General features: G+C 45.0%; 40 protein-coding genes and 1 tRNA gene. 11 read left to right on the forward strand and 30 right to left on the reverse strand.

Translation table 11 applies throughout. From position 1 onward, the window contains the following. The 11 genes from QUF61_RS08140 to tssK form a co-directional block, all read right to left on the reverse strand. Window positions 1–259 (reverse strand): AAA family ATPase (locus tag QUF61_RS08140; protein ID WP_289681287.1); only part of this gene is annotated, 259 nt, incomplete at its 3' end. A 124-nt stretch (window positions 260–383) separates the two neighbouring features. Then, the gene (locus tag QUF61_RS08145; RefSeq protein WP_289681288.1) at window positions 384–611 is read right to left on the reverse strand and encodes a hypothetical protein; all 228 of its coding nucleotides are present in this window, start codon (window positions 609–611) and stop codon (window positions 384–386) included. 80 nt (window positions 612–691) lie between these two features. After that, window positions 692–1,696, reverse strand: coding sequence for a type I glyceraldehyde-3-phosphate dehydrogenase (gene gap / locus QUF61_RS08150; RefSeq protein ID WP_103921677.1), 1,005 nt, complete (start codon window positions 1,694–1,696; stop codon window positions 692–694). An 85-nt stretch (window positions 1,697–1,781) separates the two neighbouring features. Then, window positions 1,782–3,755, reverse strand: coding sequence for a transketolase (gene tkt / locus QUF61_RS08155; protein ID WP_103921676.1), 1,974 nt, complete (start codon window positions 3,753–3,755; stop codon window positions 1,782–1,784). Window positions 3,756–4,187: 432 nt separating this feature from the next. Next, complete coding sequence (locus tag QUF61_RS08160; RefSeq protein WP_103921675.1) at window positions 4,188–6,605, reverse strand: PAS domain-containing sensor histidine kinase; 2,418 nt, start codon at window positions 6,603–6,605, stop codon at window positions 4,188–4,190. Between the two features lie 198 nt (window positions 6,606–6,803). Next, on the reverse strand, window positions 6,804–14,480 hold the full coding sequence (locus QUF61_RS08165; RefSeq protein WP_289681289.1) for a type VI secretion protein IcmF/TssM N-terminal domain-containing protein: 7,677 nt from the start codon (window positions 14,478–14,480) through the stop codon (window positions 6,804–6,806). Between the two features lie 2 nt (window positions 14,481–14,482). Continuing rightward, window positions 14,483–15,304 carry a DotU family type IV/VI secretion system protein gene (locus QUF61_RS08170; RefSeq protein WP_103921673.1) on the reverse strand — a complete coding sequence of 274 codons (822 nt, stop codon included), beginning with the start codon at window positions 15,302–15,304 and terminating at the stop codon, window positions 14,483–14,485. A gap of 152 nt (window positions 15,305–15,456) precedes the next feature. Further along, window positions 15,457–15,795: a type II toxin-antitoxin system PemK/MazF family toxin gene (locus tag QUF61_RS08175; protein ID WP_103921672.1), complete on the reverse strand. Its 339-nt coding sequence runs from the start codon at window positions 15,793–15,795 to the stop codon at window positions 15,457–15,459. Continuing rightward, window positions 15,777–15,986, reverse strand: a complete 210-nt coding sequence (locus QUF61_RS08180) for a hypothetical protein (protein WP_103921671.1) — start codon at window positions 15,984–15,986, stop codon at window positions 15,777–15,779. Before QUF61_RS08180 ends, QUF61_RS08175 begins: the two co-directional genes overlap by 19 nt. After that, complete coding sequence (locus QUF61_RS08185) at window positions 15,970–16,344, reverse strand: hypothetical protein (RefSeq protein WP_289681290.1); 375 nt, start codon at window positions 16,342–16,344, stop codon at window positions 15,970–15,972. Before QUF61_RS08185 ends, QUF61_RS08180 begins: the two co-directional genes overlap by 17 nt. A 12-nt stretch (window positions 16,345–16,356) precedes the next feature. Then, window positions 16,357–17,706, reverse strand: coding sequence for a type VI secretion system baseplate subunit TssK (gene tssK, locus QUF61_RS08190; protein WP_177428604.1), 1,350 nt, complete (start codon window positions 17,704–17,706; stop codon window positions 16,357–16,359). 383 nt (window positions 17,707–18,089) lie between these two features. Between tssK and QUF61_RS08195 the strand changes: the two genes are divergently transcribed. Beyond that, window positions 18,090–19,235, forward strand: coding sequence for a murein hydrolase activator EnvC family protein (locus QUF61_RS08195; RefSeq protein WP_289681291.1), 1,146 nt, complete (start codon window positions 18,090–18,092; stop codon window positions 19,233–19,235). Then, window positions 19,232–19,825 (forward strand): DNA-J related domain-containing protein, encoded by a 594-nt coding sequence (locus QUF61_RS08200; RefSeq protein ID WP_289681292.1) that lies wholly within the window; start codon window positions 19,232–19,234, stop codon window positions 19,823–19,825. The genes QUF61_RS08195 and QUF61_RS08200 overlap by 4 nt, the downstream gene beginning before the upstream one ends. On the opposite strand, the gene QUF61_RS08205 is transcribed toward QUF61_RS08200, so the two are convergent. The 3 genes from QUF61_RS08205 to QUF61_RS08215 form a co-directional block, all read right to left on the reverse strand. After that, complete coding sequence (locus QUF61_RS08205) at window positions 19,822–20,229, reverse strand: YchJ family protein (RefSeq protein ID WP_289681293.1); 408 nt, start codon at window positions 20,227–20,229, stop codon at window positions 19,822–19,824. The two genes, QUF61_RS08200 and QUF61_RS08205, sit on opposite strands and share 4 nt — an antisense overlap. Continuing rightward, entirely contained in the window at window positions 20,192–21,052 is an 861-nt protein-coding gene (locus QUF61_RS08210; protein ID WP_103921665.1) for a queuosine precursor transporter, read from the reverse strand. Before QUF61_RS08210 ends, QUF61_RS08205 begins: the two co-directional genes overlap by 38 nt. 210 nt (window positions 21,053–21,262) lie before the next feature. Then, on the reverse strand, window positions 21,263–22,093 hold the full coding sequence (locus tag QUF61_RS08215; protein WP_103921664.1) for a DHHA1 domain-containing protein: 831 nt from the start codon (window positions 22,091–22,093) through the stop codon (window positions 21,263–21,265). Between the two features lie 231 nt (window positions 22,094–22,324). Between QUF61_RS08215 and QUF61_RS08220 the strand changes: the two genes are divergently transcribed. The 4 genes from QUF61_RS08220 to QUF61_RS08235 all read left to right on the forward strand — a co-directional run bounded on the left by QUF61_RS08220 (window position 22,325) and on the right by QUF61_RS08235 (window position 25,111). After that, window positions 22,325–22,401, forward strand: a tRNA-Met gene (locus tag QUF61_RS08220). 54 nt (window positions 22,402–22,455) lie between these two features. Beyond that, window positions 22,456–23,007: a TRAP transporter small permease subunit gene (locus QUF61_RS08225; RefSeq protein ID WP_286019516.1), complete on the forward strand. Its 552-nt coding sequence runs from the start codon at window positions 22,456–22,458 to the stop codon at window positions 23,005–23,007. Further along, complete coding sequence (locus QUF61_RS08230) at window positions 23,004–24,323, forward strand: TRAP transporter large permease (RefSeq protein WP_103921662.1); 1,320 nt, start codon at window positions 23,004–23,006, stop codon at window positions 24,321–24,323. The genes QUF61_RS08225 and QUF61_RS08230 overlap by 4 nt, the downstream gene beginning before the upstream one ends. 2 nt (window positions 24,324–24,325) lie before the next feature. After that, window positions 24,326–25,111, forward strand: a complete 786-nt coding sequence (locus tag QUF61_RS08235; protein WP_289681294.1) for a PIG-L deacetylase family protein — start codon at window positions 24,326–24,328, stop codon at window positions 25,109–25,111. Here QUF61_RS08235 and QUF61_RS08240 read toward each other — a convergent pair. Next, window positions 25,108–25,668 (reverse strand): hypothetical protein, encoded by a 561-nt coding sequence (locus QUF61_RS08240; RefSeq protein WP_289681295.1) that lies wholly within the window; start codon window positions 25,666–25,668, stop codon window positions 25,108–25,110. The genes QUF61_RS08235 and QUF61_RS08240 overlap by 4 nt on opposite strands. A 412-nt stretch (window positions 25,669–26,080) precedes the next feature. Between QUF61_RS08240 and QUF61_RS08245 the strand changes: the two genes are divergently transcribed. Together QUF61_RS08245 and ftsB are read left to right on the forward strand one after the other, a co-directional pair. Beyond that, window positions 26,081–27,781: a patatin-like phospholipase family protein gene (locus QUF61_RS08245; protein ID WP_289681296.1), complete on the forward strand. Its 1,701-nt coding sequence runs from the start codon at window positions 26,081–26,083 to the stop codon at window positions 27,779–27,781. A 37-nt stretch (window positions 27,782–27,818) separates the two neighbouring features. After that, the gene (gene ftsB / locus QUF61_RS08250; RefSeq protein WP_103921658.1) at window positions 27,819–28,091 is read left to right on the forward strand and encodes a cell division protein FtsB; all 273 of its coding nucleotides are present in this window, start codon (window positions 27,819–27,821) and stop codon (window positions 28,089–28,091) included. A 56-nt stretch (window positions 28,092–28,147) separates the two neighbouring features. On the opposite strand, the gene QUF61_RS08255 is transcribed toward ftsB, so the two are convergent. The 8 genes from QUF61_RS08255 to QUF61_RS08290 all read right to left on the reverse strand — a co-directional run bounded on the left by QUF61_RS08255 (window position 28,148) and on the right by QUF61_RS08290 (window position 36,227). After that, the gene (locus QUF61_RS08255; RefSeq protein WP_103921657.1) at window positions 28,148–28,363 is read right to left on the reverse strand and encodes a hypothetical protein; all 216 of its coding nucleotides are present in this window, start codon (window positions 28,361–28,363) and stop codon (window positions 28,148–28,150) included. A 237-nt stretch (window positions 28,364–28,600) separates the two neighbouring features. Continuing rightward, window positions 28,601–29,629, reverse strand: coding sequence for a vWA domain-containing protein (locus tag QUF61_RS08260; RefSeq protein WP_103921656.1), 1,029 nt, complete (start codon window positions 29,627–29,629; stop codon window positions 28,601–28,603). 10 nt (window positions 29,630–29,639) lie between these two features. After that, window positions 29,640–30,209 carry a DUF4381 domain-containing protein gene (locus QUF61_RS08265; protein ID WP_289681297.1) on the reverse strand — a complete coding sequence of 190 codons (570 nt, stop codon included), beginning with the start codon at window positions 30,207–30,209 and terminating at the stop codon, window positions 29,640–29,642. A gap of 84 nt (window positions 30,210–30,293) precedes the next feature. After that, window positions 30,294–30,674 (reverse strand): hypothetical protein, encoded by a 381-nt coding sequence (locus QUF61_RS08270; RefSeq protein WP_103921655.1) that lies wholly within the window; start codon window positions 30,672–30,674, stop codon window positions 30,294–30,296. Continuing rightward, complete coding sequence (locus QUF61_RS08275; RefSeq protein ID WP_103921654.1) at window positions 30,674–31,969, reverse strand: sigma-54 interaction domain-containing protein; 1,296 nt, start codon at window positions 31,967–31,969, stop codon at window positions 30,674–30,676. Before QUF61_RS08275 ends, QUF61_RS08270 begins: the two co-directional genes overlap by 1 nt. Before the next feature lie 411 nt (window positions 31,970–32,380). Next, complete coding sequence (locus QUF61_RS08280) at window positions 32,381–33,151, reverse strand: LytR/AlgR family response regulator transcription factor (RefSeq protein WP_103921653.1); 771 nt, start codon at window positions 33,149–33,151, stop codon at window positions 32,381–32,383. A 152-nt stretch (window positions 33,152–33,303) separates the two neighbouring features. Beyond that, complete coding sequence (locus tag QUF61_RS08285) at window positions 33,304–34,080, reverse strand: ABC transporter permease subunit (RefSeq protein WP_103921652.1); 777 nt, start codon at window positions 34,078–34,080, stop codon at window positions 33,304–33,306. After that, window positions 34,065–36,227: a leucine-rich repeat domain-containing protein gene (locus QUF61_RS08290; RefSeq protein WP_289681298.1), complete on the reverse strand. Its 2,163-nt coding sequence runs from the start codon at window positions 36,225–36,227 to the stop codon at window positions 34,065–34,067. The genes QUF61_RS08285 and QUF61_RS08290 overlap by 16 nt, the downstream gene beginning before the upstream one ends. A gap of 200 nt (window positions 36,228–36,427) precedes the next feature. Here QUF61_RS08290 and QUF61_RS08295 point away from each other — a divergent pair, with 200 nt between their 5' ends. From QUF61_RS08295 to QUF61_RS08305, 3 genes are all read left to right on the forward strand, one after another. Then, window positions 36,428–37,348 (forward strand): MBL fold metallo-hydrolase, encoded by a 921-nt coding sequence (locus QUF61_RS08295; RefSeq protein ID WP_289681299.1) that lies wholly within the window; start codon window positions 36,428–36,430, stop codon window positions 37,346–37,348. Window positions 37,349–37,546: 198 nt separating this feature from the next. Further along, window positions 37,547–38,704, forward strand: a complete 1,158-nt coding sequence (locus QUF61_RS08300) for a hypothetical protein (RefSeq protein ID WP_289681300.1) — start codon at window positions 37,547–37,549, stop codon at window positions 38,702–38,704. A 9-nt stretch (window positions 38,705–38,713) separates the two neighbouring features. Beyond that, a complete protein-coding gene (locus tag QUF61_RS08305) occupies window positions 38,714–39,442 on the forward strand; it encodes a GNAT family N-acetyltransferase (protein ID WP_103921648.1) in 729 nt (242 codons plus the stop codon). A gap of 74 nt (window positions 39,443–39,516) precedes the next feature. Here QUF61_RS08305 and QUF61_RS08310 read toward each other — a convergent pair whose 3' ends face one another. The 7 genes from QUF61_RS08310 to QUF61_RS08340 all read right to left on the reverse strand — a co-directional run. Beyond that, the gene (locus QUF61_RS08310; protein ID WP_103921647.1) at window positions 39,517–41,328 is read right to left on the reverse strand and encodes a GspE/PulE family protein; all 1,812 of its coding nucleotides are present in this window, start codon (window positions 41,326–41,328) and stop codon (window positions 39,517–39,519) included. 1 nt (window position 41,329) lies between these two features. Further along, window positions 41,330–42,232 carry an AEC family transporter gene (locus QUF61_RS08315; protein WP_289681301.1) on the reverse strand — a complete coding sequence of 301 codons (903 nt, stop codon included), beginning with the start codon at window positions 42,230–42,232 and terminating at the stop codon, window positions 41,330–41,332. Between the two features lie 36 nt (window positions 42,233–42,268). Continuing rightward, window positions 42,269–42,625, reverse strand: coding sequence for a DUF29 domain-containing protein (locus QUF61_RS08320; protein ID WP_289681302.1), 357 nt, complete (start codon window positions 42,623–42,625; stop codon window positions 42,269–42,271). A gap of 187 nt (window positions 42,626–42,812) precedes the next feature. After that, entirely contained in the window at window positions 42,813–43,511 is a 699-nt protein-coding gene (locus QUF61_RS08325; RefSeq protein WP_289681303.1) for a hypothetical protein, read from the reverse strand. 46 nt (window positions 43,512–43,557) lie between these two features. Then, window positions 43,558–43,848 (reverse strand): type II toxin-antitoxin system RelE/ParE family toxin, encoded by a 291-nt coding sequence (locus QUF61_RS08330; protein ID WP_289681304.1) that lies wholly within the window; start codon window positions 43,846–43,848, stop codon window positions 43,558–43,560. Then, window positions 43,838–44,068 (reverse strand): TA system antitoxin ParD family protein, encoded by a 231-nt coding sequence (locus tag QUF61_RS08335; RefSeq protein ID WP_286018932.1) that lies wholly within the window; start codon window positions 44,066–44,068, stop codon window positions 43,838–43,840. The genes QUF61_RS08330 and QUF61_RS08335 overlap by 11 nt, the downstream gene beginning before the upstream one ends. A gap of 348 nt (window positions 44,069–44,416) precedes the next feature. After that, a partial coding sequence (locus tag QUF61_RS08340) for a tetratricopeptide repeat protein (RefSeq protein WP_289681305.1) occupies window positions 44,417–44,977 on the reverse strand: 561 nt, incomplete at its 5' end.

Raw genomic sequence — 44,977 nt, forward strand, 5'->3', positions numbered from 1 at the left:
AATTTTCTCTTTTTTTAGATTCTTCTATAGTTGTATTACGACTTGTAACTTCAGAATGTGCAACTTCAGAATGGTAGTTGATAAAACCTGTAATGATATCATTTTGTTTCTCACCCATCTTAAATGTAATGGTTTTATATAAGTATTTTCCAATCGTTGTTTTACCTGTATCATTTTTACCAGCAATAACGGTTAACCCAGAAAATTCAATACTGGCATCTTTTATTATTTTGATGTTATGTAACGTAAGTCTTATCATGCTATTTAATCATAATCAATAATTCCCACAAGAATTTTAAAAATATTTTTAATATCTTCAGGGGTGTTGTATTTGAGTTTGTGGCTTTGCCAAGCTCAAATAAAACTGGAGCAATTAAAAACTTTCATGTGATTGTCTCAGAATTCAGGTTGATTTTAGGAAGGAATTGATAATAAACATTTTTCAGGATATTAATTGTATCTGTATTACAGGTCTTTAATTCTGGTAAATCAATTTGGCCTAATGCATAGGAATAACTAAATTCTGTAACAATTTGGTCAAAAGGATTTGATAAATCAAAATAATCTTTGAAGGTATATGTTCTTCCCTCTTTGAATATTGATTTTTTCATAAAAATTGCTTGGGTAGGAAAACCTGACAGGTTTATAAACCTGTCAGGTTTTATCAACTAAATGACTAAAAAAAGGTCAACTAGTTCGCTGAAACGTGCTCTACAAAACGCAGCATGTTGCAGGTGTAGCCGTACTCGTTGTCATACCAGGAAACAACCTTAACGAAGGTGCCGTCCAGCGCGATACCGGCACCGGCATCAAAGATGGAGGAATAACCAACGCCACGGAAGTCAGTGGAGACAACTTTCTCGTCGGTGTAACCCAGCGTTTCACTCATATCACCGCTATCGGAAGCCGCTTTCATCGCTGCACAGATATCGTCATAGCTGGCTTCGCTATTGAGTTCAATCGTCAGGTCAACAACGGAAACGTCAGAGGTGGGAACGCGGAAAGCCATACCGGTCAGTTTACCGTTCAGCTCAGGCAGAACCACACCCACAGCTTTGGCTGCACCGGTGGAGGAAGGAATGATGTTCTCAAGGATACCACGACCACCGCGCCAGTCCTTCATGGAAGGGCCGTCAACAGTCTTCTGAGTGGCTGTAGCAGCGTGAACGGTCGTCATCAGACCGCGCTTGATGCCCCACTTGTCATTCAGAACCTTGGCGACAGGTGCCAGACAGTTGGTGGTACAGGAAGCAGCAGAAACGATGGCCTGACCCGCGTAGGTTTTGTGGTTAACGCCGTGGACGAACATCGGAGTGCCGTCTTTGGAAGGTGCGGACATGACAACCTTTTTGGCACCCGCATCAATGTGCTTCTGACAAGTTTCTTCGGTGAGGAAGAAACCGGTACATTCGATAACGAGGTCTGCACCAACGTCACCCCATGCCAGATTGGCAGGATCACGCTCGGCAGTCAGGCGGATGGTCTTGCCATCAACAACCAGATTATTGCCATCAACAGAAACGTCACCACCGAAACGACCGTGAACAGAGTCATATTTCAGCATGTAGGCAAGGTAGTCAGCGTCTAGCAGGTCGTTGATTCCGACCACTTCGATGTCACTAAAGTCCTTGGCAATAGCACGAAAAGCCATACGACCGATACGACCAAAACCATTAATACCGACTTTTAATGTCATAGATTTTCTCCTGAAGAGTTGTGATAAAGATTGGAAAACGAGTTTGGCGGGATGGCATGACCATCCCGCCGGAAGTGGGGCGTACTTAGCAGACGCTTTCGACAGTAGCGACTACGTTTTCGACGGTAAAGCCAAATTCCTTGAAGAGTTCACCGGCAGGTGCTGACTCACCGAAGCGGTCGATACCAACCACCTTATCGGCGTACTTGTACCAACTGGCGGTAACACCGGCTTCGACAGCGACAGTTTTCACGCCAGCAGGCAACACAGAGGCTTGATAGTTGGCATCCTGTGCTTCAAAGGCGTTAACGTTAGGCATGGAAACCACGCGAATCTTCTTGCCGCCCATCGCTGCGGCAGCATCCATTGCCAGCGCAACTTCAGAACCGGTAGCGAGAATGATTGCATCGGGGGTGCCGTCACAATCTTGCAGGACGTAACCACCCTTGGTGATGTCACTGATTTGTGCATCAGTGCGCGTCTGGTGAGCCAGACCCTGACGCGAGAAAATCAGGCAACTAGGCCCATCAGCGCGCTCAATGGCTTGCTGCCAGGCAACGGCGGACTCAACCGCGTCACAGGGACGCCATACGCTCATGTTAGGAATGATGCGCATGGAGGCGATCTGTTCAACAGGCTGGTGAGTCGGGCCATCTTCACCCAGACCGATAGAATCGTGAGTATAAACAAAGATAGAACGCTGTTTCATCAGCGCAGCCATACGCAGTGCGTTACGCGCATATTCCATGAACATCAGGAAGGTAGCACCGAAAGGAACCAGACCACCGTGCAGTGCCATGCCGTTCATGATGGCGGACATACCAAATTCACGCACACCGTAACGCATGTAGTTGGAAACTTCGTTAGCATCCATTGGCTTGTAGCCAGACCATTCGGTCAGGTTGGAGCAACCGAGGTCAGCAGAGCCGCCGAATAGCTCAGGCAGCATCGGGGAATAGGCTTCGATAGCAGCGAGAGAGGCTTGACGGGTTGCCGGACTCTTGGCTTCAGCATTCACAGAAGCGATGTAAGCAGCGGATTTTTCTGCCCAATCAGCAGGCAGGTCACCGTTGGAACGACGCTCGAACTCAGCCGCTAATTCAGGATACTCAGCGCGGTAGGCTTCGAACTTCTCGTTCCACGCCTTCTCGGCAGCAGCACCCTTTTCTTTTGCGTCCCAGCCGTTGTAAACATCAGCAGGTACTTCAAAAGGACCGTGATCCCAACCCAGGGCAGCCTTGGTCAGGTTGATTTCTTCATCACCCAGTGGTGCGCCGTGACAGGCATGGCTACCGGCTTTGTTCGGGGAACCGAAACCAATGGTGGTCTTGCAGCAGATCAGGGTCGGCTTGTCGGTTATCGCTTTGGCCATATCGATGGCTTTTTCGAGTGCTTCGTGGTCGTGACCATCGACATCAGCAATGACATGCCAGCCGTAGGCTTCAAAACGCTTGGGCGTGTCATCAGAGAACCAGCCATCAACGTGACCATCAATGGAGATGCCGTTGTCATCCCAGAAAGCCACCAGCTTGCCCAGACCCAGCGTACCTGCCAGTGAACATGCTTCGTGAGAGATACCTTCCATCATGCAACCATCACCCAGAAAGACATAGGTGTTGTGATCAACGATGTTGTGGCTTTTCTGATTGAACTGACCCGCCAGTGCCTTCTCGGCAATCGCCATACCAACACCGTTGGTAATGCCCTGACCTAGCGGGCCAGTGGTGGTTTCTACGCCTGGTGCATAACCATATTCAGGGTGACCTGGGGTTTTAGAGTGTAGTTGACGGAACTGCTTCAGATCTTCGATAGAGAGATCGTAACCCGTCAAGTGCAGCAAGCTGTAAATCAGCATAGAGCCGTGACCATTAGAAAGAATGAAACGGTCGCGGTTAGCCCACTTTGGGTTGTTGGGGTTGTGCTGCATGTGATCATTCCAGAGAACTTCTGCAATATCCGCCATGCCCATAGGCGCACCTGGATGACCAGATTTAGCTTTTTGTACGGCATCCATGCTCAGGGCACGGACAGCATTCGCAAGGTTCCTACGTGAAGACATTAATCCCCTCCTTCAAAAATTACGACAAAAAATTCAGATTAAAACAAGTTAACTGATGTTACGCAACCTGGTTGTTTTGGGCTTAAAACTTAATATTTTCTTGGACTAACCAAAAAACAGTGCAGTGCAAAAAGTGATTTTTTTGTACCTTAAAGCACAAAAATTAAGTTTTGCGTAACCCAGAATTAATCTACCCATTCTGCGTTAGTTACCAAGATTGAGCAAGACCAGCTTATTCTATAAGCCCATAAGAAATATATTATATAGCAATTAAACAGTGGGATTTCGAGTATTTTCCCGTTCATTTTCGTTAAATAGAACCACTATTCGCCTCAAATGAATGAAAAATTTGCCTCAAATCAGCTTTCCCTCGCTACGATTCCCTAAGTCCGACAGGCTCCTGGCTGACATCAAACTCAGGCTATTTAGTGTTCAATCGCTCTTTAAACGTTTCGCCAAATCCCGCACGGCTTTGATATCAAAACCTTCCGTTAATGCAACAAATTCGTACAATAATTTGGGAATATTGTCTAATTCTTGCATGATTTGTTGCAGATAGTGTGATAAAGCTTCAATATCCCCTTGTTTTGACAAATGTAAAATATGTGCAAGTTGTGCAGAATCTAAGTTTTCCAGAGTCTCATCCTCTGCGTCCTGAGAGATGCTTGGTAAAGCTTGCGCGGTTTCAGATGATAATATTTTATAGGGCTGCCCAGTATTGCTGTAGCTGTCAGTTTGCACCGGGTCTAATTGCTGTGTCTGTGAAACGGGTTGTTGCACATCTGCAAGTACTTTGATGGGAAAATGCACTAAAAATTGTGTACCTTGCTCTGGCTGACTATTCACTTCCAGTTTACCCCCCATCATATTGATTAATTTATGGGTGATGGATAAGCCTAGCCCCGTGCCCTGGGCACGGTAATGTTCGTTACCTGTTTGTTGAAAAGGTAAAAATATTTGTTCCAGCGCATCTGCCTGAATACCTATTCCTGTATCCTGGATTTCCAGTAATAAGTTGCTGTGCTGATAATCAGTGAATAGTGCAATACGTCCTGATTCCGTAAATTTCAAAGCATTATCTAACAGGTTTGTCAATATCTGACGAAAGCGTTTGGCATCTATTTCAATGACCCTTGGCAGAGGAGAACGATTTTGATATTCAAAACTGAGACCTTTGCGTTGGGCACGCATTTTGAATAAATCAATAATTTCATCAATACAAGACGGCAAATCACAATCTGTCATTTGCAATTCAAAGCGACCCGCTTCCATTTTAGATAAGTCGAGAATTTCGGTAATGAAATGTAGCAAATGTTCACCGCTGCGATAGATGCTTTGCACCTGATCTTGCTGGGTGGCACTCAGCCCGGTATCACGGCGTAATAGCTGTGCAAACCCCAGAATACCATTTAATGGTGTACGCAATTCATGACTCATATTTGCCAGAAAAACACTTTTGGCATGACTTGCTGTTTCTGCTATTTTTTTAGCATCCAGCAATGCTTGTTCTGTTTGTTTTTGCTTGCTGACATCTTGCATCTGTATCACAAAATATAGTACGCTTCCCTGTTTATCATAAACCCCGGCAATACCCGCACGAATCCACAGTTCATGCCCCTGTTGGTGGATAGCACGTTTTTCAAGGTAATAAGTACGGGTTTTCCCAGATAATAAACGCTCAAGTCCACGTAAATTTTCAGCCGCATTATCTAGGTGCAATAAGTTTTGAAAGCGTTGCTGAAGCAGTCTATGGCTGGGATAGCCCGTAATGGTTTCCATTGCAGGATTCACTTTTAAAAACTGGCCTTGCGCATCAATGAGAGCAACGCCATGCACACCTGCATCAAATGCTGCGCGAAAGCGTTCTTCACTGGTGCGCAGGGCTTCTTCAATTTTTTTACGCTTGGAAATATCCTGAGCAATGGTTGATAAGCAAATAATCTCACCGAGTGGATCACAATTTGGAAACCAGCTTTGGGAAATTGGTAAAAGAGTGCCATTATACAGTAATAATTTGCCATCCATTTTCCACGAAGGCAGACCTTGTCTATTACAAATTGGTTTTAAGTCACCACTTTTCTGTCTGTTTAACATACCGGAAGCTAAAATAGCTTTAACCGTATCGTCTGTATAAACATCTGTCAGACGCAGACTGTCTAATTGGGATTTTTCTGATAAACCCAACATTCTGCGCCCTGCCTGGTTGATATATAACCAATTGCCTTTATGATCGATAGAGCCAATAAAATCAACCGCATTATCCAGAATATTTAATAGTCTTTGTTGGGTTTGCACCTGTTTGTGGCGTTCACTGCTGTCACGAATAGTCACAATGACAACACGTTCTAAACTCTGGGTGATTGTATTGAGGTTAATTTCAACAGGTATTTCTTTGCCGCAACTGTTGAGTGCCGTCAATTCACGCCCGGCTGCCATGGTTCTTGCCTGGGGGTTTTTAAAAAACTGCTGACGTAATTGCTGATGCTGCTCACGCATGGCTGTTGGCAGTAATTCTTCAATCTGCATATTCGCCATGATTTTTTTAGAATAACCAAATAACAAACTGGCTTGCGTGTTACTGATGACAATGCGTCCATCGCTGGCAACACCCAAAATTGCATCGGGTGAAGATTCTACGAAACGGGTTGCCATCTGCGAATTAAACACACGGCGTAGCAAATACATCAATACCAGATTGATGAAAATAAAAAACAAAAAATAACTTTCAAACAGATCATCAGCAAGAATAAAGATAATCGTACCCATGCCAACGAGCAGAATACTGGTTAATATAAAAATTAAGACCAGATTGCAACGTACGCCACAAGCAAATTGATATTTAGAGCCCATTAACTTCCTTTGTCGAGGTTGCTTTCAAAAGTTGCCTGGGAGGCTGTCCGAGAACAGAGGCCGTAGCGAGGGAAAGCTGGTTTGAGGCAGATTTTTTCATTATTTGAGGCGAATATTGGGTATATTTAACGAAAATAAGGGAGAAATCTGACCAAATCCAGCTTTTCCGCAGTAGGTCTTGTGTTCTCGGACAGCCTCCTAGTGTGATGTTCCTGTAGCACCTGCTTCAGTTGGCACGGCAGGCGTTGCTACTGTTGCAGGCGCATTTTGCGGTGTCAGGCTGAGCAGGCTGGCAGGTGTCACATTACCTGGCATAAAACGCTGCTGCTGTTGTTTTTTCTGATACAAAGCAAAATCCTGTTCAAAGCCTTCCAGTGGCGGTGCCAGATCCGGGAACTCCGGTACTATCAATAATTCCTTTTTATTAGGGTAAGAGACATTAAAACGGATAAATAAACGCGCCTGGGTATTTTCCTGAAACCGCTCTGACTCAAAAGCATTAAAACGCTCCAGGTTTTCACTGGTCAGCAGATTTTCAGGATTCACCGTAGAAGGATAAGGGGTATCCTGTTTGGCTGCAATAAAATCTTTTTGTACCTGTGCTGGTGTTTTCTGATTTTGAATCTTGCTATAGCCCTGTTCCAGGCATCGTGCATCACCATACGCTTCTTCATACCAGTCCAGAAAACATTCTTCAGGTTCGGTCTGGACATTACCCAAGGCTTCAGCTTGTGGAATCTGTTGTTTTTGTGGCACGGGCTTGGCTGCAAGCAAGCGCCGCACCGGAATTTCAAATTTCAAAGTATGTGGCTGCATATCTTCCAGACGACTGAAATCAGCGGCATTACCCTGTTGCTTTTTAATCACTTCCAGCAAGGCCCATTGTCCAGTAAATTCAAATACTGCAGTATCATCCTTGTTGCCAACAATGCTCAGGCCAGGGCTGATACCGTCCCAATAAGGTCGGAATGCGGAGTTACGCGCCCAACGGAAAGAAAAACGCAAGGCCTCACCAAAACGCCAGCGGTCACTGAAATGCCAGGAGCCTTCACGTTCAGCAACTAGATTCGGGCGGCTTGCCGCAAGCGGAATGCCATTTTGGAAATAATTGACACCAGGCGTGGTTTTTTCCAGTTCCCAGCCAATAATCTGATTGGCACCTGATTCCTGCCCTTGGTTGACGCGGAAATCAACCACAATATCATATACTGGGCGTTTCAACGGCAGTGATTGTATCAATACAGGTTGCAGGAAGATTTTAACGCGCTCGATTTTGTCCAGAAAAGCGATAGCAGCATTACGGCTTTGCCCAAAGCTGCGGCTGTTGCTGAGATAATCCAGCAAGCCCTGACCATATTGCTCATAAATGGTAAAAAAGTCTTTAATTTCACTGGGCGCGGCTTCACTGAAAAAGCTTTCTGCGGACGTTTCAGCAAAAGGGAAGCGCGCCGCCAGATTCTGATTAAAATAATCCTGCACGATGTAATAACGTCGATAGGCTTCAAAGTCTGCCATAAAGCGACATTGTTGGAACAACAAGTTTTGCAGTTCAGATAAACGTGCCAGGAAATAATCGCCATGTTGACGTCCGGCTTCAGGTAAGTTGCTGTAACAATTGCCCAGATTAATTTTATCAATTCCAAATAAAATAAAATCTTCCAGTTTCGCCAGAGCATTGTTGGGATCTTCATTATCGTATTTAAACATTTCAGCATAAATACGTGACCACATAGGCATGGCATTCTGGCTGCCATATTGCGTAGGCAGGGTTTTCTCACCCAGGAATTTTAACAAGGGCTGGGCATAACGGGTTGCCAGGAAGCGTACTCGGTCTTGCTGCACGCGCAGATAAAATTCCAGCTCTTTTTGATCGCCAGTGCCAAAGGCAACGCTGGAAAGTTTATTATCACCATTCCAATCGAGGAAAAAGCGCCGCTGTTGGGGACGATATAAGTGGCTGCTGCGCAGTAATTGCGCAGTATGTTTAAGCAGGCGGTGTGCTTGTATCACCGTCAATTGCGTTACTGCGTCACGACTGTCTGCAAATGTGCCCTGTTCCGTTGTATCAGCCTTAGATACCTGATTAAAAAACTGAATCAACCAGTCCAATAAAGGCACGGCTTCATTAAAGTTCTGCATCGCCTGATCAACGCTTTCTTCAAATTGTTGACCACGCCGCCATTGCTGTGGTTTAACCCTTTGCGCACGCGCAATCAAGTCAATAATATGGGTATGAAACTGGGCATAACCTTTACTTTTAACCGTGGCTTGCTGTGCTTCCGGCCATTTGGGTAATTCTTCCGTCACAAAATTACCAAAATTTTCTGCCGAAGCAACTGCTTGTCCCAAATGCTCAACATCCCAATACAGCCAGCCATTAAGCGGTAACTGCGTGGTCAATTGGCGCATCCCTTCAGTATTCATGTTACCCGTCAGATACATCTGTGTCTGGCGGCATTGTTCGAGCAGGGTATAACGTAATTTTGCCAGTTTACGCTGGAAGAAATCCCCCTGATCCTGCTGGAACTCACTGTCATACAAACGGCTGTAGCAGTTTGTTGGATTAAGCTGATCCATGTCCTGACGGATAAAGGTTTCCAGCTTCGCCACGGAATTATCCGGGGTTTCCTTTTCGTAACTGAATAATGCCTGGTACAACTGATTCCACAACGGAATATATTCACCGGCCTGATACTGTTCCGGCACCGGTTTACCTGCCAGGAAACTCAGCAGTGGCAGGGCGTAAGTTTTTGCCAGACTGCCCACACGCTGGCGCTGACCTGCCAGATAATAATCCAGTTCTGCGACATCATTGCTACCAAAAGCCAATTGTGTCAGGCGGAAGGGGCCTTGGCGCGGGATAAAATATTCTTCCTGCGCGGGGGTATATAAGGTGCTTTGCTGTAATAGTTTAGTGACTTGCTTGAACAGGGTGTAGGCTTGCACTGTGCCCAGTTTCGCCAAGGCTTCGCTGCTTTCGGTGAAGCGTTGCGCCTGATCCGTATTGGCCTTTGCCACATGATTAAAAAACTGAATCAACCAGTCCAGTAAGGGTTGGGCTTTGCTAAAGTTTTGTGTTGCCTGATCTACACCTTCTTCAAAACTTTGTCCACTTTGCCAGGCTTTTGGCTGTTCCTGCTGGGCTTTGGCAATGAGGTTCATGATGTGGGTATGAAACTGGGTATAGCCCCTGTCATTGACATTGTTCTGGCGATCTTCTGACCATTTCACCACGTCTTCATCAATGAACTTACCAAAATTTTCCGCTGAAGCAATCGCCTGTTGTAATTTTTCAAGATCCCAATATAACCAACCATTGAGTGGTATTTTTTTGGCTAAGGGCTGCATACCCGGTACCGGACTGGCAAGATAATATTGAGTCTGGCGGCATTGCTCAAATAAGGTGTAACGCAGTGCGCTTAGTTTACGCTGGAAGAAATTCCCTTGCTCGCGCTGGAATTCACTGTCATACAAACGGCTGTAACAATTAATGCTGTTGATTTGATCCAAGTCCTGGCGAATAAAGTGTTCTAATTTTGCGACCGCATTATCCGGGGTTTCATTTTCATACTTGAATAATTCCTGGTATAACTGATTCCATAAGGGGATATATTCCCCTGCCTGGTATTGTTCCGGCACCGGTTTACCTGCCAGAAAGCTGAGCAGTGGTAAGGCATAATTTTTTGCCAGATTACCCACACGCTGACGCTGGCCGGTGAGATAGTAATCCAGCTCGGTCACATCATTGCTGCCAAATGCGAGTTTTGATAAGGCAACGGGCGTTGCTCTGCTAATAAAATATTCAACCTCACCAGGGGTATACAAAGCGCTACTGCTGAGTAATTTTGAGCTATGCTTGAGCAGATGATAAGCCTGCAAAGTGCCCAGTTTAATTAAAGCATCAAGACTTTGTTGGTATTGTTGTTGCGCGGTGCTTTCTTCGGCACTTAATTGGGTTAGAAATGCAATAAACCAATCCAGCATGGGTGCCGCTTCAGTGAAATTTTGCACTTCACCACGCAGACCTTCCTCAAATTGTACCCCTTGTTGCCATTGGTGCGGTGCCAGCATTTGTGCGCGGGCAATTTGATCAATGATCTTGTCGTGGAATTGGGACAGTGTTTTATTACGGGTTGTCGCCTGCTCCGCTTCCGGTAATTTCGGTACTTCCTCAGTAATAAACTTGGCAAATTTTTCAGCTTCAGTAACCGCTGAACGCAGTTGATCGGCATCCCAATACATGGCTTCGCTGAGTTTCAACTGCGTGGTCAGGGATTGTAAATTACCCTTATCTTTGTCTGCGGCAAGATAAATCTGTTCTTTGCTGCAATGTTTCAGCAGCAATAATTGCAATGCCTCGCGTTTTTGCAGAAAATAATCCCCGGTTGCCGGCATTTGCTGTATGGCCTGCAAACGACTGTAACAATTATCGGCATTGACATCATCGAGTTCAGTGAGGATGTAATTCTCCAGTGCCGCCAGTGAGTTATCCGGTTTTTCGCTGTCATACTTAAACAGTTCCTGATAAATCCGGGTCCAACGCGGCACGACAACGCTGCTGCCCAGTGCCGCCGGTAATTTTTTACCGCTGATAAACTCTAAAATAGGATGTGCATAGGTTCGCGCCAGATAATAAACGCGATCCCTTTGTACGGACAGGTAATAGTCAAGTTCGGTCTTGTCAGTGACAGCAAAAGCCAGCAATGGCAGGGATTTCCCCTGGTTTTGTTCAGCAAAGAACTGGGTATCTTTAGGCCGATACAGATCATCTTCATCCAGCAATTTATTGATCCGAGCCAATAAACGATAAGCCTGTAACGCAGACAAGGCTTCCAGGTCTTTATAAGTATTGGCATATTTTTCCTGGAAACTTTTCGCAGATTTCAGTACGTCAAAAACCTGTAATAACCAGGATAATAAAGGTGAGGCTTCAGAGAAGTTTTCCACTTCGGTGCGCACACTGCGCTCATATTCCGCGCCTATGGCGCGAGGTGCCATTTCTACGGTTTGTGCCTGGGCAATCAAATCACGCAAATTGGCATGTAATTGAAAGTGCCCGGCATTTTTGGCAATTTCTTTTAAGTTGTCAGGGAAACGTTTTAAGTCTCGATCAATAAAATGTTGGAATGAAGTGGCTAAATTCACCGCTTTTTGTAACTTATCTGTTTCCCAGATCAAACGTTTATTTAAGGGTAAATCGGCTTGAAACTGGCGCTCACTGCTGACTTCAGCCATAAAATCATTGGCTAAAAATGCACTGAGAATCTTTTTCAGGCGAATAACAGCGGGTGAGAGCACCAGATTTTTATCTTTACTTTTTTTCTGTTTTTTCTTCTTCTTTTTCTTCAGTAATTTACGCGCTTCTTTGCTCAGTTTTGCTGAGCGGGGTTTCATTAAGGGGCCGACCAGGTCGCTGCGATAACTTTGTAATTGTGCGCGCAGGGCAAAAAACTCGGTTTTAACGGTTTCCCGAAATTCCTCATACACCGTATCACCATATAAGGTATTTTTCCGAATTCCCTGTAATAAATAGTCAAATTCAGCACCCAAATCAAATTTGGCACTACTAACCCAGGCATATTCAGTCTGTTCCAGATAGGATTCAATATTGGCAATATCATCATTCAGGCCGCTGAGTATTGTATTCCATTGGGTGTGACGACTGCTTTGCTCCAACTCATCCAGGGCTTGCTGCAAAGTACTGATGCGTTGATTTAAGGTATTGTTCTGGAATAAGCGATTTAATAATTCCTCTTGCAACTGCACCAATTGTCGATTGGCGTGAGGGCGGTAATTATCCAGGTCAAAATGAGGGTAATGGGCATTGGCAATTGCTTTGGTATAAAGCTCAGCATGCGTGTAAAACGTACTGGGCAGCGAAAGATGGTAAAGATATTCCACCAAATCAGCCATACTTTTGGTTTTATCTTCCGCTTGCTGCAAATGGTTATAGCGTTGGGTATTTTTTTGCAGCTGCTCTAAACGTTCAATAAATGCGGTAATATTTTTAAATTCTGCCAATTCGGTGATGTTTTCACCATCTTCCTGGTTTTCTTCCAGCAATAAGTAATGCTCATGATGCTCCAGAGGTTCATCAGTGAGATAACGTGATTGCTCATGCAAGCCAATATACAACCATTTGACTATCAAACGATCATAGGCAGCAGCTAAAGCCAGTACCAGCTTTTTATCCACTTGACTGAATAAAGATGGGGGTATCCAGACAGATTCCAGGGTATCGGTTTCCACTTTTGCCATATTATTGAGCAGATTCATGGCAGCCGTTTGCTGTGCACGCTGCAATTCTGCTTTATAAGTATCATCAAAGCGCACATTAATCTTTAGCTCACGCAGGTTTTCAGTATCCGTCATCACCTGCCGATACAGTGGCACCAGGGTTATTTGCGCTTCATCAACCTGCCGAAAAGCGTACCATTGCAGGCCCACGCCCGTGACTAACACCCCGGCAATTGCAGCCTGAGTTGTCCATAATACTTTGTTTTGGCTCTTATATACCCGATTAACTGGGCGGGCAATACCGGATTCCGGGAATACCTTGTCGCGTAAAAAGTGCGTGAGAAAAACTGGTGTTGGTTTTGGTTGGCGAACTTTCTGCGTCTCTGCGGCAAAGGCTAAGTCATCTGAAGTCGCATGTCCTGTGGCAGATAAGGTATCATCTTCCAGGTTGCCAAGGTGCTGTATACCGCTGTCGCCAGTAAAATAAATGCCGCGAAAGAAAAAGGGTTCATGATAAGTGCTGGTTTTAAATACACGATCCAGATAAATCCGCAGTTGTTTAAACACTGGTCGCATTTCATGTGGAAATAATAAAAAGCTGTCATTATTACTGATTTTTTCGTTTGCAACTGTGACCAGTTCTAGTTGCGTTTCATTGAGATCCTGATACAACTTTTGAAAGGCGGTTTCGACCAGATTACTGTTATAAACCGTTTCCAGCGAAAAGGGATTTGACCAGCCAAATATATCCTGGGTTAAACGCTCGGGCAATACCTGACAGAAATCCTGGAAACCACTGACGACATCGCATTTGCTAACCAGGATATAAACCGGTACCCGCATCCCCAGTATTTTTTGTGCAGTACAAAGTTTTTCATAAAGCTGTTCCGCTTTATTTTGCATCACTTCCCGTGCAGCACGTTGCTCACCCACTAAATCAGTGGCCGGGATGGTTAAAATGATACCGTCAATCGGGCGCTTGGTGCGTTTATGCTGTAATAAAGTCAATAAGGACTGCCAGCCTTTGTCATCAGACACATATTGGTCGGTGGTTTCATCCTGGTACAGGATGCTGTCCCCATTCATATCCAGCACGATGCCTTCATTAAAAAACCACCAGTCACAGCCTTTTTCGTGGCTGGGGTTATCAAAATCAGGTGGATTACCAAAAGGTTGTGGCAATCCGCTGTTAAGCAACGCAGTACTTTTGCCAGCACCGGTCTCGCCCAGCATTAAAAACCAGGGGATGTCGTAAGGGCTGGAGACATGATCCTGTAATTGATTAAGGTTCAGTTGGAAAGATTTTTCTAAATTTTTGTTGGAAATGCGGCGAATTTTTGCTTTTGGTTTTTTAGAAAATGGCCATAAATCACGTAAACTAAATCCTGGTTTTTCTTTATCTTCGCTGACTTCTGCCGTTTTATCCTTTTTATCCGCCTCAGCGCCTTTTAATAATGCTGCTGGCGGCTTGGGCATTTTGGGTAAATTGGGGCTTTTGGGAAAAAATTTACGGTACAAGGCGTGAGCTGCGGTCGCTGCAAACACCAAACCAAATACGGTGATGATAAAACCGGGCATACCGCCAGGTAAATAGCTGAAAATGCCGGAAATATCGTTAACAAGCATCACGGGATTCATGATTACAACGCCCTGTCTTCAATAACCTGATCCATTAATTGTTGCAGATCAGCTGTGGAGTATTCCCAGTAAAAATATGATCCCAGTAATAAACCTAATATCACAACTGCCAATAACCAATACCATTTTCGCAGCGTAGGCAAGGGTTTGATATGGGTTTCTCTTACGGTAAAGCCATAACTATCGGGAAACAGATGTTTATCCGGGTTAAACATCAAATGCTCATGCAGACCTTCGGTATCGCGTTGGGTGATAAAACTGAATAATTGTCGACGATAATCTTCCAACTGACCATGATCAATCTGGTTGCGGTATTTTCCCTGGAAGCCCAGCGATAAGGTAATTAAATAAATTCTTGCCAAATCCGTATAGACCGGGTTGCGCTCTTGCAGCAGCTTATCCAGATGTAAAAAAACTTTTTCACCAGAAATGCTGGAGTCAAATAAACGACTTTCCAGCAGATGATGACTCCAGATATCCCGCCCTTCCCAAGCGACAACATGCAGGAAAATTTCATCAGCCAGTCCCGCCATCAGATACTGGGCTTCGCGGTATAAAGTTGCGCCGTATTCGCCGCCGCGTTGCGCCGCGTCACTGCGTTGCCGCTCCAGAATGGGAAACAGGTGTTGCTGGATATAAGCCGGTGTCACCTGTACTAATACGGGTTCATCTGTTGTATTATCAGGTGCTTCCGGTTCAGCTTGATTTGATTGCGCAGGCACGCCGCCATTGCGGATTTGTTGCTTTATGCGCACAACTTCACTGTAAAATTCGTGAAAATAAACATAAAGCAAGGATTCAGAATGATCAGCAGAAAATAACATATCATTTTCCCCTTAAAAAATGCGCGAGCCTATTGTTATGGTATACCATAAGCTTCCTGACGCAAGCCCATCATATCGAAATTTAAACTAACTGGCAGTTTTACCAGTCAGTTTTTTTGATAATGGCGATGTGCTTGTGTATGCAAACATAATTATTTACCGCTTTGAATGATGTTAATGATGGATTCCTTGATCTCATCAACCTTACTGTCCGCTAACATGCCAATCTTCCGCTTAAAAATAATTCTACCTGCAGTAAACAGTTTTCCTGGACGCACATAGCTTACTCGCTGTAACGACCCTGTCTTGAAATCAGATTCTTTAATTTTTATTGCCTCAGCATCTGCATAAGGGTTGCTGGTAATTTGAACACAAACCCAATCATCTTTTCCTGATTCAGCGACAACAAAAGCCGGTCTGAGCTTGGCATTGGTAAGATCTGAAAATGGAAAAGGAATGAGTACGATAGCGCCTACTGAAGGTGTGACCATGCTTCATCTTCCTCTGGTCGCTCCCAATCAGCAGCAAGGCTGGATTCAGACAGTAACGCGGCCTCAACTGCTTCAGCAGGTGGCTCTTCTAAAATCGTGACCAATGCCCTGTGCCAACCTTTTATATCAAGCGGTTGAGTCAGGCGAACTTGACCGCTTTCATTGACGATTGCTTCAAGTGTTTGAATCATGTTTATGCTCCGGTTGATCTATATGCTTTGTTAATACTTTGATGGGGCAAAGTTTTTTGCCTATCTGTTGCGGTGATGTCCACCATTTTGTGTTTTGAAAAAAATCTTTGTCTACCTGGTAATCGGTGAGCAAACCAACGAAAAACTTGGCACCGCTACTGCCTGTTTCCTGGACTTTTTCGCCATTCAAACAGGTGTTGACTGCGATGCGCTCGCGGTTGCTTTCATACCCACCGCCAATCCACTGTGTCACACCGTAATTGGGTTCGGTGAGGTCGGCGGGGAAGTTGGTGCAGGCGGCGTATGCTGTGGGTGCAAAACTAATCAATAAAATAAGTAACAGAAATAATTTGCGCATGAATACTCCCATTCAGGTTAAGTTAGGTGCATAAAATATTAATTCGCCAGGTCGAAAGCGCTGTTCCGCCGCCGTGTTATTAAAGACTTCCAACACCTCTCCCGGCGTAATAAGGCGATGATCGGTTTCCACCCGAAATAATACCAAGCCTTTACTGGCGATCAATTCCATTTCATCGTCTTTATCAATGGGCTTACGTGTCGCGCCTAATACGCGTGTTTCTTGTAATTCTTGTACTTGGTCACTGCTGCCAATGACAGCACTGGACATCCACTGGACTAATTCTGCATCACCCACGCCCTGCTGTCCACGCATACCCACAATAAAATATTGACCCAGCCAGGCCTCATCCGGGCGCAAGGTAAAGCGATTATCTGCTTCCAAATGGAAGGCAACGGCAATATAAGATTCATGAATACTGTCTAATATCTTATTAATAAAATTTAATACTGGCGTAAAACTGGCCTTTAAATCATTTTGCTGGTAAGCCGGAAATACGGGTGGCAATTGCGCACCGGCAAAACCAGCCATACTGCCGGACAGGGCGCATAATGCCTGATATAAATTATAAGGATGCCCGGTTTTAGCATATAAAATGGCTTCTAGTTGCGGCAATGCTGTGACTAAACCCTGAATAATATTCTGGGTTTCAAATAACATGGGCTTTTCCAGGCGCGAGGAATAGCTGGGTAGACGCAGGCGCTCAGATAAAAAGGCCGCTTTTTCTCGTACCCGCGTGGCAATATGCAAGCTCATTTCATACAAAGGGGAAGCGGGTAATACATTGAGCGTGGGTGGAATAAAATCGGTTAAAGCAAAGGCTTCATTTTTATAAGCCACTTCTGCCAGCGGCATACTGGTATATTTTTTGGGAGGGGGTTCGGTACCGATATACAATTTCAGGTGTGGTTTCAGACGGGGGATACGCAATTCGCCTTCGCCGGTATTATCATCCAGTATGGTTTTGCCTTCCATCGACAAATAACGTGCCATATCACCTTGAAAAACATTCATATCCGGGCGGCGCGCAGGTACAATCAAATAGACTTTTTGATTTCCCCTTTTCAAGTCCTCCAGGATTGCTTCAAGATCCAGTTCCAACTCGCCATCGCTTGCCCAATGCCAGGCAACCAAACCATCCGGGAAAATACCTTCCAGTTCCATAATGCTGAAACGACCATTGAGCAGTAATACCGGATCAATGCGTAAATGGCGTATGCCCCAGAAAAAAGGAATGGACACCATCATGTGATAATGCAGCAATTGATCAAAACGTAAAGACATTTGCTGAAAATGTTGCGGAGCCAATAACATCCCTTCATGCCATTGAATCGCATCAGATAACTCGTATACTTCTTTCATTCTGAGCATTCCTGAGTTTTATTGCAGTCCATTCTGACAGAAAGCAGAAAAGATCAACAGAATATTTTTATTGCATTATGATGGTTTATTTGAATTCAGTAAAAGCTTCATTCAGCGCTAAAGACGCTGAAAGCTGCTTTCATTTCATGCCTAAGCTATTGATAGCAGAGACTTGAATTCGATGAAAACTCAATTCAATACTTTTATTTTTGTATTTTATCGATATTTAACGTGAATTAGACATAAGGTTTTTTATCCAAAAATGCTAAAATCCAGCACACACTATCAATCAGTTAGCGTGAGGCGGGAGCAGTTTTCAGCACGATAAGCGATGAAAGGCGTTTACGTCGAACTCAGGTTATTTATGTCTAAGTATACAGAACATGATCACTAAAAACAGGCTACTGTTATTTTTGTTGTTAGCACTGCTTTGTCCACAACTTTCAGTTGCTGCGCAGTCAGCTAAACAAGATACTGAAAAACTAAAAGATATTAAAAAATCTTTGCAACATTTACAGCAAAAAATACAAAAAAACCGTGCACGTTATCATCCGCTGCAAAAAGAACTGAAAAATACAGAAACCACCATCGGGCAATTGGCTAAAACCATTGAGCAGCAAACCCGACAATTACGTAAAAGTCAAAGACAAATCAAACAATTAAAAAAACAACAAGTGCAGGCGCAAAAAGATTTACAAACCCAGAAAGATACCTTATCCCAGCAAATCCGTGCCGCGTATATGATGGGGCAGCAGGATTATCTGAAATTATTACTCAACCAACAGGATCCCACGCGATTAGGTCGAATAATGACCTATTATCAATATTTTAACGATGCCAGACTTAGGCAAATGCAAAAAATCAGTCAACTTTTGGAAACCGTACAGGTATTAGAGCAAAATATTATTTTAGAAAACCAGGCACAACAAAAATTATTGAAAAAACAACAAAGGCGTAAACAGCAACTGGAAAAGAAAAATCAGCAGCGTCAGCAAGTGTTGACAGCTTTGGGTAAAACCTATAAAAAACAAAAAACACGCTTAGGTACACTGCAACAGGATAAAAAAAATCTACAGGAAATACTTAAACAGGTTAGCGTGCAGCCTCATTTTACACCACTACCAGACACTAAGGCCTTTGCTGAACTCAAGCGTCAATTACCCTGGCCGGTGCAAGGTAATATTGCCCACCATTATGGCAGTGAACGCGGCATAGGCAGTTTGAAATGGCAAGGTTTATTCATTACCGCACCAACCGGGCGCAAGGTACGTGCAGTGGCTAATGGGCGCGTAGTTTATGCGGACTGGTTTCGCCACTTTGGGCAGTTGATCATCATTGAGCACGATCAAGCTTATATGACTTTGTATGGGCATAATCAAAGTTTATATGTTAAAACCGGGGTGCAAGTCAAAGCGGGAAAGATCATTGCCAGCGTGGGTAACAGTGGTGGTAACACTCAAAATGGCTTGTATTTTGAATTACGCAAACGCGGTAACCCGATAAATCCTCACCCCTGGTTCAGGCCATGACGACAAACTCCCGGAATGAAGCGAGTAAGCCATTACATCGGATTATTCTTAATTTATTGCGGAATCATCCCGCTGGACTGGGTGAATATGAATTGCTTAAAGCATTGCAACAAGCTGAAGTAGCGGGTTTTCCACCGGGCTTATTGAGTGAGCCACTGCTTTTATTTCAAATGCATTTTCGCCTGTTTCACCAACTTTATCAGTTACGCGATCAATTGTGGGAACAACAAGCAGGGCATCTGGAAATCTCACCATTGAATATTTGTTTGCAAATTTATCAGCCCGGTCATAAGGGGCTGATGCAGCATGATCCTTTGCATGACTATTATCTGGATATTAATCATCTGGAAAACACCACGGAAGCAGACGTACAAACACAATTACAGACATTCTGGGTAAAGTTTTATGCAGGGGAACAACGCTTTGCCGCATTGGCAGTTTTGGGGTTGAAGGAACCTATTGATTATGCTGCGATTCGCTATCGCTACCGACAACTGGCTGCCAAACATCATCCTGATAGAGGAGGAGATACACAGCGCTTGCAAAAAATCAATCAGGCAATGGATACTTTGGAGAAATATTATCGTTAACTTGCTGCCTGCACATAAAACCATTGCCCATTCATTTTTTCAAAAGAACTGTTTTCTTCCATTTTCTGTGCCTGACCGTTGATTTTATAAAATGCAATAAAGTGCACTGAACCCAGAACTGCCTCAGCTTGACCAGCCAGAGTTTCTAATATTTTTAAACGCAGCCAAGCAGGGTTATCGCTAAAATCCAAGTGTGCTGGGCGGGTTTCGGGGTGCCAGGTTTTCAACAGATAATCTGCATTTTTCAGCACATAAGCGCTGTAGCGTGAGCGCATTAAAGCCTCGGCACTGGGTGCAGGTTTTAAGCCATCAAGATAGAGGCCGCAGCAGTTGGCGTAGCTTTGCTTCGTCCCGCATAAACAGGTTTCAGTGCTTTGTTGCCGCTTTTTCTTTTTTTTCTTCATCTGAGGTGAGTGGTTTTTGACCATTATTATGGGTAGTTTTATAATCTGGCTGAAATTCAAAATGCCAGTCCCGTTTTGACACATCCCATTCTCGTGCCAGATAAATAAACGGCGTATCAATCAAAGCAATTAACACCTTAAAGAAGTATTTTGCCAGTGCCAGATTAAAAGCCAGTTGCAAGGCTTCCATATTGCTCAAGTGAGGTTGTGTATCAAGGAACAGTGGCCACCAGACGATTAATGTATATAACACCGTATCAACTGCTTGCGAGGTTAATGTTGAGATGTTATTACGCAACCATAAATGTCGTCCCTGGGTTTTGTTTTTAATGTAATGAAATATCCACACATCCAGATTTTGGCTGACCAGATAAACGAATAGAGAACCAAATACAAAGTGTGGTGTAAAGTTAAATAAAGTGGTTAAGGCATTATGTGTGCTAACCGCCATTTCCCGTTCAGCCGAGGGGGCAAACATCAGGCTGAAACTCATCATTACCACCACCACGATGCTGGTGGCAAAACCTATCATCACTGAGCGATTGGCTTCTCGCTGTCCATATTTTTCACTGAGCAAATCGGTTGCAAAATAAATTCCAGCATACAAAATCAGTCCTAAGCTGGTTTCCAGGCCAAAAATAATGGTGAGTTTAGGACCCTGGATATTGCTCAGCATAATATTGAGCACCACAATGGCATATAAGCCCATTTTTCCAAAAACACGATATAGGATCAGTGTCAGCGAAAGATCGGTGGCAACCACGATCATCCAAAGAAGATCCTGGTGTGCTGCAAAAAATTCTGAAATAATCGTGGGCAACATAGCTTTAAACTCTTGTAGATTATTGACTATCCAGATTAATCTGCAATTATTGAACCATATTGGCTCAATCAGATTTTTAGATTTTCAGTATTTTAGATAACAACAGTTAAAATCAGGTGCAGCAAGCATAAAACCAGTATTAGATCAACTTCGTCATATTTTGGAAATATGACGAAATAGAATGATGTGAAATAGAATGATGTCACCCCTTTAACTTAAATGCAAACTGCTGGCATCTAGTTCAGTACGAAACCCGGCAGCATGTTGATGACCGCCACCGCCAAAACGTTGAGCAACCTCTGCCACATTAACGCCCTCTTCAGTGCTGCGCAGTGACCAGCGACGCTCTAAACCAACTTCACTGTAACCAGCAGCAAACGGCTGATTTTCACCCAGACGATGTAATAATTCGCTGCTTAATACTGGTGGACAGTTCACAATTGGTACATCATAGCCTGCAATTTGTCCCATGACTGCACGTTTTTGATATTGTACATAGAGCTGTTCCAGGTAACGTGCAATGGCGGTGCCTGCTTCATGCAATTGTGCAAGTTTTTCAGGCTGAGTTACAAATTCCCGCCATTGTGCAAAATCAAAATCATAACTGTCCACTGCCAGGTTAATGATACGACTATCTGTTAATTGAAAACGCCACAAATCACGATCTTCGATGTAGCGCAGTAATTTAGGTACGGGTGTTTGATGAAAATATTCCCAGGTGATCACCGCACCGGAACGATCCATATCAAAATTTAAAGTCAGATTGTCATATTCCTGATCTAATCCCGCTAAGTCTTCTACAGCGCTGATATGATGATCCAGCACAATTACTTTTTTTGCTGCCTGGCAGATTATTTCCATAATGGGACGTTTATAGGAAAAATCCACAATATAAACTACAGCATCCTGGCAATCAGGCGGTGTGTCACCATGCCGCGCAGCAACAAAGTGTGCTTCTGCGCCTAAAGATTCAAATGCCGCATAAGCAGCCCCAAAGCCATCAGGGCAGTTAGCGTGATAAATCACCAGTGTTTTATCCATGAAATCCATCCATATTAATGCAATAAGCGAGTAGTCAAGCTGAGAGTCTATGTTATCAAGGTGTAAGTGCAAGGTGTAAGTGCAAGGTGTAAGTGCAAGGTGTAAGCGACTTTCACTACCTTTAGTTTTATACCGAATTCAGGTTGCTCAGTATATCACGGAAAGAAAATATCATTTTCAATGCTTGACAAAGCCGCTTTGAGTTTGCATAATACGCGCCTTCTTATAGATGGCTATGTAGCTCAGCTGGTTAGAGCGCGGCACTCATAATGCTGAGGTCGGTGGTTCAAGTCCACCCATAGCCACCATTCTTTCTGTTTGAATATTTCTTTTGTTCAAACACGCTTATGCAAGATTCTCCCGTGATTACACTACTACGCTTTTTACGTGATGGGATTGAAACCCTGGTGGAAGGGGTGGGACGCCTCACCGCCTGGTTGGTATTATGCATGGTTTTGCTCATTGCCTACGATGTGATCATGCGCTACCTGTTTAATGTCAGCAATATTGCTATTCAGGAACTGGAATGGCATTTTTTCTCATTGATATTTTTGCTGGGCGCTGCCTACACCCTAAAACATGATGGTCATGTTCGCGTGGATATCCTCTATCAGAGCCACTGGGTTTCAGAGCGCGGTCGCGCCTGGATAAATCTGCTTGGTCATATTTTCTTATTATTACCATTTTGCCTGCTGGTCATTCAAGCTGCTTACCCCTGGGTAGATAATGCCTATATTCGTGGAGAAATATCCCCAGACCCTGGTGGCCTGCCATCACGCTGGCTATTGAAATCTGCGATTATTGTCGGATTTTCTTTATTATTGCTGCAAGGTATCGCTAACCTCATTCATCAAACCCTGTTTTTAGCCGGTTTTGAAACCACCGCTTCTACGATAAAACGCCCCGAGGAATAAGCATGGTAGCCCTATTAATGTTTGCAGTTTTAATGCTGCTGCTATTGCTGGGTTATCCGGTCGCCATTACCCTGGGCGCTGTGGCCCTGCTGTTTGGTGGTATTTTTCTGGAACTGAGTTTTTTTGATCTGCTGCCGCTACGCATTTGGGGCATCATGACCAATTTCACCCTGCTGGCAGTGCCACTGTTTATTTTTATGGGTATTGTGCTGGAAAAATCCGGGCTGGCAGAAGATTTACTGGAAACGATGGGACAATTATTCCGTCCCTTGCCTGGTGGCTTGGCTATTTCCATTGTTTTAGTTGGTGCCTTATTAGCTGCGGCTACCGGCGTTGTCGGCGCAACCGTCGTAACAATGGGGGTTATCGCCCTGCCCAGCATGTTGAAATATGGTTATGCACCAAGTCTGGCTACAGGCACGATTGCAGCCTCCGGCACCCTGGGACAAATTATTCCGCCCAGTATCGTCTTAATCCTGCTGGGGGATGTCATCGGCGTGCCGGTAGGACGTGTATTCATGGCCGCTGTAGTACCCGGTTTGCTAATCGTCTTGCTGTTTTTATTGTATATTTTATGGAATGCCTGGACAAATCCAAAATCAGCCCCGGCAATTACGCTGGAAGATCCAGAACAACAATTAACCCTGCGCAAGCTGCTGCTGAGTTTATTACCACCACTGCTGCTGATTTTACTGGTGCTGGGTTCTATTTTTGCCGGTATCGCCACGCCGACAGAATCTGCGGCAATGGGTGCTTTAGGTGGTTTATTGTTGGCACTGTCACATCGTCGCCTGAACTTGAAAAACCTTAATGCTGCCATGTTACAAACCCTCAGGCTCACCAGTATGGTGTTTTTGATTTTGGTGGGGGCAACGGCCTTTGGCCTGGTGTTCCGGGGCTTGGGTGGGGATGCCTTGATGCATGATTTATTTACCCAGTTACCCGGCGGCGTGTGGGGCTTTCTGGGGTTCAGCATGTTATTAATTTTCATCCTGGGTTTTTTCCTGGATTTTATTGAAATCTGTTTTGTAGTGGTGCCTATCCTGGCTCCAATTGCTGCTTTCTTCCAGATTGATTTACTCTGGTTTGCCATCTTGATTGCGGTTAATTTGCAGACCTCTTTTCTGACCCCACCGTTTGGCTTTTCTTTGTTTTATCTTAAAGCAGTTGCCCCGGATAACTTGCCGATACAAACCATTTACCGTGGTGTATTACCTTTTGTTGCATTACAATTAATTGCTTTGGCTTTGTTATTAATATTTCCAAAACTGGTCGTGTGGTTACCTGACTTAAGTGATCAATTGCGGGGTTTATAAACATGGGCGTGGAACAGGCATTTATTCCTTATACCGCAGAAACCTGTCCGCCACCCGGCAACGTGCTGGTATTAGCGCCGCACCCGGATGATGAAGTATTTGCCTGTGGTGGCGCAATTATGCGCCATGTGGCACAAAATGATGAGGTACATTGTCTGCTGGCAACCGATGGCAGTGCCGCGATTGTGCATGAAAATGAAACGGCAAAACAAGCCTACATCCAATTACGTCGCCAGGAAAGTGTGGAAGCTGCCAAGGTGTTGGCTTATCAGCACATCAGTCACTGGGACATTGCTGATAGAGCACTGGTTTTTAATGAAAAGCAGGTTGCAGCCCTGCTTAAACTCATTCACGATACTCAGGCCACTCGGGTGTACGCGCCCTCTCTGCATGAAATTCATCCTGATCACTATGCATTGGCACAAATAGCCTGTGCAGCCGTTTCACGTTGCGGCGCAGTGGTAACGCTATGCATGTATGAAGTGGGCGTACCGCTAAATCCCAATTATTTACTGGATATCACAGATTTGCTTGAAAAAAAACACCAGGCTATTCATTGCTTTGTTTCTCAGCTACAGCTTAATGATTATACCCGGCATATGGAAAGCCTGAATGCTTACCGCTGTTATACCTTGCCTGCACACATCACGGCTGCCGAAGCATTTTTTTGCCTGGATGGTGAAACGCTAAAAAGACATCCTGAATTGCATTACGGCAGCAGTCGGCAAAGCCATGCGCTACAATCCCAAAAGGGATTAGCCCAGTACCTAAAGCGGTTTTTTAATTAGAACTGATACGCCAAACTAGCGCGAATTGATAAGAGCTTTTCGTGAATATCAAAATTAATCTGATCAAAATTCTCATAAAAATAATCATGGCGCACCATGGATAATTGAGAAAACAGGTGTTTGTTCATATTCCAACGCCAGGCAATGGCTAAGCTGGTACCGGAAACATCCCCGCGCGCACTGTTAATAGTGGCATCCTGGTATTTTGACTGCATATCGGCATAAGCCACCGTAAAACTGAAAATATTGTTTTCGCTGGCACGCCAGCCAGCACCCGCGCCAATGTAAGGGCCGTATTCCTGTAAGTTAATAATATTATCCGGCACACCACTTTGAGAATAAATTTTGGTTTTACCTTGTTTAAATCCGGTAAATAAACTGACATTGTCATAAATGCCATAGCCCAGCGTGACTGAAATATCCTGACGATCAAATGCTATCTGGGTATTACGCTGTAAATTATCAATACTATTTTCTCCCGCAAAATCCAGATAAAAACGCTCACGTATCAGCGTTAGGCTGGCACCCGCTGAGAGTACGTCGCCAGTGATTTTCACTGGCGCAGCAGAATAAGAAAGATCCCGGTAAGATAATGATAATTTAGGTTGAAGCTGTATTTCAGCAGCGTCTAAATTATGAAAGAAACTGAAAAAAAACAGGATAATAAGGACTAATAAAGCATACATAAATAGGCGGTCTTAAAATGAGGGGGTAAACAGGCATTGTACGCTTTTTCTTGCTATCAGGTAATTTTTAAGGGTGCTTTTTGTGCGGCAAAGCACCATTTCCATTCGCTGATACTGTTTTTGTGTATACCAAAAATCTGCACAGTTGCCTGTATTCCCCTTAGAATATTTCAGTACACTTTTTATACGCTCGTTGAATAGAACCACTATTCGCCTTAAATAATGATAAAATTGACCTCAAATTATCTTGTTCTCGCTACGGTTTCTAAGGAATAATCAATAGATGGCTAAACAAAAGAATCCTGAATTTGAAATTGGTTTAGTAATGGCGGGCGCAGTTTCAGCAGGCGCTTATACTGCCGGGGTACTGGATTTTCTACTGCAAGCTTTAGAAGTTTGGGAAGAGGCGAAAAAACAAACACCAGAAACCACGCCGCAACATCAAGTCAAAATCAAAGCAATTTCCGGCGCTTCAGCAGGTGGTATTTCTGGCGCTTTGCTGGGTACCTTGGCAACACGTAGCTTAGATCCCGTAACCAGCCCGGAAGTTGCAACCCATGCCGACAATAAGCTGTATCGCTCCTGGGTGGAATTAGCCGATATTTTTCGTATGCTGGAAGATAAGGACTGTCAGGATGAGAAATCACCACTGGCTTCATTATTAGACGTATCGGTACTCAATGAAATTGCAGACTATGCCTTTAGTCCCAGTGGTGAACTCAAGCACCGGCCTTATTTTGATAAGGAGTTGCATATCCTGTTAAGCATCACCAATCTGCGCGGTGTACCTTATCAGATTCGTTTTGGCAGCAACACCTCAGCTGCCCATGATTTATCTTATCACGCAGATCATATTCACTTTGTTTTTGCCAGCGATGATGATAATTTACCCGCTGGCGCTTTTCGTCTCGACCCCTTTGACTTCACCACGCCAGAATGGCTGCTCTTAAAACAAGCCGCTCTAGCTACCAGCGCCTTTCCCGGTGGTTTGGCACCCCGGGTTTTGCATCGTCCACTGGGTGATTACGCGAAACGCACCTGGTGGATGCCAGTTGCAACGGAAGACAAAAACCATCGTTGTTATGCCCCGGAACATATTAAGCCACATTGGCCAGAAGCCTATCAAACCCAGCCCGATCAGGAATATGAGTTTTTATGCGTGGACGGTGGGGTAATGAATAACGAGCCTTTGGAGTTGGCGCATAAGGTGCTGGCTGGCGAAGGCGGCTCCAACCCCCGCGAAGGTGATAAAGCGCACCGCGCGGTATTAATGGTGGATCCCTTTCCTGATCCCATTCCTTTTGCAACTGACTATGAACCGGATACGAATATTCTCTCGGTATTGCAGCAGATGTTTGGCAGCCTGCTTAATCAAGCGCGTTTTAAGCCGGACGAACTGGCTTTGGCCTGTCAGGATGATGTTTACAGCCGTTTTATGATTGCCCCCAGTCGCTCATCGGATGAAGGTGCAAAAAATACTGCACCACTTGCCAGTACTGCTTTAGGCGCTTTCGGCGGCTTTCTGGATCAGTCTTTCAGAGAGCATGATTTTCACTTGGGACGGCGCAATTGCCAAAGTTTTTTAAAGCGTTATTTTACTTTGCCTGAATGTAACCCCTTGTTTGAAAACTGGACAGAAGAACAGAAACAAAGTTTTTATATTCGTAATAAATCAGGGGAAATTTACCAGAATGCACAGGGCCATCGTCACCTGCCTGTTGTGCCACTGATGGATGAAAGTTTATGTAAACCCATCCCGTTCCAGGAATGGCCCACTTTATCCACCAAGGTTTTAAAAACCAAATTAAAAGCAGCAGTGCGCGCACGCGCAACGGTGGTGGTTAAAAAACTATTACCACGTTCCATGCCCGTATTGCGCTGGATACTGCTATCGCTTTGGTGGCTGTTAGGTAAACGCAGATTCAGCAATAAAATCATTAATACGATTTACCAGGACTTAAAACAACGGAATTTGCTGGATTAATTCAAGCTGCACTTGAATTAAAAACTCAGGTTAAATTATGTTACGACCATTCATACTGGGTACTTTGTTGTTACTATTACTGGTTTTACAATATGCCTTGTGGTTAGGTGATAATGGCTTTGCGGAACACCAGCAGTTACAACAACAAATTCAACAATGGGAAGGCAAAAACCAGCAGCTAAAAGAACGTAATGCACGCCTGATAGCAGAAATCAGTGATTTAAAAAATGGGCTGGATGCGATTGAGGCGCGGGCGCGGCTGGATTTGGGCTTGGTTAAACCGGGGGAGCAATATATTTCACTGGATTGAGGGTGTGTTTACAGAACTGACTAAACATAAGTCATAATAATTCCATAGGTGCCTATTCAGCGAACTTCCGCGTCTTCTGCGGCTAAAGTACTAAACAACCACCCGCTAAAAGACGGGTGGGTTAGAGCGTTTGGCGGCTGAAAGCCGAGATACAGGGCGGACAAGCCCTGTTGTTTAGCCCCAACGGGGCGCATTAATATAGCCAGGGGTAACACCCCTGGAATTGTATCCGTGCCATTCACGCCCTGAAAGGGCAGATTAAAATATTGCAATCATTTTAACCTGCCCTTTCAGGGCGTAAACGTGTCATTTTCTACCTTGGGGCGTTGCCCCAAGCTATATTAAAATACCCCTTTGGGGTGTTAGCGCTAAAACCCATATTTTAAGTTTTACCGTTAAACATTAGAGATAAATCTGTTCGCCTGAAAGGCGAAGGTTTTAACCTTGTGCATGGAAAATAAAGCCGCAGAAAGCGCGGAAGTTCGCAGAAATAATCAGGCGTGTTCAGCTTAAATACTTACCTGCCCCCGCTTCCGGCTGTTCCAGGCCAAAGCCAGCAATAACAACAAAGCAATACCCAAAGGATAACGATACAAAGATTCTGGTATCCACACCGTGCGGCTTTCCGCTTCAGTTTTTTCCAGTTGATTAATTTGTTCGTAAATCTGCTCCAAAGCCTTGGCATCAGTGGCGCGGAAATAAGCGCCGCCACTGTATTGGGCGATTTTTTGCAGGATGCCTTCATCCATGCTCATGGCTTCCATGGTAATTTGACCACTTTCATCCGGGAAAGGCACGGTTTCCTGTTCGCTACCAACGCCGATGGTATAAATGCGTATGCCGTGCTGCGCGGCTAACATAGTGGCAACATTAGGGGGTAAGCTACCAGCGGTGTTTTCGCCATCCGTTAACAGAATCAACACCCGCGAACCTTCCGGGCGCTCGCGTAATTTTTTAACCGCCAGGGCAATCGCATCACCAATCGCCGTGCCATCACCTGCCAGACGCGGCACGGTGGCATCCAGCATTTTACGCACGGCGCGGGTATCGAGGGTCAGCGGGGATTGCAGATAGGCACCATCGCCAAATAAAATCAAGCCGATGCGATCACCTTCACGCTGTTCGATAAATGTCCCCATCACGCCTTTGACCACTTGCAAGCGGTTAACGCGATTGCCACGCACACTAAAATCCAGTGCCAACATGGAGCGGGATAAATCCACTGCCAGCATCAAATCATAACCCCGGCTTTTCATTTCGGTATGCGGTCTGAGCCATTGCGGTTGCATTAAGGTCAATACCAAAAATACCCACAGCAATGAGAGCAAAAACAAGGGTAGCCATAAACCTTTGGGCATGGCAGGTTCGGCTTTGGCATAAGCGGCTTCCAGACGCTCTAAGGCCGGATGAATCAAAGCGGGTTGTGATTCTTCATCATCCAGGCTGGTTTGGTGCTGGGGTTTTAGCGGCCATAACCACCAAATCAATAAGGGCAAAGGCAATAATAATGCGAAATAGGGCCAGTAAAAGGTAAACATGAAAAGCTTCTTATGGATTTCGGTTGGGCAATTGTTTAAGGAATTGCCAGAATGATTTCAGGGCAGCGCGAATACGGGCTTTTTTCTGTGCGCGTTTAGGTAATTCTGCATCCACCCAGGCACGGGCGGCGCGAAATAAGGTACGTACCTGTTTTTCCTCTTTACGGTTAGTTGCAATTGGGGCATCGGGTGGCGCGTAAGGCAAAGATAATAATAACTGTCCACGCTCCTGCCAGCGAAAACGTTTGGGATCGTGCGCCTGCAACCAACTCAACCAAGCTTCCCCTTGCAGACCCGCGCAGCTTTCCCGACCATAACGGGCAATTGCCAGTCGCCGCATCAGTTCGGAGAATTCTGCCAGGGTGGCCTTGTCAGGCTGGCGTTTGATTTGGCGGTATAGCTTGTTCAGTTGTGAGCGGGCATCGGGACGCCAATCCAGGCGCCTACGGATTTTTCCTGCGAATAATAACAACAGGACAACGACAGTCAGCAACAACCACCAACCCGGTGCCAGCGGCCACCAGGGGATGCTGTCCAGACCGTGTATATCGCGTAATTCTCCAGAAATAAATGGTTCCATTGTTATACCTTATGCTGCCTGCCTTTGTGGCTCTGTAACTAACATGCTTTCTATGCTTAAATAATAATGTTAATACACTTTTGCTTACCTACTTAAGTTTTGTTCGCATAATTTCAGTTTTTTACACACAAAGTTCACGTCATTGGCTGTTAAATTCCCGGCAGCCTGACGAAAAGACTCAATGAGGTATTTTGCGCGAAAAACACCATCAGGTAGCAGGATAGGGCTGCTTTTATAACGTCCGGGACGGTTTTCGCCATCATCCATTCGATCATGACTACAACCTTTATCATGCTGCCAGGTAATTACCCGTGCCTCGCGCGTTTTATTATAAACCAACTGAAAGCCAATGATTCTGACATGTGTTTCGTCAAGCCACAACATTAAATCAAATTCCTGATCCATAAACCAGCGGCGCAATGGTTCACCTTTGACTTGTTTCACTTGTAAAATTTCATATAACATCAGGATTCAAGGCCCTTTAATTTACGATATAAGGTGCGTTCGCTCATGCCCAGTTGTTCGGCTAAAGAAGCACGATCCCCCGAGTGAGTGCATTGCGCCCACTGTAAATAATCCCGTTCCAAGGTTTCTAATGGGATGATTTTTTCACCAAAAAAAGGCGGCTTAGACGTTGGTATACAGGTTTGGCAGGTGTCAGGTAAATGCACGGCTAAGATGCTGTCACCATCTGCTAATAAGCTGGCACGTTCGAGAATATTACGCAGTTCTCTGATATTTCCGGGAAAAGCATAATGCTTTAAACATTCCAGTGTTGTTTCACTGGCCTTTAACTCGCGTTGACCAACAATACGTTTTAACAAGGTTTCCACCAACAGAGGCAGATCTTCCATACGTTCCCGTAATGCTGGCAAATGAATGGGAAAAGCACTGATCCGGTAATATAAGTCCTGGCGAAACTTACCTTTTTCCACCATTTTATTTAGCTTTCTATGGGTTGCACACACCAAACGGAAGTTTGCCTGACGTGGTTCAACCTCACCGACGCGACGATAAGTTCCAGTTTCCAGCAAGCGTAATAGCTTAACTTGTAAGTTTAATGGAATATCACCAATCTCATCCAGAAACAAGGTGCCGCCGTGTGCCGCCTCAACCAAACCCGTTTTGGTATCAAAGGCACCGGTAAACGCCCCTTTACGATGACCAAATAATTCACTTTCAAACAAGGTTTCTGACAAACCGGAGCATTCCACGGGTACTAACGGTCCTTCAAGGTGACTGCTATCGTGTACTGCTTTAGCCACCAACTCTTTCCCGGTACCGGATTCACCCAGCAATAAAACCGTGGTTAATGTCGGTGCTACCCGTTGTAATAAGGCCAACATACGATTAAATGCAGGTGCCGTACCCACTAAATCTACATTGCCAGGCTGGGTGCTGGCAACGGCAGGATGGCGCATAATTTCAACAAAAAACTGAATATTACCCTGGTTGTCTTTCAGTGGAATGGTTTCCACTTCAACGTGTTCTCGTCCCTTAGGGGTGTAATGTAAATGCAAAACCCGGTGCGGTTGTTTGGTTTCCCGGCAGGTATCCATCGGGCAACTTTCACCAGACAGGTTACAAGGACGATCATAGTTATGTGATACTTCGTAACAGTGTTTTCCTAAAATGACACTGGAGTTTGCATAATGTGACTGATAACTCTGATTGGCACATAAAATACGGTATTCCGGTGATAATAAAATGGCCGGTTCGCGTAAACAATTGAGGAAAATATTTGCTTCATCTAATTTCATGGTAAGGCTTTTTCTGACAGATTAGGCTTTAAACACATTTTAATTGTGTCATTATTGACAGTCAATCATTATTTTCTGGAAAGGGTCACACCTGAAAATTTAAAATGAAAGGATAAAAGTATTTAATATCAAATAGTTAAGCTAGTGACTGGGTTTTCCATGAAATTGGCATAGACACTGCATTTATTAAGTAAGATTTTAAGTGCATCACAAAACATAAGTCAGTATTAAACAGGTGAGTTTTTCACCTTATTTAGCCTCCTAAGCCAAGCCTTTGAAGCGGGAAGAGTTGATCTTCACCGCTTCTTTTTTTGTCTGTTTTCAGGTTAGGAACGAGGATAAAATAAGAAGTGAAACCGGGCGTAGGATTTTCATTTATTTTCAGGACAAATAAATAGTTACATCGCAAGCTCAGGTTTTAGCATTACGGCGCGCGCCACACATATCGCGGATAGTATGTTTAACATTTTGCAGATGGCGGCGACTGATTTCCAATTGCTCATCAATCCCAGTAAACGTAATATAATGCTGACCGTTATCATCTTTTTTCCAGCCAGCGACATGTACCAGCGCAACCAGCGCATTACGGTGTATCCGTAAAAACTGCCCGGAAAACTCTTCTTCCAGATTTTTTAAAGATTCATCCAGTAATACTTCACCGCCTGACCAGGCCATCGTGACATATTTTTGTTCAGCACGAAAATAATAAGCTTTTTCTACCGGTATCAAGCGTACTTCGCCATGCATATTGATACTGATATGGGTACGCGCCCTTTTGCTGTGATCGGTATTATTCAGGTCTTTTTCCACCTGTGGTTTTTTATGCCAGGCTTTTGCCCGATCCAGCGCCTGCTCAAGGCGCTCGCGGCGAATCGGTTTGAGCAAATAATCCACAGCTTGTTGCTCAAAAGCATCCAGCGCATACTCACTATATGCTGTGGTAAAAATAATAATCGGCGGATGTGGATAGGTGCTGAGCTTTTTAGCCGCATCCATGCCATTAATACTGGGCATCCCAATATCCATGGTCACAATATCTGGTTTATAGGCTTTACTCATTTCCAGAACTTCGCGTCCATTGGCTGCTTCTATTTCTAATACTTCATGACCGCCAATTTCATTGAGCAAGGCACGCAGGCGTCGCCTTGCTAACGGTTCATCATCTGCAATCAGAATTCTCATCCAAATTTATCCATTATAACGGGTGTTATGCAACCCAATTGTTTTGATAGGAATCTTATACACGCTTTGATTATCCAAAAATCAGTGTGGCGCAAAAGTATTTTTTTTTGTGCTTTCAAAGCATAAAAATGAAGCTTTTATATCACACCTTATCATAAGTTTTTTCTGGAAAAATCAATTTGCATCATAGTAAATAATAATAGGCCATAAACCCCTGTTTGTAGTAATAAACTATTTAACAGACTGAGATTGGCAGTATGGTAAACCAACCAGCCTGAATTCGTAAACTGATGTAAATTAGGTAATAGTTTATCCAGTATGGATAAAAAATTTTCCAGCAACCAGCCACTATGACTGGTTTCGGCTAATAACAGATTGGCACTGATCGTTAGCAGGTTATCCAAACTCCGGGAGAGCAGATAAAACCCCAAAACCAGCACTAAAGCGGCGTTGCTTTGCCGAAAGTTAATGGCCAGCAGCAGGCTGAACAAGGTGATCAACAATAACTCAGCCCAAAAGGAAACCGCCCAGTACAGTAGCTGCAACAGGCTATCAGCCCAGGCACTGATAACAATAACACTGGCAAGTACTAATAAAGCAGCCAGTACGGCAAACCCCAAAAATTTACCAAATAACCATAAACGACGGGAAATTGGTAAAGACAACACACGATAAATATCCTGGCGGGTAAATTCTGAGATCACGCTATGAATAATCCAGCTTGCCAGCCAGTAAACCAGCAATAAGCGCAAACTACCCGCCAGAAATATTAAGTGCGTTTGCGCCACTTCCGTAATTGCCAGACTGGCGGCAAACTGTGCCAACCCTAACATCATTACTAATAACGCGGCACTGAGCGTAAAAAAAGATTTACGCCAGGCTTCCAGTAATACGGAGAAAATCAGAATCCGAATCACGGGTTTGCGCAATCTGAAGGCTGCTGCATTGCTTCCCAGTCTTTATTTTTTTGCGTCAATAAGGTCTTCAGTTTTTCATTATCAGTACTGAGGCGGTTATTATTCAACTCAATGACGCTACCTGGTGCATTCAAACTACTGGATAACAGCCACTCAGGCACACTACCGCATAATTGATTATCAGCCAGATTTAAAGTTTCCAGACGCTTTAAAACACGCCAATCAGGAATGGGGCCGGTGAAGTGATTATGCTGTAATTGTAACCATTTCAGATATTGCAGGGCGCTCAATTGCGTTGGCAAGTCGCCGTTAAATTGATTATGAGCGAGGTTTAAGGACTCTAGCCAACGTAAGCTGCTGATGTCCGGTATCCCACCTGTAAGTTGATTATTTGCCAAATGAATACTTTTCAGGCGTTTCAAGGTGCTGAGATCCGGTAATTCGCCATCCAGCTTATTTTTATTCAAAACCAAAACCTGTAATGTAGTTAATTTTTCAATACTACTTAATGCCCCGTTTAACCGGTTATGACTGAGGTTTAATTTCTCCAGAGCTGATAAACCTGTCATATCAGGCAAGCTGCCATGAAAATCATTATGTTGCAGTTCCAGCACCTTAAGCTGGCTTAATTGCGCGATAGCAGCCGGTAACTTACCCGTAAACTGATTATGGTAGGCTTTCAGCGTTTCCAGTTGCTTTAGCTTATCAAGCCCCTGCCATGTACCAGAAAGTTGATTACGTGACAAAATTAAGGTTTTGAGTTTATCCAGCTTACCAAGATCCGGCAGCGTCCCTGATAATTTATTTTTTGCCAGGTTTAGGGTTTCTAAATGCGAGAAGACACTTAAATCCGGCAGCTCACCTTGCAGGCGATTACCCGGTAATTTCAAACTGATTACCTGAGATTTCTGGCAGCCTACACCACGCCAGTTACAGGCTTTTTTGTCTGCTTTCCAGCCATTATTATTACGCCAACTGGGGCCATTGGTTTGCTCAAATAAAGCCACCAGCGTATGGCAAGCCGCTGCTGGAATATCGCTTACTTGCTTGCAAAATGCAGACTCGGCCACTTGTTCACCAATTTTTGCAGGCTCTGTGGCAGTGCTTTCTTGAGTCGCCGCAGGCTGTTCAGCTATGGCTGTTGGATCTGCTGCTTGTTTAATGGTGGGTGTGGTTGCTGTTTCGGCACTACTTTGCTCGGCTTCTATTGCAATCTCAGGCGTGACTTCTAGCGGCGTTGTTGCAGGTTCTGCAACAATGGCTTCAGGCGCAGGTGTTGCTTCTTGTAAAATCTGCATTAATACTTTGTATAAACGCAATTGCGCATCTTCCTGCACAAAAAAACTGGTTTCATTAAAACGCCGGGTACTTTTCAGGCCGTTGGCAAATTCCAGTTTAACCTGCACCGTTGAATTGACTTGTCCACTTTGTCCGTCCTCATCAATTTGCACTTTTATCTGTTCGTGCTGAATAGCGTAATGCACCAGTTTCTCTAATTGCTCTTCCAGCAGATGCACATAAGCATCGCGTGCAATGTCATCTGAGCGGGTTTTTCCTTCCGCTGTGGTTTCCTGGATATTTAATTGCGCCGCTAAATATTGCTGATAAGTCTGCATATCTTTGCGCCCTAAGGCACTGTCCATACTACCGATGGCATCTTCCAGCATCGCCTCAGTCATTTTAAGTTGTGCCGCTTCCACTTCAGGCGTTGCTGCAACGGCTGTTTCCACAGTGGGTGCAGGCTCAATTACAGGTGTTGGTTCAGGAGATACTATGGGCGTAATCGCAGGTTCAGGGACAGGTTCAACAGGTAAAGGTTCGGGCATTTGTGGCACCTGTTTCTGGCTGGGTAAAATAGGTGGCGGAACCGTAACTGGTGCAGGTTTGGATACTGCTGGTTTTTTTGATTTAGGTTGCTCAAACTGAAATGGTCTAAGATCGCAATAGCTTATATCCGGGCTGATAATTAAATAACCCAGACTGGCGCGCCTTGCCTGTTCTTTTTTAGAGAGCTTATCTGCTGGATAACTGAGATCATACGGTGGGAATACTGAAGAGCGCTCGTTACCTTCTGCATCAATTAAATAATAACAACTGGCCTGCGCCAGCAACGGAAAAAATAACAGCAGAATGCTGAAAGTGATAACAGGCCGATTCATGCCTTGCCCCTTTGAATACTGAAATGCCATGTAAAATATTAGGTTTCAATATACTGCAATTTATGATTAGAGTAAATTAAGCGCACTTGTATTCTCAGGTGCCCCCCTATATAGATAATAAATTCTGACAACTCAATATAAAGTGCTTAGCAATAATGAATCGATATAACACAACTGCCATTATCACCTGCATGATATTCATGCCCCTATTTGCATATGCCTGGGACTTAGGCGAAACCGGAACCTATCATTTTGAAGCTATTAACCAGCAGGTTTATGTTATGCATGGCCCACTGGAGGAACCGAACAAAAAAAATCAGGGCTTTATGAATAATCCGGCAATCATTGTGAGCAAAACCGGTATTATTGTGATTGATCCTGGTAGCAGCCACCTGGTCGGCAAACAAGTCTTAGCTGAAATTAAAAAAGTCAGTAGTTTGCCGGTTGTTGCGGTATTTAATACCCACATCCACGGCGATCATTGGCTGGCAAATCAAGCTTTGCGGGAAGCCTATCCTGAAGCCAATATTTACGCACATCCTAAAATGATTGAACAAGCTAATGGTGAACAAGGCATTATCTGGCTTGAATCAATGGAGCGCATGACCGAAGGTCTGAGTCGAGGTACGCAAGTTATCGCACCTGAGCACGCAGTGATTCAGGATAACATCATTACAGTGGCTGGCGCGCACTTTCGGATACACGCGATGATACCCACGCATACTGATACCGACATCATGATAGAGCATGTGGAAACAAAAACCTTATTTCTGGGTGATAACTGTTTTTATCAGCGCTTAGGACGTTTTGATACTACTGCCAGCATTCACGGTAATATTGCCGCTCTGGAATATGCCAATAAGCTGAAAATGGCTTATTACGTGCCTGGACATGGACAAAGCGGCAGCGCAGAGAGCACAGTGTTACCCTTTTTACATTATTTACAAAAATTAAAGCAAGTGGTTAAAGCCGGATTTGAGGCAGACTTAAGTGATTATGAAATTAAAGCAAAATCTGCACAACAATTTGATGCTTGGCGCAACTGGTCAGGTTTTGATGTCAATTTTGGGCGACACATCAATAAAATGTATCTGGAAATAGAAAGTCTGGAAGGCTTTTAAATTTTGGATTAAGGCTTTTCCCGCAATAGACAAAGCCGATATCAAGATGGCACAATATTTTTTACGATAAAAAACCTTTAATAGCTGAAGTTCTACCGCAGGTCAAACAAGCACAACTATCCAGCATTAGATTTTGGTTATAATGGGGGCGTATTAACAAGCTTTACCTACTTTTAATAATACCGAGGAATTGTCTTAATGAATAAAAAAACCTTGATCAGCAGCCAGACCCTGGCTTTAGTGGCAGCAGGTAAATTGGCCGTGCAATCCAGCACCGTATCCGCCGAAGATATGATGGATACCAGTTCCAAACTGACAGGTGCCAACCAAACGGAACAGGATCCTAATCACGTCCCACCGATGCGCTCGGATCAACTCTGTACGCCTTTAGACGTTTGTATGCCGCCGACTAAAGATTTTATTAATGATTTTGATGATGCTGAATTTTCCGGAAAAATAGGGGGTATGCGTCGCCAGATGGGTTCAGGCAAAATGCCAGAGTCAGAGCCTGTTGATAAACCGCGTTATTTTGCCAGTAATGGTGTAATTTTTGCCGGTGATGTGGATGACTTTGGCGAAGCTGGCCCACGTCCTAAAATTGATTTTATTATCAGTGGCGTACCGAATAAAACAACTGACATATTCCTGATGTATTCTGATCGACCAATGGGTAAAAAAAAGCCAGGCATGGATGGTATTCCCGGTGAAGATATGCCGGAAGACGATGTACTGGCACCGATGTTTGACAACCCTGAAGGCAGTGGCGACCTGGGCATTCCTTTGTTGGATTCCAGCGGCAATCTGGAAGCCGATCTGAAATTCATCACCGGTATCCGCGCCGAGCCTGTTAAACCCATACCTGGTTTTGACGTTGACAATAACGGCGTATTTGATATGCCTCCTTCACCTTTGGGTAAACCCCAAATTAACCAGCGCACGGTTGTTATTTCCGTAAACCTGGATAAATTAGGCCAGATGGTACAAGACGGTCAACTACCTCATAATGTTTATTTCCAGGTAGCAGCTTTCCCGGTTGGAGAAGATGACGCACCGAATATTGACTTTGCCAAAGCCCAGTTCTCTGATGTGGATCATTACATTATTGAAGTACCCGGTGATGAAGGCGATTTGAGCACTGATCCAGGCACTAAAGGTGGCACCATGACCGCAGATTCAGCCAGCAAATCAGATGGTTCTACCGGCGACTCTACTGGCGGCAAATCAGATGGTTCTACCGGCGACTCTACTGGCGGCAAATCAGATGGTTCTACCGGCGGCTCTACTGGTGGCTCTACTGGCGGCAAATCAGATGGTTCTACTGGCGGCTCTACTGGCGGCTCTACTGGCGGTAAATAAGGCTAAACTATGTTAGAAACTCACCTGTTAGGTTTTCAGGCCATCCGTGGACCACGGGTGAGTTTGTTGCGCAGAGCACCGGAACACGCGAAGTTTCTGCGTGACTGCTGGGATGATAAAGACTTTATGGCCTTGTATCGTCTGGCGCAAAACCGCCGCGAAGGTATTGCGCAAATTCGCAAACGTCTGGCCCGGGAATACAAAAAACTACCTAAAGACCTGCGTAAATTTGAATGGGTTATAGAACGCAACGCCACGCCAAGCCAGGAAGCGCGTTTAATTGGTCTGGCTGCCATTGCTGATTATCAACCCAGCCACCAGCGTGGCGAGTTTCTTATCGGTATCTTAGACCCTGAAGAACAAAAAACCGGCGTTGGCCTGGAAGCCAGCCTATTGGTGCTGGACTTTGCCTTTAACGTGGTCAAACTACACAAATTTATGAGTTTTGTTTATGGTCATAATCAAGCCTCGCAAAACAACACCCAGCATTTAGGTTTTATTCAGGAAGCCCTGCTGCGCGAGCATATTTATTACCAATCCCACGGTTATGTGGACATGTATCAAAACGGTATGCTAGAAAGTGATTTTCGCGGTAATCGCCGTTTAAGTCGTTTATCCAGGCGCATCTTAAAACGCGACATCACCCAGGAAGTACCGGAACCCAAGGTGCTGCCCGATGATTATCTCAAACAAGCCGAGCAGCAATTTAAAGCGGCTTTGCAAAAAAATACAGCATAAATAATGTGGGACTTTCCCGGAAACTTGCTCAAGTGCTCCGGGAAATACGCTACGCGCCATTCCTGAAGCCATTGTTAATCCGCCAGCTTCACCACCCCAAACACTTCTTCAAAAGTCGTCACACCGGCTGCAATTTTGGTAGCACCATCTAAACGCAACGGGCGCATCCCTTCTTTTAAGGCCAGGTTCTCCAGTTGCTGTAAATTGGTATTATCATTAATCGCCATTTTTAAGCTGGGCGTGATGGTCAGCAGTTCAAATAAACCGATACGCCCGGAAAAACCCGTATGACGGCAATCATCACAGCCACCAGCTTCATAAATACGCTTGGGCAGCGGGGCGTTATGTGGCGCAATTAAAGACTGCCATTTTGCCGGATCGGGGGCCACCGGTTTTTTACAATGCAGGCACAGGGTGCGTACCAGACGTTGTGCAACGATTGCCAATAAGCTGGCATTGAGCAGATACGCCGGTAATCCCAGATTGAGCAGGCGGGTGATAGCGGAGGGCGCATCATTGGTATGCAGGGTGGATAAAACCAGATGCCCGGTGAGTGCCGCCTGCATGGACACTTCCGCCGTTTCCATATCACGGATTTCCCCCACCATGATAATGTCCGGGTCTTGCCGCAGCAGGGTGCGCACCCCGCTGGCAAAATCCACATCAATGGTATGATTGACCTGCATCTGGTTAAAGCGATCATCCATGATTTCTATGGGATCTTCAATGGAGCAGATATTGAGTTCGGGTTTATGAATAAAGCGCAAAGTGGAATACAAGGTGCTGGTTTTGCCTGAGCCGGTGGGGCCGGTGACCAAAACCACGCCATGAGGTTTGCCGATGATGTTAATCCATAATTTGCGCTCACGCAGACTTAAACCCAGCGCCTTAAAATCTCGCACCAGAATTTCCGGGTCAAAAATACGCATTACCAGTTTCTCACCAAATGCCGTGGGCATAGTCGATAAACGCAGTTCCACATTACGCCCGGTATCCGGGGTCAGGGTTTTGATGCGCCCATCCTGCGGTCGTCTGCGCTCTGCCAGATTCATCCTGCCCAGCAGTTTCAGGCGGCTGACCATCGCGGTCATGATAACGCCCGGCACTTCATGCACCAGATGCAATTTGCCGTCTATGCGAAAACGAATCTGGCCTTGTTCACGGCGCGGTTCCATGTGTATATCACTGGCGCGTTGTTCAAAAGCATATTGCAGCAGCCAATCCACAATGCGCACAATATGCTGATCACCGGCATCCACTTCCCCGCCAGTCTTGCTGCTGACCTTGCCCAGTTCCATCAACTGTTCCACACCGCTCAGGCTGTCATTGAGGTTGCGCTCTTTTTCCCCCGCGCCTTTGATGGAATATTGCAGTTTGTAAAACTCATCCAGATAACGCGCAATATCCTGAGGATTGGCGAATACGCGCTGGATGGTTTTTTTCAGGGTATGTTCAAGCTCTGGCAACCATTCATAAATGTATGGCTCGGCACTGGCAATCACTAAACGCTCTCCCGCTTCCAGCCTTATCGGCAGAATTTGAAAGCGTGAGGCATAGGCGTAAGACACAAACGGCGTCAGTGCGGAAAAATCAGTTTTTAAGGGATCGATATGCAGATAAGGCAGACCGGTTTTTTCCGCCAGCCAGCGGGTGAGGCGTTCCAGGCTTAAGGGATAAGTGGGCGTTGTTGCGCTTTGCCAGTTCATTTGCGCAATCGCAACCAGCGGATGTATGCCTTTACGCGCATTACTATCTGACTGCCCCAGCAACCAGTTGTACTGCATTTTCGTGATAATTTTTTCTTCGCGCAGGCTCACCAGCACTTCGCGCAGCGTCAGTTTATGGGCTTCTATCCGGGTATCACTGGCAAGTGGCAGATTACTCATATCAGGCTGCCGGACTCAAGCCGCCAGATAACACCAGACTTAAAGCCAGTGGCATACTCAGCAGACTGAATAAATTGCCCAGCATCACGATAGAAGCCACTTTATGCGGTTCCTGCTGATATTGCTCGGCGAGTATGTAATTGACAATCGCCGGAGGTAACAAGGCAAACATTAATAATAAACCCATTTGTTCTACAGATAAGGGCAGCCAGGGATACAAGATTAAAAACACCAAACCACCAGTAAAAGGTGATAACACCGCGCCCAGCAAACCAATTTTCCAATGTGTAAAATCAATTTCTGTCAGGCGCACGCCCAGGGCAAACAGCATTAAAGGAATGGCAATCTGCCCCAGCATGTCAACGGGCGCTAACAGCCAATCGGGACTATTTATACCGCTGATACTGAAAAGTATACCCAGCACGCTGGCGGGTAAAATCGGCAGACTATATAAGGTGCGCCAATTAAACTGCTGGCTTAAAATCGTTGTGCCCACAGAAAAATGCACCAGATTACTGACAATAAATAACACAATCGCAGCGGGTAAAATGGATTCACCAAAGGTAAATAAAGCAATCGGAATACCCATATTGCCGCTGTTCTTAAACATCATCGGCGGCAGCAGGGTTTGCACGGAAATGCCCAGACTACGCGCCACCGGCCAGCTCAGCAAGGTACTACCGAGCATCACCAAAGCACCGCCCAGCGCCAAGGCCCCGGCATTTTCCAGGGTGATTTGTTGCTTAGCCATCACACTGAACAATAAGGCCGGGATAAAGATTTCCATGTTCAGGCGATTGGCAACTTCCATATCCGTATTGCGCCAACGGGCGTACACATAACCCGTGGCAACAATAATAAAAACGGGAAATAAGATGGTAAAAATTTGGAAAAACAAAGCCATTCAATTGAACTCAACATAAATTCGCATGGCGGATTTTTATCCTGCTTCAGGATAATAACCCTGACATAAAATGCTATCCAATTCAAACAGACAAAGGACAGGGAAGGTTTTTTCTGGCAAGCCGGTTTCACGTTTGGCATCACGCACGGCTTTTTTATAAATATCCGGCAAGGTGTCAGATAAAGCATTACGCAGGCTGGGGCTGTCTATCAGTATTTGTTCGATTTCATCACGTTGATGATCAATGGTTGCAAGCCAACTTCTACCCTGAAATTGTGCCTGATATTTCCATTTCAGCAAATACATCAACAACACCTGTAAACGGCTTAATAATACCCGACGATCACGTTTTCCCATGCTTTCCAGTTCTTCTGCAATATGAACGATGTCCACCTTAGGAGCGAGAATTTTATAACTTCAGCAACCTGGCTGGTCTTTTTCTCCATTTTCTGCGTTCCGCCTGTTTGGACTTAGGCAGTTACATAGCTTGCTATGCGCCTGTTTTCACGCCTTGAAAATGAATAAAAATCCTGCGCCCAGTTTCTGTATTTATTTTATCCTCACTCCTTATCGCAGAAGTTTAACACGGCAAGCGGGGCTTGCAAGGCAGGCACTTGGTAATAAGTGTTTTTAATTTATTTTCCTGCCACCAGTTTTTTAAGTCTTCAAATTCCGGGCGTTCCTGCCAGGGGTTTGCCTTTTCTAAATGCGAAACAATAAAAAACGCAGGGGTGCGGACGCTTTGCGCCTGCTCCCCCAACTTTGCCTCACTGTGCATGGCGAGCAACCATTCATGCTCTTCCTGTTCCTCGCTGTGTTGAATGCGGTCCTGATGTTGTTTAATCAATTCCGCGCTGCGGCTGGGGTTTAAATGCAGCAGGGCGGTCAATAATTGGGATTTGCGCAGGGTTTCCAGTTTTAACCAGGCGGGGCAGGTTTTGCTGTAACAGCCAATCAGCTTGCTGAGCCGGGTGACTCTGCCGGGGTATTTGCGGTACAGGTGTTTGAGTAGTTCACCACGCGCTTCCGGCAGCAGTTCGTATAAATCCGCGCCGATTTCCCGGCATAGAGGCGAGAGCAGGAGTTCAGCTTCAGCGGTGTAATCCAGTAACGGCGCGTTGTGAAAAAAGTTCAGGCGAATCAAATGCAGTAATTCGCTGTTGAGCGCCACCGGCAGCGCGGCATGACTGGCAAAATCCAGCATGGCTGCGGTTTGTTGCTCGCCAAGGCGTTGTTTACACCAGGTGAAAGCTGAGGGGGTGTCGGTTGTGGCGTTCATGTTTATATCATTTATTTCTGTCATTCCCGTGCAGTTCCCGCCTGCGCTAAATGTTTTTCTTTAAGTCTTTATAAAAGTTTTCATGTACGCCTAATGCAATCAGCAGTCTTTTAGTTTCATCCCATTGATAGGCTAGGAGGCTTTCTTGTTTTGCCATGCGAAACTTATAAACCCAAATATCCTGCAAATCACCTTTTTTCTGTTCCCCAATTGTTGGGTTTTTGATAATCGCTTTAATTGCATTATCCAGGTCTTTCAGTTGATTGGTTTTTAGTTTTTTTCTTTTTCGGGCAAAAATTGCGGTTTGCAAAACCTCAATATGGGCATCAGTCTTCATGATTGAATTGGTAGGGTGTTAAATCTCCTGCATTAACCTGCTCACGTCCAACCATGATTTCTTGCACAAAGGCGAAGGAGAGATCGGGATTTTCTTCAAGAATTTCCCCCATTTTTGCCCAATATTCAATTTGCCCGGAAAGTGATCTGTGGAAAACACGGGATTGAATACGCGCTTTATTGGCAAGGGGGTCGGATATTCTTATTGCAGTAGACATCATTGACTCCAGATATTTATTCAGGATACTTGTTTCATTGTGTGATGAAATGCAGCAAATTGCAACAATTTTACAGAGATAGGCAACATCATAAACTTGCCTGCGCAACACCTTTCCCCTCATTCCCAAGCTCTGCTTGTTGAATTACTCAATCTGAACGCTTTCCCTGTGCATTCGGAAGTTTAATACGGCAAGCGGCGCTTGCAAGGCAGGCATTACCAGGCTGGCGCTTGCTAATAAGGAGTCCAATCCTCGGATTGGGCGTCTAAAAAACACACCCAAGCCGAGGCTTGGCCTCCTTTAAGATTTGTGCCAGCATAAGCTTAGTGTTTAAGTTAAGGGTTGCGTCTCCTATTCCTGCGTTGCCGCGCGTTGCGCCAAATCCGCCCACCCCGCCAGACCACCCGGTAAACCCAACTGCTGCGCCAGCCCTTCCAGTGCATCCAGCACCTGCTTTAACTGCATGGGTTGGGCGAGTTGATAAACCTGAACCCAGGCTGATACCGCTGCCTGCTGTTCCTCATTCTGCCAGTGGATATGCCCCATATTAAACAAAGTGGCGCATAAACCTGCTACGTCCCCGATTTCCTGTGTTATCAGCAGCGACTTTTTCAAATAATCCAGCGCGGTGTCGTAGTCGCCGCGGGCATGGGCAGTTGTCGCCATATTGTTAAGCGTTGTCCCTTCACCGGATTTATCCCCGATTTCCTGTGTTATCAGCAGCGACTTTTTCAAATAATCCAGCGCGGTGTCGTAGTCGCCGCGGGCATCATAGATTTGCGAGATATTGTTAAGCGTTATCCCTTCACCGGATTTATCCCCGATTTCCTGTTGAATCAGCAGCGACTTTTTCAAAGTGTCCAGCGCGGTGTCGTAGTCGCCGCAGGCATGGGCAGTTGCCGCCATATTGTT

The sequence above is a fragment of the Candidatus Venteria ishoeyi genome, assembly GCF_030378065.1.
In the GTDB taxonomy this organism is placed as follows: domain Bacteria; phylum Pseudomonadota; class Gammaproteobacteria; order Beggiatoales; family Beggiatoaceae; genus Venteria; species Venteria ishoeyi.

Bases quoted from the DNA above. Each gene is read 5' to 3' on its own strand.
- QUF61_RS08145 (WP_289681288.1), bottom strand. From the start codon at position 611: ATGAAAAAATCAATATTCAAAGAGGGAAGAACATATACCTTCAAAGAT.
- gap (WP_103921677.1), bottom strand. From the start codon at position 1,696: ATGACATTAAAAGTCGGTATTAATGGTTTTGGTCGTATCGGTCGTATG.
- tkt (WP_103921676.1), bottom strand. From the start codon at position 3,755: ATGTCTTCACGTAGGAACCTTGCGAATGCTGTCCGTGCCCTGAGCATG.
- QUF61_RS08160 (WP_103921675.1), bottom strand. From the start codon at position 6,605: ATGGGCTCTAAATATCAATTTGCTTGTGGCGTACGTTGCAATCTGGTC.
- QUF61_RS08165 (WP_289681289.1), bottom strand. From the start codon at position 14,480: ATGAATCCCGTGATGCTTGTTAACGATATTTCCGGCATTTTCAGCTAT.
- QUF61_RS08170 (WP_103921673.1), bottom strand. From the start codon at position 15,304: ATGTTATTTTCTGCTGATCATTCTGAATCCTTGCTTTATGTTTATTTT.
- QUF61_RS08175 (WP_103921672.1), bottom strand. From the start codon at position 15,795: ATGGTCACACCTTCAGTAGGCGCTATCGTACTCATTCCTTTTCCATTT.
- QUF61_RS08180 (WP_103921671.1), bottom strand. From the start codon at position 15,986: ATGATTCAAACACTTGAAGCAATCGTCAATGAAAGCGGTCAAGTTCGC.
- QUF61_RS08185 (WP_289681290.1), bottom strand. From the start codon at position 16,344: ATGCGCAAATTATTTCTGTTACTTATTTTATTGATTAGTTTTGCACCC.
- tssK (WP_177428604.1), bottom strand. From the start codon at position 17,706: ATGAAAGAAGTATACGAGTTATCTGATGCGATTCAATGGCATGAAGGG.
- QUF61_RS08195 (WP_289681291.1), top strand. From the start codon at position 18,090: ATGATCACTAAAAACAGGCTACTGTTATTTTTGTTGTTAGCACTGCTT.
- QUF61_RS08200 (WP_289681292.1), top strand. From the start codon at position 19,232: ATGACGACAAACTCCCGGAATGAAGCGAGTAAGCCATTACATCGGATT.
- QUF61_RS08205 (WP_289681293.1), bottom strand. From the start codon at position 20,229: ATGAAGAAAAAAAAGAAAAAGCGGCAACAAAGCACTGAAACCTGTTTA.
- QUF61_RS08210 (WP_103921665.1), bottom strand. From the start codon at position 21,052: ATGTTGCCCACGATTATTTCAGAATTTTTTGCAGCACACCAGGATCTT.
- QUF61_RS08215 (WP_103921664.1), bottom strand. From the start codon at position 22,093: ATGGATAAAACACTGGTGATTTATCACGCTAACTGCCCTGATGGCTTT.
- QUF61_RS08235 (WP_289681294.1), top strand. From the start codon at position 24,326: ATGGGCGTGGAACAGGCATTTATTCCTTATACCGCAGAAACCTGTCCG.
- QUF61_RS08245 (WP_289681296.1), top strand. From the start codon at position 26,081: ATGGCTAAACAAAAGAATCCTGAATTTGAAATTGGTTTAGTAATGGCG.
- ftsB (WP_103921658.1), top strand. From the start codon at position 27,819: ATGTTACGACCATTCATACTGGGTACTTTGTTGTTACTATTACTGGTT.
- QUF61_RS08260 (WP_103921656.1), bottom strand. From the start codon at position 29,629: ATGTTTACCTTTTACTGGCCCTATTTCGCATTATTATTGCCTTTGCCC.
- QUF61_RS08265 (WP_289681297.1), bottom strand. From the start codon at position 30,209: ATGGAACCATTTATTTCTGGAGAATTACGCGATATACACGGTCTGGAC.
- QUF61_RS08270 (WP_103921655.1), bottom strand. From the start codon at position 30,674: ATGTTATATGAAATTTTACAAGTGAAACAAGTCAAAGGTGAACCATTG.
- QUF61_RS08275 (WP_103921654.1), bottom strand. From the start codon at position 31,969: ATGAAATTAGATGAAGCAAATATTTTCCTCAATTGTTTACGCGAACCG.
- QUF61_RS08280 (WP_103921653.1), bottom strand. From the start codon at position 33,151: ATGAGAATTCTGATTGCAGATGATGAACCGTTAGCAAGGCGACGCCTG.
- QUF61_RS08290 (WP_289681298.1), bottom strand. From the start codon at position 36,227: ATGAATCGGCCTGTTATCACTTTCAGCATTCTGCTGTTATTTTTTCCG.
- QUF61_RS08295 (WP_289681299.1), top strand. From the start codon at position 36,428: ATGCCCCTATTTGCATATGCCTGGGACTTAGGCGAAACCGGAACCTAT.
- QUF61_RS08300 (WP_289681300.1), top strand. From the start codon at position 37,547: ATGAATAAAAAAACCTTGATCAGCAGCCAGACCCTGGCTTTAGTGGCA.
- QUF61_RS08305 (WP_103921648.1), top strand. From the start codon at position 38,714: ATGTTAGAAACTCACCTGTTAGGTTTTCAGGCCATCCGTGGACCACGG.
- QUF61_RS08310 (WP_103921647.1), bottom strand. From the start codon at position 41,328: ATGAGTAATCTGCCACTTGCCAGTGATACCCGGATAGAAGCCCATAAA.
- QUF61_RS08315 (WP_289681301.1), bottom strand. From the start codon at position 42,232: ATGGCTTTGTTTTTCCAAATTTTTACCATCTTATTTCCCGTTTTTATT.
- QUF61_RS08325 (WP_289681303.1), bottom strand. From the start codon at position 43,511: ATGAACGCCACAACCGACACCCCCTCAGCTTTCACCTGGTGTAAACAA.
- QUF61_RS08330 (WP_289681304.1), bottom strand. From the start codon at position 43,848: ATGAAGACTGATGCCCATATTGAGGTTTTGCAAACCGCAATTTTTGCC.
- QUF61_RS08335 (WP_286018932.1), bottom strand. From the start codon at position 44,068: ATGATGTCTACTGCAATAAGAATATCCGACCCCCTTGCCAATAAAGCG.